General features: G+C 70.2%; 58 protein-coding genes, 1 tRNA gene and 2 pseudogenes (1 of these 61 only partly in view). 22 read left to right on the forward strand and 39 right to left on the reverse strand.

The features are described 5' to 3' along the window. On the forward strand, positions 1-438 hold a 438-nt coding region (locus HPY23_RS17020), incomplete at its 5' end, for a hypothetical protein (RefSeq protein ID WP_200649650.1). Positions 439-545: 107 nt separating this feature from the next. Here the strand turns inward: HPY23_RS17020 and HPY23_RS17025 are convergent. The 5 genes from HPY23_RS17025 to HPY23_RS17045 all read right to left on the reverse strand — a co-directional run bounded on the left by HPY23_RS17025 (position 546) and on the right by HPY23_RS17045 (position 4,224). Continuing rightward, a complete protein-coding gene (locus tag HPY23_RS17025) occupies positions 546-1,118 on the reverse strand; it encodes a pyridoxamine 5'-phosphate oxidase family protein (protein WP_091886476.1) in 573 nt (190 codons plus the stop codon). A 249-nt stretch (positions 1,119-1,367) separates the two neighbouring features. Then, positions 1,368-1,820 (reverse strand): hypothetical protein, encoded by a 453-nt coding sequence (locus tag HPY23_RS17030; protein ID WP_139234956.1) that lies wholly within the window; start codon positions 1,818-1,820, stop codon positions 1,368-1,370. 210 nt (positions 1,821-2,030) lie between these two features. Further along, positions 2,031-2,645: an alpha/beta hydrolase gene (locus tag HPY23_RS17035; protein WP_091886469.1), complete on the reverse strand. Its 615-nt coding sequence runs from the start codon at positions 2,643-2,645 to the stop codon at positions 2,031-2,033. 22 nt (positions 2,646-2,667) lie between these two features. Continuing rightward, entirely contained in the window at positions 2,668-3,432 is a 765-nt protein-coding gene (locus HPY23_RS17040; protein WP_060846304.1) for an HpcH/HpaI aldolase family protein, read from the reverse strand. A gap of 114 nt (positions 3,433-3,546) precedes the next feature. Continuing rightward, a complete protein-coding gene (locus HPY23_RS17045; RefSeq protein WP_091886466.1) occupies positions 3,547-4,224 on the reverse strand; it encodes a glutathione S-transferase family protein in 678 nt (225 codons plus the stop codon). Positions 4,225-4,377: 153 nt separating this feature from the next. On the opposite strand from HPY23_RS17045, the gene modB reads away from it, so the two are divergent. Both modB and modC read left to right on the forward strand, forming a co-directional pair. Further along, positions 4,378-5,064, forward strand: coding sequence for a molybdate ABC transporter permease subunit (gene modB / locus HPY23_RS17050; RefSeq protein WP_091886744.1), 687 nt, complete (start codon positions 4,378-4,380; stop codon positions 5,062-5,064). 13 nt (positions 5,065-5,077) lie between these two features. Further along, positions 5,078-6,172 (forward strand): molybdenum ABC transporter ATP-binding protein, encoded by a 1,095-nt coding sequence (gene modC / locus HPY23_RS17055; RefSeq protein ID WP_091886462.1) that lies wholly within the window; start codon positions 5,078-5,080, stop codon positions 6,170-6,172. Positions 6,173-6,350: 178 nt separating this feature from the next. Here the strand turns inward: modC and HPY23_RS17060 are convergent, their stop codons facing one another. The 3 genes from HPY23_RS17060 to HPY23_RS17070 all read right to left on the reverse strand — a co-directional run bounded on the left by HPY23_RS17060 (position 6,351) and on the right by HPY23_RS17070 (position 11,333). Then, positions 6,351-9,530 carry an efflux RND transporter permease subunit gene (locus HPY23_RS17060; protein ID WP_091886459.1) on the reverse strand — a complete coding sequence of 1,060 codons (3,180 nt, stop codon included), beginning with the start codon at positions 9,528-9,530 and terminating at the stop codon, positions 6,351-6,353. Positions 9,531-9,543: 13 nt separating this feature from the next. Beyond that, positions 9,544-10,737: an efflux RND transporter periplasmic adaptor subunit gene (locus HPY23_RS17065; RefSeq protein ID WP_060849254.1), complete on the reverse strand. Its 1,194-nt coding sequence runs from the start codon at positions 10,735-10,737 to the stop codon at positions 9,544-9,546. A 221-nt stretch (positions 10,738-10,958) separates the two neighbouring features. Next, positions 10,959-11,333 carry a hypothetical protein gene (locus tag HPY23_RS17070; RefSeq protein ID WP_060846300.1) on the reverse strand — a complete coding sequence of 125 codons (375 nt, stop codon included), beginning with the start codon at positions 11,331-11,333 and terminating at the stop codon, positions 10,959-10,961. A gap of 152 nt (positions 11,334-11,485) precedes the next feature. On the opposite strand from HPY23_RS17070, the gene pcaF reads away from it, so the two are divergent. The 3 genes from pcaF (at position 11,486) to HPY23_RS17085 (ending at position 15,116) form a co-directional block, all read left to right on the forward strand. Next, entirely contained in the window at positions 11,486-12,691 is a 1,206-nt protein-coding gene (gene pcaF, locus HPY23_RS17075) for a 3-oxoadipyl-CoA thiolase (protein ID WP_175539962.1), read from the forward strand. Positions 12,692-12,995: 304 nt separating this feature from the next. Next, positions 12,996-13,943, forward strand: coding sequence for a helix-turn-helix transcriptional regulator (locus HPY23_RS17080; protein ID WP_060846299.1), 948 nt, complete (start codon positions 12,996-12,998; stop codon positions 13,941-13,943). 132 nt (positions 13,944-14,075) lie between these two features. Then, positions 14,076-15,116: a KpsF/GutQ family sugar-phosphate isomerase gene (locus tag HPY23_RS17085; protein ID WP_060846298.1), complete on the forward strand. Its 1,041-nt coding sequence runs from the start codon at positions 14,076-14,078 to the stop codon at positions 15,114-15,116. A gap of 30 nt (positions 15,117-15,146) precedes the next feature. On the opposite strand, the gene HPY23_RS17090 is transcribed toward HPY23_RS17085, so the two are convergent. The 5 genes from HPY23_RS17090 to HPY23_RS17110 form a co-directional block, all read right to left on the reverse strand. Beyond that, entirely contained in the window at positions 15,147-15,563 is a 417-nt protein-coding gene (locus tag HPY23_RS17090) for a nuclear transport factor 2 family protein (protein WP_091886454.1), read from the reverse strand. Between the two features lie 86 nt (positions 15,564-15,649). Next, on the reverse strand, positions 15,650-16,228 hold the full coding sequence (locus HPY23_RS17095; RefSeq protein ID WP_091886451.1) for an NADPH-dependent FMN reductase: 579 nt from the start codon (positions 16,226-16,228) through the stop codon (positions 15,650-15,652). A gap of 57 nt (positions 16,229-16,285) precedes the next feature. Then, a complete protein-coding gene (locus HPY23_RS17100; RefSeq protein ID WP_060846295.1) occupies positions 16,286-17,611 on the reverse strand; it encodes a TRAP transporter large permease in 1,326 nt (441 codons plus the stop codon). Then, positions 17,608-18,207 (reverse strand): TRAP transporter small permease, encoded by a 600-nt coding sequence (locus HPY23_RS17105; protein ID WP_060846294.1) that lies wholly within the window; start codon positions 18,205-18,207, stop codon positions 17,608-17,610. The genes HPY23_RS17100 and HPY23_RS17105 overlap by 4 nt, the downstream gene beginning before the upstream one ends. A 51-nt stretch (positions 18,208-18,258) precedes the next feature. Next, on the reverse strand, positions 18,259-19,050 hold the full coding sequence (locus HPY23_RS17110) for a glutathione S-transferase family protein (RefSeq protein WP_091886448.1): 792 nt from the start codon (positions 19,048-19,050) through the stop codon (positions 18,259-18,261). Between the two features lie 203 nt (positions 19,051-19,253). Between HPY23_RS17110 and modA the strand changes: the two genes are divergently transcribed. Beyond that, positions 19,254-20,042: a molybdate ABC transporter substrate-binding protein gene (gene modA, locus HPY23_RS17115; RefSeq protein WP_091886741.1), complete on the forward strand. Its 789-nt coding sequence runs from the start codon at positions 19,254-19,256 to the stop codon at positions 20,040-20,042. A 16-nt stretch (positions 20,043-20,058) separates the two neighbouring features. On the opposite strand, the gene HPY23_RS17120 is transcribed toward modA, so the two are convergent. The 3 genes from HPY23_RS17120 to HPY23_RS17130 form a co-directional block, all read right to left on the reverse strand. Beyond that, on the reverse strand, positions 20,059-21,060 hold the full coding sequence (locus HPY23_RS17120) for a 4-hydroxyproline epimerase (protein WP_091886445.1): 1,002 nt from the start codon (positions 21,058-21,060) through the stop codon (positions 20,059-20,061). A 200-nt stretch (positions 21,061-21,260) separates the two neighbouring features. Beyond that, positions 21,261-22,066, reverse strand: a protein-coding gene (locus tag HPY23_RS17125; protein ID WP_091886441.1) for an IS5 family transposase whose coding sequence is annotated in 2 segments (ribosomal slippage) — positions 21,261-21,724 and positions 21,724-22,066 — 807 coding nt in all. Because the reading frame shifts where the segments join, the coding sequence is not laid out codon by codon here. Positions 22,067-22,206: 140 nt separating this feature from the next. Further along, positions 22,207-23,012, reverse strand: a protein-coding gene (locus HPY23_RS17130; protein ID WP_091886438.1) for an IS5 family transposase whose coding sequence is annotated in 2 segments (ribosomal slippage) — positions 22,207-22,670 and positions 22,670-23,012 — 807 coding nt in all. Because the reading frame shifts where the segments join, the coding sequence is not laid out codon by codon here. 386 nt (positions 23,013-23,398) lie between these two features. Between HPY23_RS17130 and HPY23_RS17135 the strand changes: the two genes are divergently transcribed. Further along, positions 23,399-24,058, forward strand: coding sequence for a Crp/Fnr family transcriptional regulator (locus HPY23_RS17135; RefSeq protein ID WP_418888684.1), 660 nt, complete (start codon positions 23,399-23,401; stop codon positions 24,056-24,058). A 42-nt stretch (positions 24,059-24,100) separates the two neighbouring features. Here the strand turns inward: HPY23_RS17135 and HPY23_RS17140 are convergent, their stop codons facing one another. The 10 genes from HPY23_RS17140 to HPY23_RS17185 all read right to left on the reverse strand — a co-directional run bounded on the left by HPY23_RS17140 (position 24,101) and on the right by HPY23_RS17185 (position 33,098). Further along, a complete protein-coding gene (locus HPY23_RS17140; protein ID WP_236012502.1) occupies positions 24,101-24,997 on the reverse strand; it encodes an extracellular catalytic domain type 1 short-chain-length polyhydroxyalkanoate depolymerase in 897 nt (298 codons plus the stop codon). Between the two features lie 419 nt (positions 24,998-25,416). Then, positions 25,417-26,451 carry a fatty acid desaturase gene (locus HPY23_RS17145; protein WP_091886432.1) on the reverse strand — a complete coding sequence of 345 codons (1,035 nt, stop codon included), beginning with the start codon at positions 26,449-26,451 and terminating at the stop codon, positions 25,417-25,419. A gap of 105 nt (positions 26,452-26,556) precedes the next feature. After that, positions 26,557-28,578: a transketolase gene (locus tag HPY23_RS17150; RefSeq protein ID WP_200601529.1), complete on the reverse strand. Its 2,022-nt coding sequence runs from the start codon at positions 28,576-28,578 to the stop codon at positions 26,557-26,559. Next, positions 28,575-28,712 (reverse strand): hypothetical protein, encoded by a 138-nt coding sequence (locus HPY23_RS17155; protein WP_175539950.1) that lies wholly within the window; start codon positions 28,710-28,712, stop codon positions 28,575-28,577. Before HPY23_RS17155 ends, HPY23_RS17150 begins: the two co-directional genes overlap by 4 nt. 75 nt (positions 28,713-28,787) lie before the next feature. Continuing rightward, positions 28,788-29,804 (reverse strand): patatin-like phospholipase family protein, encoded by a 1,017-nt coding sequence (locus tag HPY23_RS17160; RefSeq protein ID WP_175539954.1) that lies wholly within the window; start codon positions 29,802-29,804, stop codon positions 28,788-28,790. A gap of 553 nt (positions 29,805-30,357) precedes the next feature. After that, positions 30,358-30,720: a CsbD family protein gene (locus HPY23_RS17165; RefSeq protein WP_091886426.1), complete on the reverse strand. Its 363-nt coding sequence runs from the start codon at positions 30,718-30,720 to the stop codon at positions 30,358-30,360. 105 nt (positions 30,721-30,825) lie between these two features. Next, on the reverse strand, positions 30,826-31,371 hold the full coding sequence (locus HPY23_RS17170; protein WP_091886423.1) for a cupin domain-containing protein: 546 nt from the start codon (positions 31,369-31,371) through the stop codon (positions 30,826-30,828). A gap of 117 nt (positions 31,372-31,488) precedes the next feature. Continuing rightward, on the reverse strand, positions 31,489-31,707 hold the full coding sequence (locus tag HPY23_RS17175) for a 3',5'-cyclic-nucleotide phosphodiesterase (protein WP_139234954.1): 219 nt from the start codon (positions 31,705-31,707) through the stop codon (positions 31,489-31,491). Between the two features lie 120 nt (positions 31,708-31,827). Further along, positions 31,828-32,802, reverse strand: coding sequence for a PhnA-like protein (locus HPY23_RS17180; protein ID WP_091886416.1), 975 nt, complete (start codon positions 32,800-32,802; stop codon positions 31,828-31,830). Positions 32,803-32,840: 38 nt separating this feature from the next. Continuing rightward, positions 32,841-33,098 carry a GlsB/YeaQ/YmgE family stress response membrane protein gene (locus HPY23_RS17185; protein ID WP_048435273.1) on the reverse strand — a complete coding sequence of 86 codons (258 nt, stop codon included), beginning with the start codon at positions 33,096-33,098 and terminating at the stop codon, positions 32,841-32,843. 933 nt (positions 33,099-34,031) lie between these two features. Here HPY23_RS17185 and HPY23_RS17190 point away from each other — a divergent pair. The 3 genes and pseudogenes from HPY23_RS17190 to HPY23_RS17200 all read left to right on the forward strand — a co-directional run bounded on the left by HPY23_RS17190 (position 34,032) and on the right by HPY23_RS17200 (position 37,619). Continuing rightward, positions 34,032-36,317 (forward strand): annotated as a pseudogene (locus HPY23_RS17190) (FdhF/YdeP family oxidoreductase). Positions 36,318-36,719: 402 nt separating this feature from the next. Beyond that, the gene (locus HPY23_RS17195) at positions 36,720-37,004 is read left to right on the forward strand and encodes a hypothetical protein (protein WP_091886731.1); all 285 of its coding nucleotides are present in this window, start codon (positions 36,720-36,722) and stop codon (positions 37,002-37,004) included. A gap of 99 nt (positions 37,005-37,103) precedes the next feature. Then, a complete protein-coding gene (locus tag HPY23_RS17200; RefSeq protein ID WP_139234953.1) occupies positions 37,104-37,619 on the forward strand; it encodes a hypothetical protein in 516 nt (171 codons plus the stop codon). 205 nt (positions 37,620-37,824) lie between these two features. On the opposite strand, the gene HPY23_RS17205 is transcribed toward HPY23_RS17200, so the two are convergent. Next, the gene (locus tag HPY23_RS17205) at positions 37,825-38,160 is read right to left on the reverse strand and encodes a hypothetical protein (RefSeq protein ID WP_091886409.1); all 336 of its coding nucleotides are present in this window, start codon (positions 38,158-38,160) and stop codon (positions 37,825-37,827) included. Positions 38,161-38,388: 228 nt separating this feature from the next. On the opposite strand from HPY23_RS17205, the gene HPY23_RS17210 reads away from it, so the two are divergent. From HPY23_RS17210 to HPY23_RS17220, 3 genes are all read left to right on the forward strand, one after another. After that, the gene (locus HPY23_RS17210) at positions 38,389-39,222 is read left to right on the forward strand and encodes a Crp/Fnr family transcriptional regulator (RefSeq protein ID WP_236012501.1); all 834 of its coding nucleotides are present in this window, start codon (positions 38,389-38,391) and stop codon (positions 39,220-39,222) included. Positions 39,223-39,339: 117 nt separating this feature from the next. Further along, complete coding sequence (locus HPY23_RS33880; protein ID WP_338101092.1) at positions 39,340-39,462, forward strand: hypothetical protein; 123 nt, start codon at positions 39,340-39,342, stop codon at positions 39,460-39,462. A gap of 193 nt (positions 39,463-39,655) precedes the next feature. Then, positions 39,656-40,039, forward strand: a complete 384-nt coding sequence (locus HPY23_RS17220; RefSeq protein WP_091886406.1) for a DUF7831 domain-containing protein — start codon at positions 39,656-39,658, stop codon at positions 40,037-40,039. A gap of 291 nt (positions 40,040-40,330) precedes the next feature. On the opposite strand, the gene HPY23_RS17225 is transcribed toward HPY23_RS17220, so the two are convergent. The 6 genes and pseudogenes from HPY23_RS17225 to HPY23_RS17250 all read right to left on the reverse strand — a co-directional run bounded on the left by HPY23_RS17225 (position 40,331) and on the right by HPY23_RS17250 (position 45,059). Beyond that, positions 40,331-40,597 (reverse strand): hypothetical protein, encoded by a 267-nt coding sequence (locus tag HPY23_RS17225; protein ID WP_091886403.1) that lies wholly within the window; start codon positions 40,595-40,597, stop codon positions 40,331-40,333. Positions 40,598-41,063: 466 nt separating this feature from the next. Beyond that, a complete protein-coding gene (locus HPY23_RS17230; protein WP_060847220.1) occupies positions 41,064-41,663 on the reverse strand; it encodes a phasin family protein in 600 nt (199 codons plus the stop codon). A gap of 280 nt (positions 41,664-41,943) precedes the next feature. Beyond that, the gene (locus tag HPY23_RS17235; protein ID WP_082742511.1) at positions 41,944-43,251 is read right to left on the reverse strand and encodes a cation:proton antiporter; all 1,308 of its coding nucleotides are present in this window, start codon (positions 43,249-43,251) and stop codon (positions 41,944-41,946) included. Then, positions 43,200-43,430, reverse strand: coding sequence for an IS66 family insertion sequence element accessory protein TnpB (tnpB, locus tag HPY23_RS34100; RefSeq protein WP_091886399.1), 231 nt, complete (start codon positions 43,428-43,430; stop codon positions 43,200-43,202). Before tnpB ends, HPY23_RS17235 begins: the two co-directional genes overlap by 52 nt. Before the next feature lie 49 nt (positions 43,431-43,479). Then, entirely contained in the window at positions 43,480-43,854 is a 375-nt protein-coding gene (gene tnpA / locus HPY23_RS17245; protein WP_200601528.1) for an IS66-like element accessory protein TnpA, read from the reverse strand. A gap of 200 nt (positions 43,855-44,054) precedes the next feature. Next, positions 44,055-45,059: pseudogene (locus HPY23_RS17250) on the reverse strand (IS481 family transposase). A gap of 62 nt (positions 45,060-45,121) precedes the next feature. On the opposite strand from HPY23_RS17250, the gene HPY23_RS17255 reads away from it, so the two are divergent. Further along, complete coding sequence (locus HPY23_RS17255) at positions 45,122-45,853, forward strand: hypothetical protein (RefSeq protein WP_091886393.1); 732 nt, start codon at positions 45,122-45,124, stop codon at positions 45,851-45,853. 114 nt (positions 45,854-45,967) lie between these two features. Then, positions 45,968-46,159 carry a hypothetical protein gene (locus tag HPY23_RS17260; RefSeq protein WP_091886390.1) on the forward strand — a complete coding sequence of 64 codons (192 nt, stop codon included), beginning with the start codon at positions 45,968-45,970 and terminating at the stop codon, positions 46,157-46,159. 98 nt (positions 46,160-46,257) lie between these two features. On the opposite strand, the gene HPY23_RS17265 is transcribed toward HPY23_RS17260, so the two are convergent. Further along, positions 46,258-46,331, reverse strand: a tRNA-Gln gene (locus tag HPY23_RS17265). A 458-nt stretch (positions 46,332-46,789) separates the two neighbouring features. Here HPY23_RS17265 and HPY23_RS33165 point away from each other — a divergent pair. Genes HPY23_RS33165 through HPY23_RS17285 form a run of 4 tightly spaced genes read left to right on the forward strand, consistent with a single transcriptional unit; the run spans position 46,790 to position 48,195 of the window. Then, positions 46,790-47,329 (forward strand): Ros/MucR family transcriptional regulator, encoded by a 540-nt coding sequence (locus tag HPY23_RS33165; protein WP_244537579.1) that lies wholly within the window; start codon positions 46,790-46,792, stop codon positions 47,327-47,329. Between the two features lies 1 nt (position 47,330). Continuing rightward, a complete protein-coding gene (locus tag HPY23_RS17275) occupies positions 47,331-47,477 on the forward strand; it encodes a hypothetical protein (protein WP_167543900.1) in 147 nt (48 codons plus the stop codon). After that, the gene (locus HPY23_RS17280; protein ID WP_091886819.1) at positions 47,474-47,971 is read left to right on the forward strand and encodes a lysozyme inhibitor LprI family protein; all 498 of its coding nucleotides are present in this window, start codon (positions 47,474-47,476) and stop codon (positions 47,969-47,971) included. The genes HPY23_RS17275 and HPY23_RS17280 overlap by 4 nt, the downstream gene beginning before the upstream one ends. Further along, entirely contained in the window at positions 47,968-48,195 is a 228-nt protein-coding gene (locus HPY23_RS17285) for a hypothetical protein (protein ID WP_060846191.1), read from the forward strand. The genes HPY23_RS17280 and HPY23_RS17285 overlap by 4 nt, the downstream gene beginning before the upstream one ends. 176 nt (positions 48,196-48,371) lie before the next feature. Here HPY23_RS17285 and HPY23_RS17290 read toward each other — a convergent pair whose 3' ends face one another. From HPY23_RS17290 to HPY23_RS17310, 5 genes are all read right to left on the reverse strand, one after another. After that, positions 48,372-48,899 (reverse strand): hypothetical protein, encoded by a 528-nt coding sequence (locus HPY23_RS17290; protein ID WP_091886822.1) that lies wholly within the window; start codon positions 48,897-48,899, stop codon positions 48,372-48,374. Between the two features lie 174 nt (positions 48,900-49,073). Next, complete coding sequence (locus HPY23_RS17295) at positions 49,074-50,489, reverse strand: amidase (RefSeq protein WP_091886825.1); 1,416 nt, start codon at positions 50,487-50,489, stop codon at positions 49,074-49,076. A gap of 20 nt (positions 50,490-50,509) precedes the next feature. Beyond that, the gene (locus HPY23_RS17300) at positions 50,510-51,562 is read right to left on the reverse strand and encodes a glycosyltransferase family 2 protein (protein WP_091887044.1); all 1,053 of its coding nucleotides are present in this window, start codon (positions 51,560-51,562) and stop codon (positions 50,510-50,512) included. Between the two features lie 68 nt (positions 51,563-51,630). After that, on the reverse strand, positions 51,631-52,377 hold the full coding sequence (locus HPY23_RS17305; protein WP_175539966.1) for a lysophospholipid acyltransferase family protein: 747 nt from the start codon (positions 52,375-52,377) through the stop codon (positions 51,631-51,633). 77 nt (positions 52,378-52,454) lie between these two features. Beyond that, complete coding sequence (locus HPY23_RS17310) at positions 52,455-53,987, reverse strand: phytoene desaturase family protein (protein ID WP_060846187.1); 1,533 nt, start codon at positions 53,985-53,987, stop codon at positions 52,455-52,457. Positions 53,988-54,175: 188 nt separating this feature from the next. On the opposite strand from HPY23_RS17310, the gene HPY23_RS17315 reads away from it, so the two are divergent. Further along, the gene (locus HPY23_RS17315; protein WP_060846186.1) at positions 54,176-54,484 is read left to right on the forward strand and encodes a hypothetical protein; all 309 of its coding nucleotides are present in this window, start codon (positions 54,176-54,178) and stop codon (positions 54,482-54,484) included. A gap of 233 nt (positions 54,485-54,717) precedes the next feature. After that, positions 54,718-54,841 carry the 5' portion of a type B 50S ribosomal protein L36 gene (ykgO, locus tag HPY23_RS17320; protein WP_012334921.1) on the forward strand. It continues 2 nt past the right edge of the window, so only the first 124 of its 126 coding nucleotides appear in the window; the start codon lies at positions 54,718-54,720; its stop codon straddles the right edge of the window (only 1 of its three bases is visible, at position 54,841).

The raw sequence follows: 54,841 nt of genomic DNA on the forward strand, positions 1-54,841 counted from the left end.
GGCCCGCCGGCCAACCTGTGCCAGGAGCTCGTCGCCTTCGTGCACCCGAAGGCGCCGGACGCCCCGGCCCCGGCCCCGGCGCAACCCGCCACCGCCGCCGTCCAGGCACCCGACAAGGGCGCGGCGCAGCTGCCGAGCAACGGCGCCGGCGAGACGCAGCAGAAGTCGGGTCTCAGCGGCCCGGTGGCCCAGACCGGGCCGGGGGCCGCCGGCCCCCAGGGCCAGGCCCAGAGCCAGGCCGCGCCTGCGCCGGCCGCCGCACCGGCACCGAAGGGCCCGAGCCCGGAACTGGTCGCGAAGGTCGATGCGGCGGCGGCGAGCGGCGACATCCAGGCCTGCCGCGCGGCGGCCCGCGCCATGCGGGTCGCCGGCGTGGTGATGCCGGCGCCATTGCTCTCGCTCTCGGCGCTCGACCCGAAATTCTTCGCCGCGCAGTAGCGGCGACCCGGAACATTGTCCGACGACGCGGATGCCGGCTCGTCGGACAATGGCGTAACGTCAAAATCCTGTAGAACTTCACGATCGCAACGCGATCGTGAAGCATTCTAGGCCAGGGCCTCGCCTCGCGAGGCCTGCATCGCCGCCTCGATCTCGGCGGCGGTGAAGCGCGGGGTGATGTGCTGCGGGCAGTTCCAGTCGAAGCCCGCGACCCGCAGCACCGCGACACGCTCGATCCGGGCCCGGTAGGGCGCGACGCTTACCGCCTCGACCAGATCCGGCCGCTCCCGGGCCTCGTGGAAGGCGAGGTGGCCGATCAGCTTCAGCCGCCGTCGAGCGGCATGGTCGAGAACGAACAAGGCCACCCGGTCGTCGCCCGCGACGTTGCCGAGGGTGAGGTACTGCCGGTTGCCGGAAAATTCCGCCCAGGCGATCGTGTCCGCGTCGAGGACGCGGACGAACCCCGCCGGCCCGCCGCGATGCTGGATGTAGGGCCAGCCGTCCGACGACACGCTCGAGAGGAAGAAACTGTCGCGGGCCGCCAGGAACTCGGCCTCGTTCGGCCCGAAACGGGCGTCGAGGGCGGGGCCGGACACGTCGTGGCCGGCGAAGGGCGAGCCGAGGCGGCTCTGCGCCGCCCGCACCGCCGGGGTGAACAGGATCTCGAAGAACCGCCGCATGACCGGCCTCCCATCGCACCCGGACGGATCGAATCCTGACCGGTGCCGTCGCCTGAGGTAGTCTCCCCCGCAGCGCGGCGGAACGGCCGCGATCCGGCATTCAGCCTTCCGGAAACTGGAACGATCATGGACCGGATCGAGGCGATGCGGGCCTTCGTGGATCTCGCCCTGCCGCGCTTGAGGGATGCATTCGGGCGGCTGGCGCTGCCGTGACGGGCAGGAGGATGGAGCCGGCCACCGCTTCATCGGTCACCGCAAGGCGGTGCCGATGACCAGGCACCCGGCAGCGACCAAGTAGGGGGCGCTCCGGATGCTGGTCCGCCGTCCGATCAGACCGTGCACGATGATCTGCGGCACGGTGAGGATGCCGGCCACCGCGACGACGGCGACGAGGTCCCAGGTCGAGAACCACGGCACGGTCGCGACGTAGAACTTCCCCATCCCGGCACCGAGACTGCCGATAGCGAACAGTCCGAGTGCCACGACCATGACGACCGTCGTCGTGTTCACCACGGACATGACATGAGTGAAAGTGAAGTCGGCGCGATGTTCGTAGGCGTAGATCGCCAAGCCGGCGCAGGCGAAGGTCAGGACGAAGCGATTCGGGATGATGCCGTCTCTCGAGGTGGTGACGACGATCGGCAGCGAAAACAGCGCGAAAGCGAGGATCTTCACGACGGACGGGTTTGCAGTAAGGTCCATTCCGCGGCTCCGATGGACAATCATACGAGATCCGGGGTCGATCCTCCGAGTCTCGTGTCACTCTCCTTCGCCGTTAGATGCCAGCGCTTAACATGCCCTTGCGGCAATTCAGGCAATGCCGTGCCGCCGATCCGGCCGCGCAGGCCGGTCGGCATCGGGCACGGCGGCCGATGCAGGATGTCGGCCGGGCGCTCCCGCCCCGGCCCGCAGTCAGGGGTGACCGGCGAGCCACGCCTTCGCCCGTACCAGGTCGGCCTGCGACAGGCCGTGGCCGGCGGGCAGCACCTCGTGGGTGACGGCGGCACCCGCCTGCCGCAGCATCGCGGCGAGGCCCGCCGCGTTGTCGGCCGGCACGATCGGATCCATCCGTCCCGACAGGATCAGCACGGGCTCACCGTCGAGGCGTCCGGCCGCGGGATTTGCCAGGGGCACCATCGCCCGCAGCAGCACGGCGCCGGCGAGCACGCCCGGATGCAGCAGCATCAGGGCGGCGGCGATGTTGGCGCCGTTGGAGAAGCCGACGGCGAGCGGTGCCGCGAGGCCGTACTCGGCCCGCGCCGCCGCCACGAAGCCGGCGAGGTCACCGGCCCGGCGCACCACGTCGGCCTCGTCGAACACGCCCTCGGCGAGGCGGCGGAAGAAGCGCGGCGCGCCGCCCTCCAGCACCTGGCCGCGGGGCGAGAGCAGGGCCGCCCCGGGCGACAGCGCCCGGCCGAGGGGCAGAAGGTCGTCCTCGTCGCCGCCGGTGCCGTGCAGGAGCAGGAGCGGCGGGAGCGCCGGGTCGGCGGCAGGCTCGAAGCGGTGCTGGAACGACAGGGCGGCCATCGGGATCCTCCGGATGCGGCGCTCAGGCGCCGAAGAGCTTCGCGACCCGCTGGGTCTCGCGGGCAAGCAGCGCGGCGTCGCCCGCCACCGCCACGAAGCCGAACCCGGCCTCAAACTCGGCCTTCGCCCCGGCCTCGTCGAAGTTGAGGATACCGGCCGCCTTGCCGGCGCCGCGGATCCGCGGCAGGGCGGCGGCGATCGCCGCCCGCACCGGTGCCGCCTCGGGCCTGCCGAGATGGCCCATGCTGGCGGCGAGGTCGTTGGGGCCGATGAACACCCCGTCGACGCCCTCGACCGCGGCGATCTCGCCGGCCGCCTCCAGCGCCTGCGCGGTCTCGACCTGCACCACGACGCAGACCTCGCCGGCCGAGCGGGCGTGGTAGTCCGGCCGCAATCCATAGCCGGTCGCGCGCGAGGCGCCGGCGAAGCCCCGGATGCCGTGCGGCGGGTAGCGCGTCGCCGCGACCGCCCGGCGCGCCTCCTCGGCATTCTGCACGAAGGGGAACATCAGCGAGCGGGCGCCCTGGTCGAGCAGGCGCTTGACCATCACGGGCTCGTTCCACGGCACCCGCACCACCGGCTCGGCGGTGCCGCCCTCGGCGGCGCGCAGGTGGTCGACGACCTGGATCAGGTCGTTGGGCGAGTGCTCCATGTCGATCAGCATCCAGGCGAAGCCGGCGCCGGCGGCGAGCTCGGTGATGCCGGCCGAGCCGGTGGTCATCCACAGGCCGGCGAGCCGTCGGTCCTCGGCGAGGCCGCGCTTGAACGGGTTGTCGAAGGATTTCATGGCGTGGCCTCCCGGCTTTTGTTGTCGGTCTCGTCGAATGTCGGTCTTCGTCCGGCCCGAACCGCGCCTCCGGACGAGGTCGCGAACGGGACGGACGCCATCATCCGCCCGAAGTCACCCGGCCTTCGCCAGGTGCTTGAACATGTGGCCGCGCGCCTCGGCGTCGAACTCGGCCTTGAAGGTGAAGCGGTCCTTGAGGGCGACGGCCTTGGCGGCGGCGGGGCGGGCCGCGATCGCGTCGACGTGGCGCTTCACGTTGGGGAGGTCGGCATAGGCGTCCTCGCCCATCACGAAGGGCAGCATCCGGGCCCAGCCCCACACCGCCATGTCGACGATGCCGTAGGCCTCGCCCACCATCCACTCGTGCTCGGCGAGGTGCCGGTCGAGGACGCCGTAGTGGCGCTTCGCCTCGTACTGGTAGCGTTCGTTGGCGTAGGGCACCTTTTCCGGCGCGAAATTGCGGAAATGCACCGCCTGGCCGGAGAACGGGCCGATGCCGGTCGCCACGAACATCAGCCAGGACAGGAGCGCGGCGCGCTCGGAGGACGGGGGCAGGAAGCGGCCGGTCTTCTCGGCGAGGTAGAGCAGAATCGCGTTCGAATCGAACACCACCTGGCCGTCGTCGACCAGCACCGGCACCTTGCCGTTCGGGTTGAGCTTCAGGAAGTCGGGGGCGAACTGCTCGCCCTTGCGGGTGTCGACCGCCACCGCCTCGTAGGGAAGCCCGGCCTCCTCGAGGAACAGCGCGACCTTGGTCGGGTTGGGCGAACCGTTGAAGTAGAACGTGATCATCCGGGGCTCCATCGCGGTCGGTCGCCCTCACACTCCCCAATTGCCGGCGCGGATCAACCGTTGCGCACTGAAACGCAGCGTTGCCGTGCGGGGCCTGGACTCCGGACGCCGATCCGCCATGGTGCAGGATCGTCCCACCGGGAAGCTCGCGCCCTGTTCCTGACCCCCGACGAGTGGAGCGCGCTGCGGCTCAGCCTACTGGTGGCGAGCGTGGCGACGCTAGCGAGCCTGCTGCCGGGCCTCGCGGTCGCCTACCTGCTCGCCCGGCGCGAGTTTCGCGGCCGGGCGCTCCTCGACGGGCTGGTCCACCTGCCCCTGATCCTGCCGCCGGTGGTGACCGGCTACCTGCTGCTCCTCGCCTTCGGTCGCCGGGGCTGGTTCGGGCCGGCACTCGCCGAGATCGGCATCGTGCTCTCGTTCCGCTGGACCGGGGCGGCGCTCGCCTGCGCGGTGATGGGCTTTCCCCTGATGGTGCGGGCGATGCGCCTGTCCTTCGAGGCGGTGGACACGAAGCTCGAACAGGCCGCCGGGACGCTGGGGGCCGCGCCCGCCGCGATCTTCCTCGTCGTGACGCTGCCGCTCGCCTTGCCGGGCATCCTCGCCGGGGCGGTTTTGGCCTTCGCCAAGGCGATGGGGGAGTTCGGCGCCACCATCACCTTCGTGTCGAACATCCCGGGCGAGACCCAGACCCTGCCGGCGGCGATCTACACCCTGACCCAGGTGCCGGGCGGCGAGGCGGGGGCGCTGCGCCTCACCCTGGTCTCGGTCGCCCTGTCGATGGCGGCGCTCGTCGCCTCGGAGTGGCTCGCCCGGCGGGCCAAGGCCCGGCTCAGGGCATGACCGGATCTCCGGCATGATCGAGGTCTCGGTCCGGCACCGGCGCGGCGCCTTCGCGCTCGAGGCGGAGTTCGCGGCGGCGGGCCGGGTGACCGCCCTGTTCGGCCGCTCGGGCTCGGGCAAGTCGACCCTCGTCGACGTGATCGCCGGGCTGGTGCGGCCGGATCGCGGGCGCATCGTGGTCGACGGTGTCGTCCTCCTCGACACCGCGGCGCGGATCCGCGTGCCGGTGCACCGGCGCCGGATCGGCTACGTGTTCCAGGAGGCGCGGCTGATGCCGCATCTCAGCGTGCGCCAGAACCTGCTGTTCGGGCGCTTCTTCGCCCGCCACCGCTCCGGCGGGCCGAGCCTCGACGCGGTCGCCGATCTCCTCGGCATCGCGCCCCTCCTGGAGCGCAGGCCCGCCGGGCTGTCGGGCGGCGAGCGCCAGCGGGTCGCGATCGGCCGGGCGCTGCTCGCCCGCCCGCGGCTGCTGCTGATGGATGAGCCGCTCTCGGCCCTCGACGCGGCGCGCAAGGCCGAGATCCTGCCCTATGTCGCGCAGCTGCGCGACGAGGCCCGGGTGCCGATCGTCTATGTCAGCCACGCGGTGGCCGAGGTGGCGCGTCTCGCCGATACCGTGGTGGTGCTGGATGAGGGGCGCGTCGCGGCCTGCGGCCCCGCCGCCGAGGTCTTGCGCCGGGCCGCCCTCTTTCCGGGCCGCGAGACGGCCGAGACCGGCGCCCTCCTGTCCCTGCGCGTCGCCGCCCACGACGACGCCTTCGGGCTGACCCATCTCGACGGTGCGCCGGGTCGGCTCACCGTGCCGCGCGTTCCCCTGCCGACCGGTTCCAGCCTCCGGGTCCGGGTGCGGGCCCGCGACGTGCTGGTGGCCCGCGAGGCGCCGCGCGGATTGAGCGCCCGCAACGTCCTGCCCGGCACGGTCGTCGCGGTCACGCCGGGGGAGGGCGCCCATGCCCGGGTCGAGATCGCCTGCGGCGGCGCGGTGCTGGTCGCCGAGGTCACCCGGCTCGCCGCCCACGAACTGGGTCTCGCGCCGGGGCTGCCGGTACTGGCGATCGTGAAGAGCGTCGCCTTCGACGAGGAGACGATCGGGGTGCTGGAGATCTGAAACGGAACGGCCCGGGACGCGGATCGCGTCCCGGGCCGTCGATGTCGTCGCCGCGCGTCAGAGCATTTTCCGACGAGGTGGATGCCGGCTCGTCGAAGAAAATGCGGCGAAATCAAAAATCTAGAGAGCTTCGCGATCGCAACGCGATCGTGAAGCTCTCTAGAGGGTCGCGCGCCCGTCAGTGCCCGTGGGCCGAGGCCGGCTCGCGGGCCGGCTCAGCCGCGTGGACGGCGCCGGGTGCCGCCTCCAGGTTCTCCTCGCGCACGCGTTTCCTCTGGAAGAACCGCATCGCGACGACGAAGAAGACCGGGACCAGGATCACCGCCAGCACGGTGGCGGAGATCATTCCGCCCATCACGCCGGTGCCGATCGCCTGCTGGCTCTTCGAGGCCGCGCCGGTCGCGATGGCGAGCGGCACGACGCCGAAGATGAAGGCGAGCGAGGTCATCACGATCGGGCGGAAGCGCAGGCGCGAGGCCTCGACCGTGGCCGGGACCAGCTTGGTGCCCGGCTTCCAGAGTTCGCGCGCGAACTCGATGATCAGGATCGCGTTCTTGGCCGACAGGCCGATGATCGTGATGAGGCCGATCTTGAAGTACACGTCGTTCGGCATGTCGCGGATCAGCACGCCGGCGACCGAGCCGATCACGCCGAGCGGGATGACCAGCATCACCGCGAGCGGGATCGACCAGCTCTCGTAGAGTGCCGCGAGGCACAGGAACACGATCAGCACCGACAGCGCCAGCAGCAGGGTCGCCTGCGATCCCGCCTGCTTCTCCTGCAGCGACTGCCCGGTCCAGGTATAGCCGAAGCCCTTCGGCAGCTGGGTCATCAGCCGCTCCATCTCGGCGATGGCCTCGCCCGAGGTGAAGCCCGCCGCCGGCTCGCCGGTGATGCGGACCGACTGGTAGCCGTTGAAGCCGATGATCTGGGCCGGGCCGACGCTCCACTTCAGGCTGGCGAAGGACGACATCGGCACCATCGTCCCCTGCTGGTTCTTGACGCCGTAGTTCAGGAGGTCGGTGGCGTTGAGGCGCTGGGAATCGTCGGCCTGGACGATCACCCGCTGCATCTTGCCCCGGTTGGGGAAGTCGTTGGTGTAGACCGAGCCGAGATTGACCTGGATCGTGTCGTTGATGTCGGAGAAGTTGACGCCGAGCGCCGCCGCCTTCTCGCGGTCGATCACCAGTTCCGCCTGCGGCGCGGGCGGCAGGCCCTCGACGTAGACGTTCTTGAGGATCGGGCTCTTGCGGGCGAGCGCCAGCAGCTGCTCCTGGGCCGCCATCAGGGCGGCGTAGCCCTTCTGGGCCCGGTCCTGGAGGCGGAAGCTGAAGCCCGAGGCGTTGCCGAGGTTGTCGATCGGCGGCGGCTCGAGCGCCTGGATCACCGCGTCGCGGTAGCTCGCCATCGCCTTGTTGGTGCCGACGACGAGCGCCGCCGCCGACTGGTCCTTGCCGCGCTCCGACCAGGGCTTCAGCGTCACGAAGGCCTGCGAGGTCATCTGGCCCTGGCCGGAGAACGAGAAGCCGTTGACGATCGTCACGGTCGCCACGCCCGGCTGGGCGAGCAGGTGCTCCTCGGTCTTCTTCACCGCGGCGAGCGTGCGGTTGAACGAGGAGCCCGGCGGGGTCTGGATGTCGACGGTGAAGAAGCCCTGGTCCTCGACCGGCAGGAAGCCCTCGGGCAGGCGCACGAAGGCGTAGGCCACACCCGCGACCAGGATCAGGTAGACCACCATCATCCGGCCGGACTTCCTCACCGCCCAGGCGACGCCGCGGCCGTAGCGCGCGGTCTCGCGGTCGACGATGCGGTTGAACCAGCCGAAGAAGCCCCGCTTGGCGTGGTGGTGGCCGGGCTCGACGGGCTTGAGCAGCGTGGCACACAGCGCCGGGGTCAGCGACAGCGCCAGGAAGGCCGAGAAGGCGATCGAGGTCACCATCGCGATCGAGAACTGGCGGTAGATGATGCCGACCGAGCCGGGGAAGAACGCCATCGGGATGAACACCGCGACGAGCACCAGCGTGATGCCGATGATCGCGCCGGTGATCTGGGTCATCGCCTTGCGGGTCGCCTCCTTGGGAGACAGCCCTTCCTCGGACATGATCCGCTCGACGTTCTCGACGACCACGATGGCGTCGTCGACCAGGATGCCGATCGCCAGCACCATGCCGAACATGGTGAGCACGTTGATCGAGAACCCGGCGAGCAGCATGATCGTGCAGGTGCCGAGCAAGGCGATCGGCACCACGATCGTCGGGATCAGGGTGTAGCGGATGTTCTGCAGGAACAGGAACATCACGATGAACACCAGCACCACCGCCTCGACGAGGGTGTGGAGCACCTTCTCGATCGAGGCCTCGACGGCCGGGGTGATGTCGTAGGGGATGTCCCACTTCACCGTGTCGGGGAAGAACTGGGACAGCTCGACCATCTTGGCGCGGATCGCCTTGGCGGTGTCGAGCGCGTTGCCGTCGGGGGCGAGCGTCACCGAGATGCCGGCGGCCGGGCCGCCGTTGAGGCGGGTGGTGAACTTGTAGTCCTCGCCGCCGAGCTCGATCCGGGCGACGTCGCGCAGGCGCACGGTCGAGCCGTCGGGATTGGCCCGCAGCACCACCGCGCCGAACTCCTCGGGGGCCCGCATCTGGCCCTTGACGGTGATCGGGTAGTTGACCGCGTTGGTCTCCGGGCTCGGCTGGGCGCCGACGGCGCCCGACGCGATCTGGACGTTCTGGCGGGTGATCGCCTGGGTCACGTCGGCGGCGTTGAGCGACAGGCCGCGCAGCTTGTCGGGGTCGATCCAGACCCGCAACGAGCGCTCGGTCGAGTACAGGGTGGCGCGCCCGACACCCGGGATGCGGCGGATCTCGTTGATGACGTTGCGGATGAGGAAGTCGCCGAGCGCGACCTCGTCCATCGACCCGTCCTTGGAGACGAGGGTGATGATGTTGAGGGTCGCGGCCGAGGCCTCCTCGACCAGGATGCCCTGCTGGCGCACCTCCGCGGGAAGGCGCGCCTCGACGCGCTTGAGGCGGTTCTGCACCTCGACGCCGGCATAGCCCGGATCGGTGCCCGGCTCGAAGTTCGCCGTGATCTCGACGACGCCGAACGAATCGCTCGCCGATTCGAAGCTCTGGATGTTTGCCGCCCCGTTCAGCTCATCCTCGATGAGCCGGGTCGTGCCGGTATAGAGGTCCTCCACCGAGGCGCCCGGGAAGGCGGTGGAGAGGGCGATCGAGGGCGGCGCGATGATCGGGTACTGCGCCACCGGCAGCATCGGGATCGTGAGCACGCCGCCTAGGCAGATGAACAGCGCGACGACCCAGGCGAAGATCGGCCGGTCGATGAAGAAGCTCGCCAAGGTGGTGTCCTCCTCAGCGCTGTTCGGTCGAGGCGGGGGCGGGGTGGGACCCCGCCGACGCCACCGTGGTGGTCTCGAACGGCACCACCGCGACCTGGGTGCCGGCGACGATCTTCTGGAAGCCTTCGGCGACGACCCGGTCGCCCTCCTTCAGCCCGTCGCGGATCACCCACTGGCCCTCGACCACCGGGCCGACCTCGACCGGCTGGAGCATCACCTTCTGGTCGGGACCGACGAGCCAGACCTGGGCGCGGCCGTCGTTGGAGCGGTGGACCGCCTGCTGCGGCACCGCGATGGCGTCGGAATCGATGCCCTGCTTGATGCGCGCGCGGACATACATGCCGGGGAAGAGCTCGCCGTGGGGGTTGGGCACCACGGCGCGCAGCGTCACCTGGCCGGTGCTCGGATCGGCGGTCACGTCGGAGAAGAGCAGGCGGCCGGGCTCGGGGTAGAGCGAGCCGTCGTCCATGATGACCCGCACGCTCGCGACGTCGGCGGCGAGGCGGTCGAGCTCGCCGCTGGCGAGATCCCGGCGCAGCTTGTTCAGCTCGCCGACCGACTGGGTGATGTCGACGTAGATCGGGTCGAGCTGCTGGATCGTCGCGAGGTTGCTGGCGCCGCCCTGCTCGACGAGCGCGCCCTCGGTGACGAGGGCCCGGCCGATCCGGCCCGAGATCGGCGCCCGCACGTCCGTATAGCCGAGGTTGAGCTGGGCCCGGTCGCGGGCCGCCTTGGCGCCGGCGACCTCGGCCTCGGCCTGCTTCTGGGCCGCGAAGGCGGCGTCGTACTGGGCCTGGCTCGCGGTCTGGCGGGACAGCAGGGTCTCCAGGCGCTCGGCTTGCTGGCGGGTCAGCACCAGGGCGGCCTCGGCCTTGGCGAGCGCCGCCTCGGCGCTGGCGAGGTCGGCGCGGAACGGCATCGGGTCGATCTTGTAGAGGATGTCGCCCTCCTTGACCTGGCTGCCCTGCTCGAAGGTGCGCTTGGTGACGAGGCCGGCGACCCGGGCCCGGACCTCGGCGATGCGGGTCGGCGCGGCGCGGCCCGGCAGGTCGCGCTCGTAGGGGATCGGCTGGTGCTTGACCGTCACGATCGAGACCTCCGGCGGCGCGGCCGGCGCCGTGGGCGCGGCGGCCTGCTGGGCCGGCTTGCAGGCGGCGAGCCCGAGGAGGAGGGCGGTCGCTCCGAGGAGGAGGCGGCGGCTTTGGATCACGGGCGGTCTTTCCTGCGCGGTTTGCGGAAGCAGCCGGGGCGCGTCGCACCGCCGGGCGTCCGGGCATAGGGTCGGGCGGGGCTCGCGGTGGCGCGGGCCTGGGATACGCGCTTCGGCGCAGCTGCCACGCGGCAGCGGCGGGCCCCGAGGCTCGCAAGATTCCGAGGCGGAGATGTGACGATGCGTCGGCTTCCGTTAAGGAAGGAGAATGACGGCCGTCAGGCGCGGTCTTTCGGCGGGCGCTCGGGCAGGGCGGCGCGGGCCTGGACCAGGGCGCCGAGGCGCCGCGGCGGCATCAGTGTGGCGGCACCCGCCGCCGGCTTCTCGGCCGGGCAGGCGAGGTTCGTGCTCGCCGCGCCGCCGTCGTCCGGGCGGGGATTGTCGACGCCGCCCGCCGTCAGCGTGCAGGCCGGGCTCTTCACCCAATGCGCGTGGAGCGCCGCCATCGGCGAGGCGCCGTGGCTGGCGCGCAGGACCGGTTCGGGACGGCCGGCCGCGGCATCCGCCGCGGACACCGCCAGGAGGGCGAGGCCGAGGCCGAGGAAGGCGGTCGCGCAGAGACGCGCGAGAGATGTCCAGAGACGAACGGTCACAGAGCGAGACAGTGGGGGTTCCGGCCGCACCGCACAAGACGCCGCGACATTCTGTCAGGTCCGGGTCCCGGCCCGCCGGGGGCTTGATCGATCCGGCGCGTCGCCGTACCGATTTTTCGAAATCACGACCCGGGAGAGAGACCATGAGCGCGGTGCGGGACGTCTACATCTGCGATTACGTGCGCACGCCGATCGGCCGCTACGGCGGCGCGCTCGCGCGCGTGCGGGCCGACGACCTCGCCGCCGTGCCGCTCGCCGAGCTCGCGCGCCGCACCCCCTCGCTCAAGGAGGCGGTCGAGGAGGTGTTTCTCGGCTGCGCCAACCAGGCCGGCGAGGACAACCGCAACGTCGCCCGCATGGCGCTCCTGCTCGCCGACTATCCCGAGCGGGTGGCCGGCCTGACGCTCAACCGGCTCTGCGCCTCCGGCCTCGACGCGGTGGGTGCGGCAGCGCGGGCGATCCGGGCCGGCGACCTCGACCTCGCGGTGGCGGGCGGCGTCGAATCGATGACCCGGGCGCCCTTCGTGATGGGCAAGAGCGAGGGCGCGTTCCAGCGCCAGGCCGAGATCCACGACACCACGATCGGCTGGCGCTTCGTCAACCCGGTGCTCAAAGCTCAGTACGGCGTCGATTCGATGCCGGAGACCGCCGAGAACGTCGCCGAGGATTATCAGATCGGCCGCGCCGACCAGGACGCCTTCGCGCTGCGCTCGCAGCAGCGCGCGACCCGGGCGCAAGCCGACGACACCTTCGCCCGTGAGATCGTCGCGGTCGAGATTCCCGACCGCAAGGGCGGCCACGTCAAGGTCGAGCGCGACGAGCATCCCCGGGCCGACACCACCGCGGAGGGCCTCGCCAAGCTGAAGCCCTTCGTGAAGAAGGACGGCACGGTGACCGCCGGCAACGCGTCCGGCGTCAACGACGGCGCCGCCGCCCTGGTGCTCGCCACCCGCGAGGCGGCCGAGCGCCACGGCCTCACCCCGATCGCCAAGGTGCTGGGCCTCGCCTCGGCCGGCGTGCCGCCCCGCGTAATGGGCATCGGCCCGATCCCCGCCGTCGAGCGCTTGTGCGCGCGCCTCGGCCTCAAGCCGTCCGACTTCGACGCGATCGAGCTCAACGAGGCCTTCGCCTCGCAGGCCCTGGCCTGCCTGCGCGGCCTCGGCCTGCCGGACGACGCCGACCACGTGAACCCGCATGGCGGCGCCATCGCGCTCGGCCATCCGCTCGGCATGTCGGGGGCGCGGATCGCCGGCAGCGTCGCGCTCCAGCTCGCCCGCAGCGGCGGCCGGCTCGGCCTCGCCACGATGTGCGTCGGCGTCGGCCAGGGCGTCGCGCTCGCGGTCGAACGGGTCGGCTGACCCCCCGTCCTCCGCGGCGGGGCGCCGCAGGCCGCCCCGCCGCCCCTGGGGGCAGGCGGACCGTACCCTTCGAAACCCACCGCGCATCCCGCACTGCACCATGGCGGGGTCGGGCGGCATGGGATAAGCATGGGCGTTCTCGCTTGTCCCAAGGAACCGCCCGGACGCCGTCCCCCGCGCCCCGCGGAGCACGTCGCCGGAGCGTCAACGATCGCATGAGCCGCCACATCCTCCCTCCCGGTCCCGCCCTCTCGCCGCCCGGACGAAGCGCCCGCTTCGCCGTCCGGTCTCGGTGAGGTCCGCGATGCCGAACAGAACCGGATCGCGCCCGAGCGCCGACGCCCCCGAGGCCGACGAGCCCGAGGCGGGCGACGCCGAGGCCGAGTTCCTGACGGTCCTCGGCCAGCGCGTGCGCACCATGCGCGCCGTGCGGGCGATGTCGCGCAAGGTGCTGTCGCAGACCTCCGGCCTATCCGAGCGCTACATCGCGCAGCTCGAGGGCGGGCAGGGCAACGTCTCGATCATCCTCCTGCGCCGCGTCGCCATCGCGATGGGCGTGCGGCTCGAGGACCTGATCGCCGCGGTCGAGAGCCCGCCGGACTGGCCGGTGGTGCGCGACCTCCTGGAAAAGGCGGGGGCCGAGCAGATCTCCGAGGCCAAGCGCATCCTGTCGGGCGCGGCGGCCCCGGGGGAGGGCCCGACGCAGCGCGTGGCGCTCATCGGCCTGCGCGGGGCCGGCAAGTCGACCCTCGGGCGCATCCTCGCCGAGCGGATGGGCTGGACGTTCGTCGAGCTCAACCGCGAGATCGAGCGAGAGAACGGCCTGTCGGTGGCGGAGATCTTCGCGATCTACGGCCAGGAGACCTATCGCCGGCTCGAGCAGGGCGCCCTGCGCCAGCTCGCCGAGCGGCCGGGCCCGATGGTGCTGGCGACCGGCGGCGGCATCGTCGCCGAGCCGGTCACCTACGACCTGCTGCTGTCCTCGTTCTTCACCGTCTGGCTCAAGGCGCGGCCCGAGGAGCACATCCACCGGGTGCGCGAGCAGGCGGCCAAGGGCCTCGCCCAGGCGCGGATGCCCGACAGCGACAACGCCCTGCGGGAGATCCGGGCGGTATTGATGAGCCGCGAGCCGCTCTACGCCCGTGCCCGGGCGGTGATCGACACCGCCGATCACACCGTGGCCGAGACCGCCGGCGAGCTGACCGGCCTCGTCGAGGGCTATCTCGGCGGGAACGCGCGGCGCGGGATCTGAGGCGCCCGCGCCACGGACGGGCGGTCGCCGGAAAATCGCCGTCGAGACCGGCCGCCACACGCATTCTGGCCGCAAATGAGTCGGCAGGGTCGCCGTGACGCACGAGAGCTCATGGTGGGGTCGAGGAGCACGATGGAGAGTTCGAACCGGGCCGGGAGCTACGACGCGCCGGAGAACGCGGCGGGCCAAGTGGTCGAGGCGGCGCATTTCTCCGCCATCCGCAGCGTCCGCACCGAGGCCGAGGCGCTCCTGACGCTGGCCCGCGCCCTCGACCACGAGCTGAAGGCCGGGTTCGGCGCCGCCGTCGCGGCGATCCACGACATCCCGGGCCGGGTGATCGTGTCGGGCATCGGCAAGAGCGGCCATATCGGCCGCAAGATCGCCTCGACGCTCGCCTCGACGGGCACGCCGGCCTCGTTCATCCATCCGAGCGAGGCCAGCCACGGCGACCTCGGCATGATTACCCAGCAGGACATCGTCATCGCCCTGTCCTGGTCGGGCGAGACGACCGAGCTCGGCGACCTGATCAGCTTCGCGAAGCGCTTCGCCGTGACGCTGATCGGCATGACCTCGAACCCCGACAGCACGCTCGGCCAGGCCGCCGACATCCTGCTGCCGCTGCCGCTCGTCAAGGAAGCCTGCCCGCACAACCTGGCGCCGACCTCATCGAGCGTGATCCAGCTGGCGCTCGGCGACGCGCTGGCGGTGGCGCTCCTGGAGCGCCGCGGCTTCTCGGCCAGCGACTTCAAGGTCTTCCACCCCGGCGGCAAGCTCGCGGCCCGGCTCAAGACCGTGGCCCAGCTGATGCACGCGGGCGAGGAGATGCCGCTGGTGCCCCGCGGCGTCCGGGTCTCCGAGGCGCTGATCGCCGTGATGGGCAAGCGCTTCGGCTGCGCCGGCATCGTGGACGAGGGCGGCCGGCTCGTCGGCATGTTCACCGACGGCGACATGCGCCGCCACATGAGCCGGGGCGTCGGCCACAGCGACCTCCTCGACCGCCGCGTCGAGGAGATCATGACGCCCAAGCCGATCACCACCACCCCCGGCACCTTCGCCAGCGCCGCCCTGGAGCTGATGAACCGGACCCAGATCACCGCCCTGTTCGCCGTGGATCGCGGGCGCCCGGTCGGCATCCTGCACATCCACGACATCCTTCGGGCCGGTGTGGTCTGAGGGCACCTTGCATGCCGTCCGCCCGGGAGGCTATCGCCCGGGCAGGCGCGAGAGCGTCCGCACGCCGACCCAGCCCCAATAGACCCGGTGATGGGCGATGAGCCCACCGGACACGTCGATCATCTCCATCAGGTCGATCTGGTCTCCGTCGGGCGTCTGGCGCGGGTATTCCCACGCCAGTTGCTGCCCGTCGGAGAAGATGACGCCCGTGCGGTACCAGCGGCCCAGGCCGTTCTGCGGCGAGCGGAACCCACGATCGAAGAAATCCCTGATCGCGATTTTCCCCTTGAGGATGCCGGTACCGCCCTCGGGCAGGGCCGCCCAGACCAGCGGGCTCTCGAAAACGGCATCGTCGGCATAGAGCGCCATCAATCCTTCGATGTCGCGACGCACGACGGTGTCGTGCCACTGCGCGTGGATGTGACGGATGGCGGCGTCCAGGCTCATGGCCGATCCTCGCCGGCGCGGTCGGTGGCCGGGTGCCGGACGCTAGCCCCACGCGCCCCGCACATGCTTCGGCGTCGGCCGAACCGTCAGTACGGCACCCCGCCCCGCCGCTTGTCCCGCAGCGCCTCGGCGTACCACGCCAGCTCGTCGAGGAAGCGCCCGGTCGGGCGTTCCAGCCAGGGCTGGAGCGGGCGGCCCTCCTCGTCGAGCGCCTTGTGCACCTCGGGGATCGGCAGCAGCGAGGGGATGCTCGGGGTGCCGAGTTCGCCCAGCATGGCGCGCAGCTGCATCGCCGCCCGCACGCCGCCGTAGCGGCCGGCCGAGTAGCAGACGATCGCCGAGGGCTTCCAGAAATACTCTTCCAGGAAGTGGTCGAGGGTGTTCGACAGGGCCGGCGGGATGCTGTGGTTGTACTCCGCCGACACGACGACGAGCCCGTCGGCGCGGCGATGGAGCGCGGCGAGCCGTTCAAGCGGCTCCGGCGCCTCGCCCGCCGGGTATTCCTTGTACATCCGCTCCAGGAGCGGCAGGCCGAGCTCGGCCGGGTCGACCAGCGGCGCCTCGTGACCGCGGGATTCGAGGGCCCGGACGAGGTAGCGGGCGGCGCGCAGGCCGTTGCGCCCCGGGCGAACCGAACCGAGGACGACCGGGAACACGAGCGACATGGCGGAACTCCGGGAAGCGAGGGCGCTCCCCGGAGCCTACACCGTCTCGGCAGGATCTCACATCATGCCGAGCATCCGCGGCAGCCACAGCGAGATCGCCGGGACGTAGGTGACGACCACGAGGAAGATCAGCATGGTGAGGAGCCAGGGCCAGACCGCGATGGTCAGCTCCGTGATGCCCATGCGGGTGATGCCCGAGGCCACGTAGAGGTTGAGGCCGACCGGCGGGTGGCACATGCCGACCTCCATGTTGACCACGATCAGGATGCCGAAATGCACCGGGTCGATGCCGAGCTTGGCGGCGATCGGAAAGAGGATCGGCGCCATGATCAGCACGATGGAGGACGGCTCCATCACGTTGCCGGCGACGAGCAGCAGGATGTTGACGATCAGCAGGAACACCACCCAGTTGAGGCCCGCCCCGGTGATCCAGCTCGCCATCGCCTGCGGGATCTGCTCGCTCGTCATCAGGAACGAGAACAGGACCGCGTTGGTGATGATGTAGAGCAGCATCGCGCTCATGTTGGCCGAATCGAGCAGCACCCGCGGCACGTCGCGCCAGGTGAGGTCCCGGTAGACGAACAGCGCGATGACGAAGGCGTAGACCGCGCTGACCGCCGCCGCCTCGGTCGGCGTGAAGGCGCCGCTGTAGATGCCGCCCAGCACCAGCACGATCAGCAGCAGGCCCCAGACCGACTTGCGGAACGCGACCCAGCGCTCGCGCCAGCTCGCCTTCGGCATGCGCGGGTAGCCGAACTTGCGCGCCCGGTACCAGGTGGTGAAGCCGAGCAGAGCGGCCAGCATCAGGCCCGGGATCACCCCGGCGACGAACAGGGTCGAGATCGACGCCGAGGAGACGCGCTGGCCGTCGGGCCCGGTCACCACCGCGCCGCTGGTGGCCACCGAGTACATCACCATGACGATCGAGGGCGGGATCAGGATCCCGAGCGCCCCCGAGGTGGTGATGACCCCGGCGCCGAAGCGCTTGGGGAACCCCTGCGCCACCATGGCGGGCAGGATGATCGAGCCGATCGCCACCACGGTGGCCGGGCTCGAGCCCGAGATGGCGGCAAACAGCGCGCAGGCCATCACGCCGGCCAGCCCCAGGCCGCCGTGCCAATGGCCGACCATCGACGTGGCGAAGTTGATCATCCGCCGGGCGACGCCGCCATGGGTGAGGAAGTTGCCCGACAGGATGAAGAACGGGATCGCCATGATCTCGAAGTTCTCGATTCCCGTGAACAGCTTGAGCGCCACCGCCTCGATCGGCACGGTGGTCATGGTGAACAGGAAGGTGAGCACCGAGAGGCCGAGCGCGATCGAGATCGGCATCCCGGTGAGCATCAGGGCGATGAGCAGCCCGAAGATGATGGCGGCGTTCATCGGGCAGGGCCTCCGGTGCGGGCTTCGTCGGCCAGGTCCTGCGCCGCGTGCGGGCTCTCGACCACGCCCTCGACGTGGCCGGGATCGTGGTGGGGCAGCTCGCCGGTGCGCCAGAAGCTCCAGGCGACCTGCAGGAAGCGGAAGCACATCAGGTAGGAGCCGAGCGGGATCGCCAGGTAGACGACCCAGCTCGGGATCTCGAGATCCGGGGTGGTCTGGTCGGTGTCGACGAGGCCGTAGACGAAGCGGGCCCCCATCGTGCCGACGATGGCGGTGAAGAGCGCGCCGCAGAGGAGGCCGAACAGCACGACCCGGTCGCGCCAGGCGGGGGGCAGCTGGTTCACCGCCACGTCGACGCCGACATGGATGCCGGTGCGCACCCCGTAGGCGGCGCCGAACTTCGCCATCCAGACGAACATGTAGATGCACAGCTCCTGGGCCCAGGAGAGGTGGATCGCCGTGGTGATGGGGTAGAGCGCGTCGATGCCGGAGGCGTAGCGGTGGACCACCGCGACGAAGATCAGCAGCGTCGCGCCCGCCATCAGGCTCGCGATCAGGATCTCCTCGAGGCGGTCGAGGATGCGCAGGGGGTGCATGGGGTCTCCCGGAGGCGGCAAGGGGCGCGAGGAGCGGCGCGGGACGGGGCGTCAGGACCGGCCGGCGTCCGGCCAGGGGAAGCGGATGTTGCCGTCGCGCAGGCCCGCCAGCACGACCTCGACCCCGCCGGACTTCACCATCCATTCGAGCCGGTGGTCGCGGTATTCCCGGCGCCGCCCGCCGGTGGTGTAGAGCTCGGAGGCCTCCGCCATCCGGGCCGCCGCCGCGTCGAACTCCCGGAAGGTCTCGGCGACCGAGGGGCGCTCGCGGATCCTGGCGTGCCAGCGGGCGAGCGGGCTGCCGTCGGCGGGTCCGAGGCCGTAATGGACCGAGCGGTTGACCATCGGGGCCGCCGCCGCGTCGGCCCAGCCGAAGACCTCGCCCCCGAACCACGGCGCGTCGCCGAGGCGGGCGGCCAGCCAGCCCTGCAGCACCGCCGTCTGCGCCGCGGCCTCGCCCCGGAGGCGGTCGGCCAGCGCTCCGGTGGCGCGGCGGAACCACAGGATCTCGCCGAACCCCCAGTTCACCGCCTCGTACTGGGTGTCGCAGATCTCCTCGATCATGCGGGCGAGGGCGCGCTTGGCCGGGTCGCGCGGCAGCAGGGCCGGCTCGGGCCAGCGCTCCTCGACGTATTCGAGGATCACGGTCGATTCGAAGATGCTCAGCGCGCCGTCGACCAGCACCGGCACCTCGGTGCGCGGATTGGCCTGCGCGAAGGGGCCGTCGCTGCGGCCGGTGCCGAAGCTCTCGGGCAGTTCGGCGGCGAAGGCCACGCCCTTCTCGCGCAGGGCGATCTTGACCTTCTGCGCATAGGACGAGAGCGGGTGCTCGTAGAGCAGCATGACGTCGGTTCCCCCCGGAGCCGTTTCGTTCGTTTGCGCCACCTTCGCACACGGCAGCCTGGCAGGTGAAGCAGACGGGGCGGCCGAGGCGGAAAAACTTGGACACACGGCGCCGCCCGGGCTGTCCGGCGCCATGTTTGCCTGCATATGACGGGGCGGCCGCGCCGGCCGAGATGCACCCGAACCGCGCCGAGGACGATTCCATGCGACTTCCCCGCACCCTCCGGGCCGCCTGCCTCCTCGTCGCCACCGCCTTCGCCGCTCCGGCCGCGGCGGCGGAGCCCATGACGGTGTTCGCGGCGGCGAGCCTGAAGAACGCCCTCGACGAGGCCGGCAAGGCGTTCACGGCCGAGAGCGGCATCCCGGTGCGGGCGAGCTACGCCGCCTCCTCGGCCCTGGCGCGCCAGATCGAGCAGGGCGCGCCGGCCGACCTCTTCGCCTCGGCCGACCTCGAATGGATGGACTACCTCGCTGCCCGCAGGCTGATCCGGCCCGAGACCCGGGTGGACCTCCTCGGCAACCGCCTGGTCGTGGTGGCGCCGAAGGACGCGACGGTCGCCGAGGCGGCGTTCACGCCGGACTGGTTCTCCCGGGCGCTCGGTCCCGACGGGCGGCTCGCCACCGGGGAGGTCAGCTCGGTGCCGATCGGCAAGTACGCCAAGGCGGCGTTCGAGACGCTGGGGCTCTGGACGCAGCTCCAGCCGCGGCTCGCCCAGGCCGACAACGTCCGGGCGGCCCTGGCGCTGGTCTCGCGCGGCGAGGCGCCGCTCGGCGTCGTCTACGAAAGCGACGCGCGGTCGGATCCCGGCGTGAAGGTGGTGGGCGTGTTCCCGAAGGACAGCCACAAGCCGGTGATCTACCCCTTCGCGGTGACCGCCGAGGCGAAGGGCGAGGGCGGCGCGCGCTTCCTCGCCTACCTGCGGAGCAAGGCCGCCCGGCGCTTCTTCGAGGCGCAGGGCTTCACGATGATCGGGGAGGGGGCGTCGCAGTAGGACGCCCCGCGCGCGGTCACGCGAGCTGGAAGCCGAAGGCCAGGGGATCGCGCTCGTCGACCAGGATGGTGTTGTGCCCGATCACCCGGGCCCAGCCGCCGATGCTCGGGCGGATGGCGGCATGCCCGCCGACCTCCGCCGTGCCCTCGACTCGGCCGTGGAACAGCGTGCCGATGATGCTCTCGTGCACGAAGTCGTCACCGACCTTCAGGAGTCCCTTGGCGGTCCTCTGAGCCATCCGGGCCGAGGTGCCGGTGCCGCAGGGCGAGCGGTCGATGCCCTTGTCGCCGTAGAACACCGCGTTGCGGGCATGCGCCTGCGGATGCCTGGCCCGGTCGGCCCACATGACGTGGCTGAGGCCCTGAATGCGCGGATCCTCCGGGTGGACCGGCGCCACCGCCTGCTGCACTGCCTGGCGTACGAGCGGGCTGAGCGTCAGGATCTCCGCGGAGGTCATGGCGTCGAGCCCGGGCCATCCCGGTTGCGGCTCGACGATGGCGTAGAAGTTGCCCCCGTACGAGACGTCGACGGTGAGCGGCCCGAGGCCCGGCACCTCCACCCGCACGTCCGCCGCGTGCAGGTAGCTCGGGATGTTGTAGAGGCGGACCTCCTCGACGAAGCGGCCGTCGCGGCGGTACTCGACCTCGATCCGGCCGGCCGGCACCTCGAGGGCGAGGCGCCCTTCGGTGCGCGGCACGACGAAGCCCTGCTCCAGCGCCACCGTGACGGTGCCGATCGTGCCGTGGCCGCACATCGGCAGGCAGCCCGAAACCTCGATGAACAGGACCCCGAGGTCGCAATCCTCCCGCGACGGCGGATAGAGGATCGAGCCCGACATCGCGTCGTGGCCGCGCGGCTCGAACATCAGGGCCCGGCGCACCCAGTCGTGCTCGGCGACGAAGATCTGCCGCTTCTCGCCCATCGACACGTTGGGCAGGACCGGCGCTCCGCCGGCGACCACCCGCACCGGATTGCCGCAGGTATGGGCGTCGACGCACAGGAAGGTGTGGGGGTGCATGACGGGGCGGTCTCCGGGCTCGGAATCCTGGCGCGAACGCTCCTTCGTCGCAGAAATCGCCTCGGCAGCCTAGGTGCGCCGCCCGTCGAAATCATTCACTACCGCCACCCGGCCGGCGGCGCGGCGGATCGGGTGGTACACGCGGTCGGTCTGGTTGGTGACTGCGGTCACCCGGCCCTCGCCGTCGCGATTTAGAGCGCCTAACAGAACCGCTGAATCTGGCGGAGGGTGATGAGGCTGGCCTGCAGGAATGTGAAGGCCTCGTAGATGTCGGCGCGGCGTTCGTAGCGGACGGGCAAACGGCGGGCGCGGTTGAACCAGGCATGGCTGCGCTCGACCACCCAGCGATGCCGCCCCAGCCTGTCGCTTCGCTCGATGCCGCGCCGGGCAATCCGCGGCGTGATCCCACGCGCCCGGCACTCCTGCCGCCGCACTCTGGCATCGTAGGCCTTGTCGGCGTGCAGCTTGTCGGGCCGCCGGCGCGGGCGTCCCCGCCGCCCGCTGCGCACAGGCGGGATCGCGTCCAGCGTCGGGGCCATCAGCGGGCTATCATGGCAGTTGGCGCCGGTCAGAACGAGGCCGAGCGGCGTGCCACGCGCGTCTGTGACGAGGTGGCGCTTGGTGCCCGCCTTGCCGCGATCCGTCGGGTTCGGTCCGGTGGCAGCCCCCCTTTTTTCGCCGGCACGCTCGCGCTGTCGACGCTCGCCCGGCTCCAGTCGATCTCGCCCGCCGCGTGCAGGCGTTCGAGCAGCACCCGATGCAGGCGCCGCCACACGCCGGCCGCCTGCCAGTCGCGCAGCCGGCGCCAGCAACTCATGCCGCAGCCGCACTTCATCTCGGCCGGCAGCATCTCCCAGGGGATGCCCGAGCGCAGCACGAACAGGATGCCCGTCAGGGCAGCCCGATCGTCCACCCGGGGGCGCCCGCCCTTCGGGCGGGGCGGGTGCGGCGGCAGAAGCGGGGCGATCGCAGTCCAGAGATCGTCGGGAAGAAGCGGGCGAGCCATACCAACCCAACGCCTAACCGCCCCGATCGTGCCGTTCTGTTAGGCGCTCTTAGTGTCTCTCACAAAACTCCCGATCACTGCTTCGGCTTGCTGTGGCAGCGACATTGCGGCGGGAGTTTTGTGAGGTGCACTTAGAGCGCCTAACAGAACCGCCTGATCTTGCGGAGGGTGATGAGGCTGGCTTGCAGGAGCGTGAAAGCCTCGTAGATGTCGGCGCGCCGCTCATAGCGGACGGGCAAGCGGCGGGCACGGTTGAACCAGGCGTGGCTGCGCTCGACCACCCAGCGATGCCGCCCGAGCCTGTCACTTCTCTCGATACCGCGCCGGGCAATCCGCGGTCTGATCCCGCGTGCCCGGCACTCCCGACGCCGCGCTCTGGCATCATAGGCCTTGTCAGCGTGCAGCTTGTCGGGGCGCTGGCGGGGGCGTCCACGCCGTCCGTTGCGCAGGGGCGGGATGGCGTCCACCGTCGGGGCCATCAGTGGGCTGTCGTGGCAGTTGGCACCGGTCAGAACGAGGCCGAGCGGCGTGCCACGCGCGTCGGTGATAAGGTGGCGCTTGGTCCCCGCCTTGCCCCGGTCCGTCGGGTTCGGGCCGGTGGCAGACCCCCTTTTTTGGCCGGCACGCTCGCGCTGTCGACGCTCGCTCGGCTCCAGTCGATCTCACCCGCCGCCTGTAGGCGCTCGAGCAGGACCTGATGCAAGCGCCGCCACACGCCGGCCGCTTGCCAGTCGCGCAGCCGGCGCCAACAGCTCATGCCGCAGCCGCATTTCATCTCGGCCGGCAGCATCTCCCAGGGGATGCCCGAGCGCAGCACGAACAGAATGCCGGTCAGGGCAGCCCGATCGTCCACCCGGGGGCGCCCGCCCTTCGGGCGAGGCGGGTGGGGCGGCAGAAGCGGGGCGATCGCAGCCCAGAGATCGTCAGGGAGAAGCGGGCGAGCCATACCACCCCAACGCCCAACCGACCCAATCGTGCCGTTCTGTTAGGCGCTCTTAATGCCTCGCGATTCGCTTCGGTCAGCTCTTCGAAGCTCTCAAGCTTTCGGATCAGTGCGTCCTGCATCGGCTACATCAGTCAGAAAGATGCGACAATGTATGTCGTAAATCTGACCTACGAACAGTCCTATGATTGTTTTCTTGCGGCTGAGGACGATTAAGATCATACAGTGCGCCATCGCTTGAGCATGCAACCCGGCGCAAGCGGTGAGGATCGTTGGCTCCCGCCCCCAGCGAGGCCGGGATCGTGTCCGTCCAGAGAGCCTGCCACAATCGTCTGCTTGCGGCACTTCCGCCCGCGGATTTTGCCCGGCTTCAACCTCACCTGCTGACGGTGCCGCTCCGGATCGGGGAAGTGCTCATGGCGCCCGGCACGCCGATCCGGCACGTCCTCTTCGTCGAGGATGGCATCCTCTCGGTGATCGCGGCGGCATCGGACGACCGGCAGATCGAGCTGGCATTGATCGGCCGGGAAGGCCTCGTCGGCCTGCCGATCCTCATGGGCACGGACCGGAGCGCGCATGAGGGACGGGTGCAGGCGAGCGGCTACGCCTGGTGCCTGGAGGCGGATGCCATGCGTGAGATCCTCGCGACCAGCCCCGACCTGCATGCCTTCCTGCTGCGCTACGCCTACTCCCTGACCGTCCAGGTCGCCGGCACCGCGCTCGCCAACACGCGCTACAAGGCGGACCAGCGCCTCGCACGCTGGCTGCTGATGTGCCACGACCGCACCACGGGCGACGACTTGCCGACGACGCATCGCTTCCTGTCGCTGATGCTCGGGATCAACCGGCCGGGCCTGACGACGGCGCTGTCGGCGTTCGAGCAGGCCGGCATGATCCGGACCGAGCGCAGCGCCATCACGATCCGCGACCGGGCCGCGCTGCTCGCGAAGGCCGGAGCCTGCTACGGCGGCCCGGAGGGCGAATACGAGCGCCTTCTCGTCGAAGGGCGCCCGGTCTTCCCGGTAAGCGACGCTCGCGAGGCGCCCTGATCGTCGTCCTGCTCTCGCCCTTGCCGGGCGCCCGGCGCGGCATCACCGGCGCGGGTTCGCCATGAAGAAGCGCAGCATCTCGCGGCTGGCGTTGGGGCCCGCCGGATCGGTGTGGGAACCGGCCGGATGGCCGCCGGCCCAGGCATGCCCCGCGCCGTGCAGAATCCACTGTTCCGACGTCCAGGCGCCGGCCGGTTCGGTGAGGAGGGTGCGGGTATACGCGGTCCCGCCGCTGGAGCGCCCCTCGAGTGTGGTGACGATCAGGTCCGAATCGGGACGTGCCTGGGCGACGGCCTGGTCGCCGTTGATGGGGGCGACGGTCGTATCCCGGTCGCCGTGGAAGACGATGGTCGGCACCGGATGCGTCGCCTGGCGCGGCGGCAGCAGGGCACCCCGATACATCGTGGGAAGGGCCAGGAGCATCGAGCCGGCCGAACCGCAGGCCAGGCCGGAATGGATCCCGACGGCCGCGTAGAGGTCCGGATACGTCATCGCCATGACGGCGGCGGCGGCGCCGCCCGACGAGAAGCCCGCGATGTAGACCCGTGCCGGATCGACGCGGAAGCGGCCCATGATCTCCCGGGTGAGGCCGGCCAGGATCGACGGCTCGCCCCGCTCGCGCTGCTGATCCGCGTCCCGGAACCAGTTCCAGCTCTTGGTGATGTTGGCCGACCGCGGCTGATCCGGATAGGCGACGAGGAAGCCCTGCTCCTCCGCCAGGCGATCCATGTTCGTGCCGATGGCGAAGTCGCGCGCCGATTGCGAGCTGCCGTGCAGCATCACCACCAGCGGTCGGGGGCCGTCCCCGGGGCCGGACGGCACGAACAGGTCGTACGCCCGGCTTCCGGCAGAGTTGCGGAACCGGCACTCGAGCGCCCGGGGCCGGTCGATCGACAGCCCCGGGGCTCCGGTCTGGTCGATCCTGAAATTCATGGTCATCGCTGAACTTTCGTGTGCGGATTCGCCTGGAGCACCACCGGATCGCGGCCGCGGTTCGGGGGCATCGCGCCCTCGCGGATGCGCCGACAGCCACGCTGGAATTCGTCGCCTCTCCGGACGAGGCCGGTCTCGTCGCCGCCCATGGCCGACCGGCGGGCCGTGCCGGAACCCGCCCGCCGCGCGGTGAGGGCCGGATGGGCACGAGGCGGGACGGGCTTGCCGGACGAAGGAACGACCGTTGCCGTCGGCACGGGTCGGCGTGACTGCGCCTTTCCGACAACCCCCCGGCCTCGGCGATGTTGCATTGCAACATGAAAGGCCGGCCAGACCTGCCTCGTCGGAACCGATTGCCAGCCTCGGGATGGTCCCGGCTCCCGATCGCGAGGCGTGAGGCAGGGCCGTGGCGTTCCGGCCGTCCTTCAGGCCGCCTCGAGCGTCCGCACGCGCGCGAACCCGACCAGCCTGCGGGCATCCTCGTCCCAGAGCGCCAGACCGAGGCAGCGGAGGCTGTCGCGCAGCGTCAGGCGGCCCACCTGCCCGAGCATCGCGTGGTCGTCCATGCATTCCTGGAGGCGGTAGTTCGGGATGCGGCTGTTGAGGTGATGGACGTGGTGCAGGCCGACATTGCCGGTGAACCATTGCAGCACCGCCGGCAGCACGTAATGCGAGCTTCCACCGAGCGCGGCGGTGTGGAAGTCCCAGGTCTCGGGACCGTCCCAGACCGTGTCCTCGTACTGGTGCTGGACGTAGAACAGCCATCCGCCGATCCAGGCCGCCACGCACACCGTCGGAACGAGCGCGGCGAGCACCGGCAGCACCCCGCCCGCCGCGCCCGCCAGCAGGCCGACGAGCACGGCGAGAGCCGCGTCGAGCGCGAGCACGTCGCGCCAGGCGGTCCGGCAGGGCAGGCCGACGCCGAACGGCATGCGCTGGAGCAGCATGAAGTTGAGCGGCGAGCCGAGCCCGATCAGCAGGAACGGGTTGCGGTAGAGCCGGTACCGGAGCCGGCCCAGGCGCGACAGGGCGAGGTACTCACGCACCGTGAGGGTCGCGACGTCGCCGGTGCCGCGTCGGCTCAGGTCTCCGGTCGAGGCATGGTGCAGGGCGTGCGCACGCTTCCAGCTGTCGTAGGGCGTCAGCGTCAGCAGGCTGAGGGCGCGGCCGATGGCGTCGTTGGCGGTGCGGGAGGGCAGGAACGATCCGTGCCCGCAATCGTGCTGGATGATGAAGAGGCGGACGAGGAGGCCGCCGGCCGGGACGGCGAGAAACGGCACGACCCAGCCATGCCCGGTCGCCGCCGCGGCGATCATGGCGGCGCACAGGACGAGGTAGGGCAGACCGGTATTGGCGATCTGACCGAGGGCGCTGCGCACGTCCGGCTCCCGGTAAGCCGCGCAATGGCGGGCGATGTCGCGCGCCGCGATTCCCGTAGGAGGCGTCGTCTGGGTATCCATGGGGTCAAGCCTTGCATCGGCGGGCGGCGGTCCTGCGCCGGTCGGCCGGGACGGAGGAGGGGCATCGCCCCCGCCTTCCCGTCCGGCCTCGAAGGGAGACGGGCATCAGGCGACATTCCGGGCCGCCGCCTCGACGGCGGAGACGATGTCGGCCACCCCGAGACGGACATAGGCGAGCACGTCGTCGGGCGTGCGGCCGCTCTTCGGCATGGTCCGGACCGCGAGGGCGTGCACCCTCGGCGCGTCGACAGCCTCCGCGGCGGCCTCCGCCAGTTCGCTGCCGATCCCGCCGACGTAGTTGTCCTCGACCGTCATGACCACGCCGCCGCGGCCGGCGAGCGCCAGGACCGGCGCGGTGTCCATCGGCAGGCAATAGGCGTCGACCACCGCCACCGAGTGCCCGGCCTTGGCCAAAACCTCCGCCGCCTCCAGGCAGCCATGAACCATGTAGCCGGAGGCGACCAGGACCATCCGCGGCCCGTCGTTCGGCGAGCAGCGCAGGACCTTGTGGCCGCCGAACGGGAAGCGCTCGTCCTCCGCGTAGAGGATCGGCAGGTCCGCCCGCACCGCCCGCAGGTAGTAGGCGCCCGGGGAGCGCGCCATGGCAAGCACCATCGCGTAGGCGCCCACGGCGTCGCTCGGGGTCAGCACCGTGACCGCCGGGCGGCCGGCCTTGTCCTCGACGTGCGAGAAGGCGCGCATGAAGGCGACGTCGGCGAGCGCCATCTGGCTCGGCCCGTCCGAGGCCAGGGTCGCGCCGGCATGGCTGCCGACAAGCTTGAGGCCGGCGCCGCCGATGACCGCCATCTCGATCTGGTCGAAGGCGCGCTCCAGGAAGCGCCCGAAGGTGCTGGCGAACGGGATCTTGCCGCCGCTCGCGAGGCCGGCGGCCGCCGAGACCATGTTCTGCTCGGCGATGCGCGCCTCGAAGTAGCGCTCGGGAAAGGCCTTCGCGAAGCCGTCGGCATAGGTCGAGTTCTTCACGTCGGCATCGAGCGCCACGACGGCGGGATTCGCGGCCCCGAGCGCCTCCAGGGCGAGCCCGTAGGCCCGGCGCGGCGAGAGGGCGCGCGTTTCCCTCACCGCCGCGGCGATCGTCGGGTTGCGGCCGACCGCCGCCATGAACCCGACCGGCTCGGTCGCAGGTGTCGAGACCGGCGACGCGGGAGGCGGCGCGATTGTGAGGACCGCCGCGCTCGCGCGGGGGTCGATGTCGGCGACGCCCAGCGCCCGGGCACGCGCATCGAGGGCCGCGAGGGCGGCGTCGAGCGCGCCCGCCGTGACGGGGGTGCCGTGATGCCCCATGCCGCCGAGGTCGGGCACGCCCCAGCCCTTGACGGTGCGGGCGATCACGCAGAGGGGCCTCGCCTCCGGCGAGGTCGGCCGCGCCCGCAGGACCTGCTCGATCGCGACGGGATCGTGGCCGTCGACCACGACCGCCTCCCAGCCGAACGCCTCCGCCTTGCGTGCCAGGGACTGCCAGTCCTGGGCCGGGGCGACCCGGTCGCTCTGGCCGAGGGCGTTGCAGTTGAAGAGGGCGACGACGGACGAGAGCCCGTGATCGGCGATGAAATCCATCGCCTCCCAGATCTGGCCCTCCCGCGCCTCGCCGTCGCCGATGATGCAGTAGATCGCCTTCGCGCTGCCATCGATCCGGGCGGCCGCGGCAAGCCCCGCCGCGACCGAGAGCCCCTGTCCGAGGGACCCGGTCGCCGCGTCGAAGAACGGAAACCCGAGCATCGGGTTGGGGTGGCCATCGACGAAGCTGTCGATGCTGCGCAGGGCGAGGAGATCGTCCATCGTCATCGGCCGCGACGCATCGCCGGGGCGGACCGTCACGCCGAGATCGGTGCAGGCCGCGTAGACGATGGGCACCGCATGGCCCTCGGAGAGGACGAGGCGGTCGGAACCGGGGGCGTCGGGATGGGCCGGGTCCCAGCGCATCACCCCGTACATCAGCACCGTGACGAGGTGGGCGAGCGACAGCGCGGTGGTGGGGTGCCCGCTCCCGGCCGAGGTGGTCGCCCGGATCGCGAGCTTGCCGAGCGCGATCGCCTTGGCGTGGACGGCCTTCGACCGGATGTCGTCGGCCGGATCGATGGGCGGAACTGGCGCGGGCATGCTCATGCGGCGGCTCCTGTGCGGGACGTGTCGGATGCTGCGGCTGCCGGGGCGTTGCCGGATGCGATGCTGAAGCGGCTCAGGTCGTCGAGCCAGACGGCGACCCCGTTCGCCGCGAGGTCGTGCAATGCGTCGGTCATGGGATCATCCTTGGTTCGTCCGAGCACCCGCCGGCCGGGCCGATCCGTCGCGCCGGACACGTCCGGGCCGCGCGGTCATCCGACCGACCGCAGGGGCGCGGCTCGCCCGGCCGGGAGGCGGGTGCCTTCGGCGAGCCAGGCCTCCGCCGCGCCGCGCCCGGCCTCGCGCAGCCGCAGCAGGAAACGCCAGCCGAGATCGGCGGTGCTCTCGTCCTGGAGCGCCGGGTGGTGGTCCTCCGCCGAGACGCGGTGCAGCGCCAGGGCGCGGAGCTTCGCCGCCAGGGCGCTGCGGCCCCCGCCGGACCACGACAGGTCCACCATCGTGCGCAGGGCGGACAGCTCGCGCTGGAGCACGCCGTCGAAGGTGATCTGCTCCAGTCGCCGGATAATGTCGGGCGCGCTGCAGGGCGCCCCCTGGCCGAGACTCGGCACGATCTGCACCAGCAGGATCGCCGGGGCGTCGGACGCCTCGACGAGGGGGATCAACGGCGGGTTGGCCGAGTAACCCCCGTCCCAGTAGCGCCTACCCTCGATCTCGATCGCCTGGGACTTCAAGGGGATGCAGCCCGAGGCGAGGACCATCTCGCGCACGAGTTCGGTCTCGCGAAAGATCCGGGTCGCGCCATCCGAGACCGCGGTCGCGGCGACCAGAAGCTTGAACGGGGGAGCGGCGCGCAGGGCGTCGAAATCGACCGCGTCGGCGAGCAGCCGGTCGAGGGCATCGTGGTTGAAGGGATTCGACTGGTAGGGCGAGAGCCAGCGGGACGTGATGTCGGTGAAGACGGTCACGGCGGGCCCGAGTTGGGGCGGCGCGGTCTCGCTGATGCGCTTCCAGAAGCGGTCGAGGTGGCGCCGCGCCTCCGGCCGGCCACCGGCGATCAGGCCGGCCGCCATCACGACGGCGTTGACCGACCCGGCATTCGTGCTGCTGACGGCGTCGATGACGAGGTCGTCCTCCTCCAGCAGCCGGTCGAGGACCCCCCAGGTGAAGGCGCCGAACGAGCCGCCGCCCTGGAGTGCCAGCGAGAGGGTGCGAGGCGCCCGCGGTGCGCTATGCGCGTTGTGCGGTGCCGGGTCGGTCGGTGCGGTCAACGGATCGGGTCCGGTGTCGGGGCAAGGAGGCAGGCCGGTCCCGGGTCGGTCGGCGGGATCGGCCGCTCCGGACGATCGCCTCTGTTCGGCGACCGCGTCCCGTCGCCCCCGCCGCGATAGCGCGACGGCGCCGAAGCACAGGATCCCGACGACGGCGAGCAGCGACGATGCGAGGCGGCGGAGAGGGGCTTGCGTCATCGCCCGGACCTCGGCGCGGCGGCGGGTCCCTCGGCGCCGGGTCCCTCGGCGCCGGGTCCCGTGGCGCCGGGTCCCACTTGGGCGCCGACGACGGGCCGGTCCAGGAAAGCGTCCGCCATCGCGAGGCGGAACGGAAGCGGCCCGCGGCGTTCCGAACGAGGATCGATGGCCATGGTGGTCTCGTGAGCGTGGAGGAAACAGGTTGGATCCCGCGGGGCGATCCTTGCCCTGAGGCGGCTCAGGACCGGGCAGGAGCGCCGCCCGCTTCGCGCCGTCCTTCGACGCCGTCGTGGGTCCGGCGGTGGGCGATGCAGGGGCGAAAAAGCCCGATCGCAGGTGGTCCGTAGCGTTCCCGTCAGCGGCGTCCGCGGATCGCCATGGCGAGGAGGTAGCCGACGGCACCGGCCATCGCGGCGAACGCGAGCGGGAATTCCTTGGCATACTGGGTGAGCGTCTCGCCGCCCCGTCGGGGGGCGGCTCCGGCCTCCGGAAGGACGTCGCGACCCGTGTCGATCGCCCGGTCGGCGAGGTCGCCGGCCTGGCCCGCCACGTCGCGCACGGCGTCCCTTGCCTGCCCGACGAGGGTCTCGGCAGCGCCTCCGACCTCGTCCCGCTTGCACTCGGCCCTGGTCTCGGCGCTCCCGGCGACGGTGCCGACTTCGCCCTGGACCTTGCCGCCGAACTCCCTGGCGGCGTCGGCGATGGGGTTCTCGTCCATCTCGTTCTCCTGTCGTCGTCGGGGCGGGGGCGCCGCCGCGGGGGCGGAACCGACTGGTCCCGCTCGTCCGCGGCTGCGTGCCACCAGAATGAAGGTCCGTCCGGGTCAGCCGGTCGTCGGGTTGGTGGGATTGTCGTCGGTCGGCCCCAACCGCTCGGTCTCCGGACGGTCGTCCGATTCCTTGGCCCGCTCCGTCATGTCCGGCAGCGTCGCGGGCTTCGGTACAGCCGCTGCCGCAACGGCGGGAGCCGGGGGTTCGTCCGCCCCGGACCCAGCGAGATGGAAGTCGAAGCCGTCCGCGCCGGTCCCGGCACCCTGGATCGTCAGCACCTTGCAGCCGGCCACCGAGCCGTGCGGGCCATGGACGATGCCGGCCCGATGCGTGAGGTAGGTGCCCGGGCCGAGGCTCCGGCCGGCATCCACGAGATCGCCCTCGAGGACGTAGTGGGCCTCCGCCCCGTTCCGGTGGAAATGGGCCGGGATCTCCGCGCCGGGGCCGATGTGGATGATGGTGGCGATCACGCCGCGGGATGCGTCGAGGTTGAGCAGGCGGGCGGCGATCCCGTCCGGCGTCGCCCCCGGCAGGGTGATGCCGGAGACCTCGATGGCGTCGGCATTCGTGACGAGCGACCCGTCGGTGTCGTGCGGCATGGGGATTCGTTCCTTCGTCGGGGACGTGTCTTCGTCGGGGCTGTGCGGTGCGTGTCGGGGTGTCGGCTGGGAAGGAGATCCGCGCCTGCCGGCAGGTCGGGAGCGAAGGCTCCCCGCCTATTGCGAGGCGGGTTGATCGGGGGCCGCTGCCGCAGAGTCGGCGATGGCGGCCCGGCAGGCGGGGGAGACCTCCCGGGCGTTGGTGCGGAAGCAGGCGATGACCTCCGGCCCGTTCGGATCGAGGCCGTCGCAGAGGCGGGCGTAATCCGCCGAGCAGAACGGCCGCAGCGACTCCCGGGACCGGTCCGCCTCCGCCGCCCGTGCGACGGGAGGCATGGCCGATGCTGCGATCGCAAACAGGACGAGAAGCTGGATCACGGCACCGGCCTTTCATGGGAGGAGAGCCGAGGAGGGCCGGACGTGATGCGGGGCTCGCAGGCGCGGCCCGCAAGGACGTCACACGCGGCGCGGCGCCGGTGCGGGGGAGGCGATGCGGGTGACGACCGGCGCGACGGCCGCGCTGCGACCGGTGAAGAAGGCGGCGAGCGCCCCGAAGATCAGGGCCAGCGCCCCGGAGAGGGCTCCCTGGGACACCCGACGGGCGGCGGCGTCGGCAACCTCCTTCGACTGCTCCTTGGCCGAGGCGAGGGTCTCCTTGAACTGCTGCACGTATTGGGCGACCTGGGTCCGGGCCTGCTCGACGGGGATGTTCTGGGCCTTCGCCAGCGCCTGGGCGGCCTTGTCCTGCGCGGCGGCCTGCTGGGCTCCGTCGCCCGAGACGGCGGCGCGCATGGCGGTCACCGCGGTGTCTTTCAGCGCGGCCGGATCGGACCCGGATCCGCCCCGGATTCCGGCCTCGATCCCTGAGAACGGGTCCGTGACCTTGCTCAGGGACGGCGCCGCCGCCTGCGCCAGGGTCGAGACCGATCCGCCCATCGCGTTGCCGACCCCGCCGATGGCCGAGGTGGCCGTGCCGAGGGCGCCACTGACGATGCCGCTGGCTGCCGACGACAGCATGTAGAGGACGACGAGGGTCGAGACCGCCCAGGCGAGCAGGCCGTGATGACCTGCCGTGGCGGGCGACGGCTTGCCCGAGAGCCGGCCGGCGAAGTATCCGCCGGCCCCCGCGGCGAGGATCCCGGAGAGGACGAACCAGAGGCCGGCGCCGATGCCGAGCGAACTCGCCGCCGGGGTGCCGTCGCCCAGGGGGTCGACCGTCGAGAGGCCGATGCCGAGGCCGAGCATGTTCAGGATGACCTGGGCGATGAGCCCGACCGTGGCGCCCGCGAGGACCGCGCTCCACGAGACCGAGTTCAGCATCATCGTGCGCATCTCCTCGGCCGGCGCGACGGCAGTCGTCTGGGAGGGGGCCGGATCGAGGCCGGGCTGGCGGCCCGGGGCGACGGGCGTGGCTTCGCTGATGGTGGGCATTGGGGCTTCCTGGATGTCGGGATGGGACGGGCGGCGGATCAGACGACCCGGCGGCCCACGAGGGCGTGGTAGAGCCACAGCACGACCACCGCTCCGACGGTGGCGACGAGCAGGCTGTAGAGGTTGAGTCCCGAGACGCCGGGCTCGCCGAACTGATGGAACAGGAAGCCGCCGACGACGGCGCCCACGATTCCGAGTGCGATGTCGACGATCAGCCCCTGGCCGGTGCTGTTGACGATCCTGCTGCCGATGAATCCGGCGATCAGTCCGAGGACGATCCAGGCGAGGAAAGACATGGGTTGGCTCCAGTTTGCGGCAGGCGGCTGGTCCCGGCGCGAACGCGCGACGGGCGATGGAACGCATCCAATGGCGAGGTCCACATCGGGCGCGTGGACATGACGGGTGTCGAATGCGGCCGTGGCTTCGGCCTTGCCGACCGTCAGGCCGATGGCCTGCTTGCAGGGCACCGCATGATCGGGCCGCGGGTGCCTACGGCATCGGATGAATCAGCCCCGCCGCCATGGTCATCCATACCTTTGCAGAGGGTGCGATTATTAAATATCTGTTCGTGACATAAGTTCCAAATATTTTTGCGATTCGATGAAGATCAGTCGGTGGACGGACCGAAATATACGAATAACATATGTATGTCTTAATCGAGACAATTGTCATTGGATGATGATCGGCACGGAAGAGATCGTCACCCGGACCGGAAAATACGTCGCCATGCGGATGGAGGCACCGACCGGTCCGTCACGGGCCGCCGGCCGTCGAAACCGGGGACGGGATCCCGTAAGGCAAGCATCCGTACGGCGTGACGATCCCCACTCCTCGTAGCGGGCCGCGTCGGGCGACCCCGTCGACCCCCCGGCGGAGCAATCGCATCGACCATGTTTCTTCACATGCCCGACACCTTGATATTGGCATGCCCGAGAAAGACGCACCCGATCATATGATGAAATAATATAAATCGGCGCTATTCAGATGGTATCCAGGTCGATTTTTCGATAATACTCCTTCCGCGCTCGAGGGAGCGACATCAGTATCCGAGCGCTGCCGGGCATGGGCGCATGCCGTCTCGCGGGGTGTCGGCGCCGGCGGAACGGCCGACATCCGGGCGCGCCGACACCGAAGCCCGCAGGCTCGTCGGTGACTCGACCCGGCGTGTGACGCCCGCCCGCCGCCCATGGCGCATCCGGGCATCGATCAACCTCCAGCGGAGATCCGGGATGGCCGAGCGCGTCACGATCAAGCCCTACACTGGCCCTGCCGGCGGCTGGGGATCCGCCCGGTCGCTGACCGAGATCCTGCTGCGCGAGTAGATCCCGCTCTCCGGCGCCGCGATGCTGATGCATCAGAACAAGGCCGACGGGTTCATGTGCGTGAGCTGCGCCTGGGCCAAGCCCGAGAAGCCGGCCGTGTTCGAGTATTGCGAGAACGGCGCCAAGGCCACCGCCTGGGAGGTCACCCGCAAGCGCGTCACCGCCGACTTCTTCGCCAGGCACACGGTCACGGAGCTCGAAAGCTGGCGCGACTACGACCTCGAGGAGGAGGGCCGCCTCACCGAGCCGATGCGCTGGGATGCCGCGAGCGACCGGTACCTCCCGGTTTCGTGGCAGACGGCCTTCGCCGAGATCGGCGCCGAGCTGAAGGCGCTCGATCCGACCTCGGCCGTGTTCTACGCGTCCGGGCGCGCCTCCCTCGAGGCCTCGTACATGTACGGGCTCCTGGCGCGCCTGCACGGCAGCAACAACCTGCCCGACAGCTCCAACATGTGCCACGAATCGACCTCCGTGGCGCTTCCCGAGAGCATCGGCTCGCCGGTCGGCACGGTCCTGCTGAAGGATTTCGAGCAGACCGACTGCATCTTGTTCTTCGGGCAGAACCCGGGCTCGAACGCGCCGCGGATGCTGCATCCGCTGCAGGAGGCGAGCCGGCGCGGCGTGCCGATCATCACCTTCAATCCGTTCCGGGAACGGGGGCTCGAAAGCTTCACCAACCCGCAGGCTCCCCTGGAGATGCTGACGCGCTCCGAGACGCGGATCTCGTCGCAATACCTGCAGGTCAAGGCCGGCGGCGACCTCGGCGCGCTCTACGGGCTCTGCAAGGCGCTCCTCGAGGCCGACGAGGCCGCGCGGCGGGACGGCGGCGCGCCGCTCGTCGACGCCGCCTTCATCGCCGAGCACACGCGGGGCTTCGAGGCTTTCGCGGCCTCGGTCCGCGGCACGAGCTGGGACGAGATCGAGCGCCGGTCCGGGCTCACCCGCAACGCCCTGGCGCAGGCCGCCCGCACCTACGGCCGCGCCCGGTCGGCGATGGGCGTCTACGGCATGGGCCTCACCCAGCACCGCATGGGCGTCGAGACTGTGCAGGTTCTCGTCAACCTGCTCCTCCTGCGCGGCAACATCGGACGGCCGGGCGCAGGCATCTGCCCGGTGCGCGGTCATTCGAACGTCCAGGGCCAGCGCACGGTCGGCATCACCGAGAAGCCGGAGCTGGTCCCCTCCGACAAGCTCAAGGCGCTCTATGGGTTCGAGCCGCCGCAGGAGAAGGGCCTCAACACGGTCGAGGCCTGCGAGGGCATCCTCGACGGCTCGGTGCGCGCCTTCGTGGCGCTCGGCGGCAACTTCATCCGGGCCGTGCCCGAGACCGTCCTGATGGAGGCGGCGTGGCGCAAGCTGCGGCTCACCGTTCAGGTCTCGACGAAGCTCAACCGCAACCACGTGATCCACGGGGAGATCGCCTACATCCTGCCCTGCCTCGGCCGCATCGAGATCGACGCGCAGCCCGGCGGGCGGCAGGCGGTGACGATGGAGGACTCGACCGCCTGCATCCACGGGTCGAAAGGCTATGCCGAGCCGGCGAGCCGGCATCTCCTCTCCGAACCGCGCATCGTCGCGGGCATCGCCAAGGCGACGCTCGCGCCCAATCCCCGCATCGACTGGGACCGCTGGGCCGGCGACTATGCCAGCGTGCGCGACGCCATCGAGGCGACGTATCCGAGCGAGTTCAAGGACTTCAATGCCCGGATGTGGCAGCCCGGCGGCTTCCGCAGGCCGATCCCGGCCGCTGGCCGGGTCTGGCGGACGCCGAGCGGCAAGGCGCATTTCGTCACCCCGCGCGGCCTGTCCGCCGATCCCGACACCGAGCAGGCCGATCCCGAGGTGATGCGCCTGATCACCATGCGGTCGAACGACCAGTTCAACACCACGATCTACGGCTACGACGATCGCTTCCGGGGCGTGAAGGGTACCCGCATGGTGCTGTTCATGAACCGGCGCGACATCGAACGCCTGGGCCTTCGCGGCGCCCCGACCGTGGATCTCGTCGGCGCGGCCGATGACGGCGTCGAGCGCCGGGTCGCGGGTTTCCGGGTGGTCGCCTACGACGTTCCCGAGGGCTGCATCGGCGGCTACTACCCCGAATGCAATCCGCTCATCCCCCTGTGGCACCATGCGGAGCGCAGCAAGGTCCCGGCCGCGAAGTCCGTCCCGGTCCGGATCCGCGCCGGATAGCGATCCGGGCTAAGTGTCTCTCACAACACTCCCGATCACCGCCTCGGCTTGCTGTGGCAGCGACATTGCGGCGGGGGTTTTGTGTGGTGCACCAAGAGCCGGAAACCCGGAGCCCATCCCGGCCGCCCCGCACGAGCGAGCCGATGCCCCGGCGGGGCCGCAGCGGACGGGGTGCCGATCAAAAGACTCCAGAGCAGCGTCCGATCGCACCATGATCGGGCGATGCCCTGGCGTAGCTGCTACGCCGCAGCTTCGCGATAATAAATTTCATGACATTCAAATGATGATTTTGCATCGCCCCTCTATGGGCGCGAAATATTTCAATGTCACGTGGCTGAACCATCCTGATATTCGGCAAGTTGTCGTTGATACGACTCGAAAAATCGTCAGCGGAGCATGCACATGACGGAAGAAAAATCGGGCCAGGACAGCCGCCAGGGCAAGCCTGGCAAGCCCGTGCTCTATGTCCTGATCGCCAGCTTCGGCTTGGCGTTGGTCTCGTTCGTCGCTCTGCTGACCTGGCAAGGCGCGAATGCGCCGACAGACGTGAGCCAGACCGCATCGCGACAGCAGGGCACGGGTTCGGCGAGCGGGCCGTCGAATGCAGCGACGTCGGCGAATTCCAGTGGCGTGCCCGCCGGCAACCCGGCCTACCCGCAACCCGCGTCGCGCAGCAGCAATCCGTGACAGCCGTCGCGACCGGGAGGAAGCCCGCGCCGCCCTCGAACGCGGCTCGACCGACAGGCGGTATCGAGTCTTCGTTCGAGCGGGAGAGATCGACGACGGGTGGCGAACACTCTCGAGGCGGTCTTCAACGCTTCAAGCGGCCGAGCAGGCAAAGGTACGATCATGTCTCATAGCATCAGTGCACTGTACGAGAGCCACAGCAATGCGAGTTCCGCGCGCCGGACCCTGATCGCAGCCGGCCTGGCGCGGGACGGGATCCGGCTCATCGTCGGCGCCCCCTCCTCTCCGGACGATCGGGACGAACCCGAAGAGCTGATTCCCGGCGCGGACGCCTTGTGCCGGTTGTTCCAGGAGATGGGGCTGCACCAGGAAGAATGGGCCGTGTATCGCAGAGCAATGGCGTGCGGCGGAGCGATGCTGAGCTTCCCCATGCCGGAAACTGGAGGGGAGCGCCTGATCGACATTCTGAAGGATCACGGCTCCCTCGACGTGGAGGGGCGTATCGCCGCTTGGCGCGCGGAAGGCTGGGGGGGCACGTCACCCGTCTCGACCGAGGGGTGGGGCGGCTATTCCGCGACATCGACCGGTGGCCGGCATGTCACTGTCGGCCGATAGCGGCCGCGACAATGGCGGCACTCCCAGGGATCGTATCCGGCGCCGCGAGCGGGGGCATCCCCACTGGTGATCCGGCGCCCGCGCGGCAGCCTCGCCGGTATATGCGCTGTACCCACCGGCCGTCCCCTCGCGGCGCTCCGGTCCGGGCCGGTGATCGGCACCGCGAGGGGAGCCGCCGACCGTGCCTCGACCCTCGGCCTCGGCGTCAATCTCGCGGAAGGGGGCGAGCCTCGTCGAGGTCCGGCAGGTCCCGATCGGTTTCCGACCGCGCCGTGTAGTGCGGATCGAGCTGAGTCGTGAGCAGATCGCGGCCCTCGCCGGTGTCCTTGCTGATGGCGAGCAGGGAGTTGTAGGACCGATCGTTGTCCCGCAGGGACGCGTTCAGGACCTCGTGGGGCGCCAGGTGCCGGCAAGCCAGGCGCTGAAGCATCGCAATGATGTCGACCTCCGTCGCGAGCTCGAAGCCGATCGTGCTCCTGAAAAAGATCTCGACGCCGCTCCGGCCTTCGATCACCCAGACGCGTCTCGGCTCATCCGACATTCGGTGCTTCTCCTTCGATGCCAACGGATGCACTCCTTGCGCGCGCGAGACCGAGGGGGGCGGGTGTAGGTGACGTCCGGTCTGTGCAACAGACCTCGCTTGAACGATCTCACGCAGGGATCGTCTTTCGCGCTCGGAGAGGCGGCCTTAGGCTGCAACCCTGACCAGATATTATCCAGATAAAATCGAAGAAAACGGTGGTATGTTGTATTTGGTGATTAATTTGTGTTGTATTCCAAGCTCGTCATCGGTTGTTTCTTACAGGTGCTGATGGCTGGGAGAGGCGCGCGCTTCCACCTGCAAAGCGAAGGGAGGGCTGCCTTGGTCCCCACATCGAGCCACCCGGCAGACATGCTCGTTTGCAAGCTGGGCAGCATCGCGCAGCTTTCCGACGAGGAGCGCCGCGCCGTCACGCACCTGCCCATGACGGTCAGGGTGTTGCCTGGCGGGCACGATATCGTGCGCGAGCACGACCGTCCCATGCAGTGCTGCCTGATCCTGGATGGCTGGGCGAGCCGCTACCAGTTGTTAGCCGAGGGCAGGCGCCAGATCTTCTCGTTCCATATTCCGGGCGACATTCCCGACCTGCAGTGCTTGCACCTGCGTGTCATGGACCACAGCCTGTGCGCCTTGACGCCCGTCATGCTGGCGTTCATCCCCCACGAGGCGATTCGCGACCTGACGACCGGGTATCCCGGCATCGCGGCGACGCTCTGGCGTGATACCTTGGTCGACGGTGCCGTCTTCCGGGAGTGGATGGTCGGAATGGGCCGTCGGTCGGCATGCCAGGCGGTCGCGCACCTGTTTTGCGAGATGTATGTCAAGCTCGAGGCCGTCGGGTTGGCCGAGAATCACCGCTACAAGCTGCCCATCACGCAAGTCGACATCGCCGACGCGCTCGGTCTGTCGAACGTGCACATCAATCGTGTTTTACGCCAGTTGCGCGAGGAAAATTTGGTCGTGCTTCGGAATGGCTGGCTCAATATCTTGAACTGGCCGGAACTCGCCAAGATCAGCGAGTTTGATCCCTTGTACCTCCACGTGGACCGACTGGCAGCATGAGCCTCCGATTTTAGCATGTCCCGATCGCAACGGGCAGCCGCGACACGGAGAGCCGGCTCGTCCTTCGCCGACGGCTTCCTGGTCGCTGTGCTGGTCCGCCTCTCCGAGGATCACGGGGTGGATGAGGGAAGGTGGTTTCTCGAGGCGGGCTTCGGCCGGGTCGATGACCAGGGCCAGCCCACCTTCGCCGACCTTGATGAAGCGCAGGCGTGGATCCAGCATCGCCTCGACGGGCAATGAGCCGGTCGCCGGCCCTCGCGCTTCGGGCGACACGACGGACAAAAGGCGTGCGCTATCCGTGAGAAATGCTAGGCCGCGCACGGGTTTCGCTGTCCTCGAGCGACATGGCTCTGCCTCGCGCGGAGACTCGGCCCGATGTCGCGCGAGCCTCGGCCCCGAGGCATGGCAGAACGGAAACACGGGAAGAGCGCGCATGCCGATCCGCCGGGAGCACCAGATCACCCGCCAGATGCTTCGAGATGAGCCCGACACGCTCTGGGTGTTCGGCGATACGCTGATCGGAAAGAGCCTGGGCGGCCAGGCGGCGGAGATGCGTGGCGAACCGAACGCGGTCGGCATCGCGACCAAGCCGTTGCCGGCCATGGACCCGGCCGCCTACTTCACGGACGCTGATATCGAGACGTTCCGCAGGGCTGCTGAACCCCCGTGTCGCCGACTCGCCGATCACCTCCGGTCCGGCGGCATCGTCGTCTGGCCGGCGGCAGGAATCGGGACGGGTCTGGCAGATCTGGAGCGACGCTCGCCGCGGATCTGGGCGAGCCTGGAGGGGACTCGTGAGAGCCTTGAGAGGCTGTGAACTGCCCGTTTGCCTACGGAGAGGGAGCCAGCGCTCCCAGCGTCACGGCCGTTTCGGTGGCAGGGTCCATCTCCTCGACGTCGATTGCCCAGCCGAACTTTGCCGGATCGGCCCTCCTCCGCCGGATCATGAGAAGGCCGCCCCATCGGGCGGCCCCTCCCTGCCCTCGTTACAGGCCCAACAGGGCACCGGTGGTACCGGCGACCGTCATGGCGAGTCCTCCGACCAGTACCCCGATCATCGCGTAGGAGAAGGCCCGCAAGAGCATGGCCTGGATTCCGTCCGGCCCGATCAACAGCGATACCCGCCCGCGGTCTGACCATACTGCTTGACCGGGAAGTTCTGCTGGTTGGCGTTGCCCTCCGAAGCCGAGCTCATCGGGCAGGCGCCGTAGAAGGGCACGCTGGTATCGGCACGGCCGCCGATCGAACCTGTCGTCTCGACGTCGTCGCTCCAGAACGGGTCCGAGGGGGAGCTCGACTCGAACGCCATGGCGGATGAGAGCGAGGCGATGCCAAGGACGAGCGCCACGGCGAATGAAGCGATAGTGTTTTTCATGTCTTGTGATGTTCCTTGGTCCAAATCACGGACGATCCGGTGAACTGTCGTCCACGTCGATAAGATTCTCATGCAGAAAATTCCCATGTAGCGATGTGTCTATGCGCACTCACAATATCGGAACAAAGCCAGATGGGGCGGATATCGAACTGAAATGGCGAGTAATTTTCGCTGAAATCGCGACTTTGGCAAAAATATGCGAGATCAAATCAAAGACATCCTCATGGCGACTGCCAGGATGCCGACGCGCTGAGCCGTCTCGACCCCGGTGAGCCGAGGCTTGATTGACGGCCTGGCCGGCGACCGCGCGCATCGCGACGCCGAAGAGCGAAGGAGTGGGCGTTCTCCCAGGGCGAACTCCGCACCGCCCGGCGTGGTCTGCCGTGTCAGAAGAAGGGCCGCCGTCAGGCGGCCCTTCGCTGGATCGGCAGGATCCCGGGGCGTCTCGCCCGGGCTCCGGCACCTCTCAGCGGACGACCGGAGCGGTCTGGTCCACGCCGGAGAACGCCTTGCCGGCCTCCTCGATCGCCCGGACCGAGCCCTCCGCGATGACCCGGCTGTCCTGCACCATGTGCTGCAACCCCTCGCGGACCAGCTCGCTCTGGATTGCCGTGAACTGCTGCACCGATGACGCGCGCGTCAGACGGGTCAAGCCGTCGATGTTACGCTGCCACTGCTTCTGGCCCAGTTCGAACCAGTTGCGGGACGCATCCTGCACCGCCTGGGTCAGGACCGTACCGCACCGCGTGACCGCCTCGATGTTCTGCTGGGACTGACGGGCAAGGCGCTCGCTGTCCTGCCCGGTGAAGCCGAGGACGCGCGTGAACCGATCGGCAGCCTCCCGGGCCTGCTGGGATGCGGTGTCGACGTTCTTCTGCACGATCTGCTTGGCATCGTCGGACGCTTTTGCGCCGAGATCGGCCATCTTGCTCATGCCGTCCCGAGCCGCCTCGGTGAATTGAGCGCCCTGCTCGCTGGTCTTGTTCATGCTTGCCTTGACGGCGTCGGTGAGCTTGTCGGTCTGCTCGGCGTGCTTGTTCGACGTGGCGCTCTGATTGATGCCCATGGGAGTTTCCTCGTTGTTTCGTGGAGGTGCACCGGAAGAACCACCGCACCCGCCCGGCGCATCGGCCGGGGGCTGCGAACTTCGATGGTTTTTTGCTGCACTGCATCCATATCGGTGCGAATTGGTCAGCTTCAAGTGCGGCGCACAATAATTAAACCGCCGGTTTCGTCGGTAAACAGCATCAATATTCATGGTTTAGGTGTAAGTGCATGGTTGCGCTGCACAATCTCGTATCAGCCGCGACGATCCCGGAGCTGATGGTCCAGGTCCACCTCATTCGTCACGAAACCTTCGATCGATCGGCCTGCGCCGGCCTGGAAACGGCGGGATCGGCCGGGGAGGGGAGCCCGGCCGGGCGTCCCATCTTCCGGTCGAGGGCGAGCAGGACCGGGGTGACCATGATGCCGTGCATCAGGATGGAGATCAGAACGGTCAGGCCGGCCGTCGCCCAGAGCAGGTCCGTTTGCTCGAATGGGGCATGACCGATGGCGAAGGACAAGTAGTAGACCGTGCCCAGCCCGCGGATTCCGAAGAAGCTGACGACCGCCCGCTCCTCGCTGCGCCGGGCGCTGCCCAGCAGGCTGATCCAGCCGCTCAGCGGACGGACGACCAGGAGCGCCAGCAGGGCGAACGCGACGGCCGGCCAGGTCAGGGCGTGCAGGAGCCCCCCGCCGACGAGGACGGCGCCGAACCCGACCAGCAGCACCATCATCAGGATGCGCTCGAGTTCCTCGGCATAGTCGTGCATCGTGCGGTGGTAGTCGTGCCCCCGGTTGGAGGCACGCAGGGCGAGGGCGGCGGCGAACACGCCGACGAAGCCGTAGCCGTCGACTGCCTGGACGCCGCCATAGGCGATGCAGGTGACGCCGAGCGCCACGAAGCCGTCGCCGGTGCGGGACAGCTTCGAGACGTTCGGAAGATGGAAGGTGAGCCAGCCGAGCCCCCGGCCGATGACTGCGCCAAGCACGGAGCCGACGACGATCTTCCACACCACGTCGACTGCCAGCCAATGCGACCAGGACAGGCCGGCGAGGCCTCCGGTTCCCGCCATGGCGATGGCGAGGTTCACGAACGGAAAGGCGAGCCCGTCGTTGAGGCCCGCCTCGGAGGTCAGTGCGAAGCGCGGCTCGTCCTCGTGCTCCTCGGCCGGGTGACCCACCTGAACGTCGGAGGCGAGCACCGGATCGGTCGGGGCGAGCGACGAGGCGAGGAGCAGGGCCGCGGCGCCTCCGAGCCCGAGCAGGGCCGATCCCAGGAGAGCGAGCGCCAGGATGGTGAGCGGCATGCCGACCGCGAGCAGGCGCCATGTCACGGCCCAGCGCTTCCAGCCGATCATGCGGTCGATCTTCAGGCCGGCGCCCATCAGCGAGATGACCACCACGGCCTCGGTGGCGTGCTCGATGAGCTTGAGATGCAGGCTCGGATGGGGCGTCAGGTCGTAGAGCGTCGGAACGGCCGACAGGGCGGCACCGATGCCGACACAGCAGATGGGGAGCGAGAGAGGCAACCGGCGCAGCACCATCGGCAGCCACGCCGTCAGCAGCACCATGACGCCGAACCCGGCGACGACGACGATGTAGATATCCATTGGTAGCCGAACGGCGCCCTCTGTCGCCTCGTTCCTGGTCGTGTCGTCTCTGCGACTTTGAGAGCATCGGTGATCAGGTGGCTCTGGCGTCCCCGGAACACGAAGGCCTGGCCCGAGAAGGGATCGCGCGCCAGATTGTCCTGGACGAGGGCGGCCAGCCCGTCGAAGCCCTTGCGCATGTCGGTGTGCCCGGTGCCAGCCAGACGCCCGAGCCGGACGGGACGGGGGTTATCGACCGAGCAGCGCGGCGATCGCGCCCTGCAGGCGCGTCAGGTCCGCCCCGGTTGCGGCCCGCACCCGATGCCCGCCGGCCAGCTCGATCTCGACGAGACCCGACCCGGCCGGCACGTCGGCTGTGGCCGTAGCTGGAGGTGGCAGGGCGAGCGGGATGTAGGTCGATGGGGCTGCCGCAGCCGAGGTCCGCTGCTCGGCCAGCAAGACGCGCCGCCATCGGAACAGCAAGCTGGAGTGCAGACCGTGCCGGCGGGCTACCTCCGAGGCTGTCGTGCCCGGATCGTCCGACTCGGCCAGGATGGCGCGCTTCTGCTCGGGCGACCAGACTTGGCGCGTGCCCGCAACAACGCCATGAGGAGAGTTGGCCATAGGTCCAGACACAAGGCCGATACAACGCCATCTGACATCAGACACCGTAGCCAGAGCAAAACACTACAGGCACAAGGCCGCCGCCACCAGGAGCTTACCTTGAAGGCTATTTCCAGAATCTGGATATCCACTGCCTTCAATCGCGACTATCAAGTTGCCGTGCGGTCGACCTAAGCGGGGGTCAAGTAAACATCGCTCAATCAAATCAGGAGATAAATGTTTGGTCCCGGAGTTTGGTGGTGCGGGTCATTCGTGAACCTGGACGGGTCGTCTGTCCAGGCTTTGCAGATGGCCTCGTAGGGGGTGAGGCCGCGCAAGGTCTTGACGCGACGTGCGAAGTTATAGGCTGCGACAAAGTCGGCGAGGTGCTGTCGAAGTTGATCGTGGCTGTCGCAATGAAAGCGTTTCACGGTCGCTTCCTTGATCGTCCGGTTCATCCGCTCGACCCGCCCGTTCGTCCAGGGATGACGGGGCTTGGTCAAGCGGTGCTCGATGTCGAGATTAACGCAAGCTCGCTCGAAAGCATGGCAGCGAAACGGCACCTTCTCAGCCCGCATGGCTTTGATGCCTTCGGGCTTCCAACCATCGCCGTTCGGATCGGTGATGTGTGTGCCATTGTCGGTGAACACAATCTGGATTTTGTAGGGAACAGCGGTGGCAAGGGCTTTGAGAAAGTCTCCCGCAATGCGGCGTGTCGCCTGTTCATGCAACTCGACGAACGCGAAATTTGACGCTCAATCAATTGTCATGAAGAGATAGATTTTGCCTTCCTGTGTTCTGATTTCGGCGATATCGATGTGAAAACAGCCGGTCGGATAGCATTTGAACTTGGAACGCTTCGGCTGCTCATCGCTCGTGTCTCGCAACCGTGAGATGCCATGGCGCTGCAAGCAACGATGTAAGGACGAGCGCGTCAGATGCGGGATCGTTGCCTAGAGCGCGTAGAGGCAATCATCCAGCGGAAGGAGAGTGTGGCGTCGGAACGCCACGATGACCGCCTCGTCCTCGCTCGACAGCACCGTGGATTTCGGTTCGCTCGGTCCTGTCTTGCAGTCTGCGGTCGAGCTCCGCTTCTCCCATTTGGCGACGGTCTTGGGATTGATGCCATAGCGCGTCGCGAGCTGCCTCGAGCTGTCTTGACTATACTGGATCGCTCGACGGATTGCCGCAGTCGTTGTGGTGCTGCCGTGGTGAACCTGGCCCATAGCGCATCCTTCCACTCGCACGTGAAGAGTGCATCATCAAACCCTGGGATCAAACGTCTAGAATGCCGCTGCGCGGCGTGAAGCAATTCTTCGAGCCGAAGACCGGGAAGACCTACTCGTACCACCGGGCGAGCGGCACGCCGATCAAGGCCGAGTGGGGTACCCCCGCCTTTGCGATCGAACTCGACAAGGCGGATCGCGCATGGCGCGAGAAGAAGGTTCAGGACGGCACCTTCGGCCACCTGATCGACCAGCACCGCGCCGCTCCGGAATTCACCCGGCTGAAGCCGCGCACCCGGGCCGACTACGACAAGGTGTTCGATTTCCTGGAGCCGCTGCGGGCGATGCCGCTCGACCGGCCGTTCATGGTCGGACTGCGCAACAAGGCCTATGCGAAGCACGAGCGCCGGCTCGCGAACGACGTCGTGCAGGTGCTCTCGCGGGCCTGCGGCATCGGGATCGGCCTGCTGAAGGAGAACCCGGTCGACCACGTCGAGAAGGTGCGCAGGGCGACGGGGGAGAAGAGCCTGAACCGGCCGTGGACCTCCGGCGAGCGCGACGCGGTGCTCGCCGAACTGCCGGCACCGCTGAAGGGCCCGTTCGCTATGATGCACTACCTCGGGGTACGGCTCGGAGACGCGCGCGGAATGCGGCGCGATGCCTACCAAGGACGGGATGATTTCGTTCGTCACCGGCAAGGGAGCGGTGGAGGTCGCGGTACCCTGCCCGGAGCCGCCGGCCCGCATCCTCGACGCGCAGCCGGATCACGCCGCACATCTGTTCTCCGGCTCTGATGGCTCGCCGTGGTCCGAAGGCGGGTTTCACGCGAGCTGGCGCCGGGTGCGGCTGCGGCTCGAGAAGGAGGGAAGGTCAAGCCCGGGCTGACGCCGCACGGACTCCGGGACTCGGTGGCAACGGACCTGCGCGAGCTCGGCAAGACCGCGCGCGAGATCGCCGACATCCTCGGCCAGAGGACGATCTACGCCGTGCCGACCTACGCTCGCAGCACGGACATGCGGCGCTCGAACAAGCGCGTGATCGGCGATCTGTATGGAGAGAAGGAAGACCCAAGCGGAGAGGGCGGCGCACCCGATCGCTGAGCAGGTCCTTGTGTCAGGCGCCTAGAGCGGGTGTCTACAACAGCACCACAAAACCCTAATGAGGTAGCGATTAAGTCGCTAAGTCATTGAAAACCTGATGGCTGGGGGACGTGGATTCGAACCACGACTAACGGAGTCAGAGTCCGCTGTTCTACCGTTAAACTATCCCCCAACGAGGCGGTGGCTGCTTCGGGTCCAGAGGAGCGTTCCGTCTGGCCGGGCTGGCCGGTCACCGCCTGCGGTGCGGTGCTGATAGGCTGGTTCGCCGGACCGGTCAAGGCCTTCTTGCGCGTGTCGTCCAGCCAGGGCGGCGGCCCGAGGATGGGGAGGGGAGAGGGGTACGGCCCGCAAGGTCTCGGCCGGTCCGGATGCGGGCGCGATCGCGTCACGATCGGGGGCCGAACGGTGACGGGGCGGTCGCGGTCGGACAATACGCAGGGCGATCACGGACGCGACCGCAGCCCGACCGGTCGCGGGCGGTCGTTGACCGGTCCCGGTTCGGAGGAGGGCGGCCGCGATACACAACTTTTCCTTGGAGGCTGCGGAGTTTCACTTGATGACTGCGCGTTTCGCCCGATATGCCTGGACGACTCGGACGATGCCGGGTTGCTCAGATCGGGGTGGAAGCTCGTGTCGGACGTCAACCTGGAGCAGCAGACTGAATTCGTCGGCCTCGCGGCCGACATCGTCTCGTCCTATGTGGCGAACAACAATCTTCAGGTGGCGGAACTGCCGGCTCTGATCGCCTCGGTGCACGCGTCGCTGACGGCGCTCGGCCGGCCGGCCGAGGCGCCGGTCGAAGAGACGCGGGCCACGCCGGCGCAGATCCGCAAGTCGGTCACTCCCGACCATCTGATGAGCTTCATCGACGGCAAGCCCTACCGGTCTCTCAAGCGCCACCTCACCTCGCAGGGCATGACGCCCGCCGAGTACCGCCAGAAGTTCGGTTTGCCGCACGACTATCCGATGGTCGCGGCGAGCTACGCCGCCCAGCGCTCGGCCCTGGCCAAGAGCCTGGGCCTCGGGCAGCGCCGCCGTGATGCCGCGGCGGCCGCCCGCGAGGAAGCCCTGCAGGAAGCCGCGCAGGAGGCACCCCGGGCCGAGGCTGCCGCCGACGAGGCGCCGCCGGAGAAGCCCGCCCGCCGCCGGTCGCGCAAGGCGGCCGAGTAGGATGGAGCTCGCCAATCCCTGGCGTCAGCCGCGGGGGCGGCGGCTGCCGTCGCGCGAGCGGATGCTGTTGCTCCTGACCGGGACCGCGATCGGGGCGGTCGGCATCGTGCTGTCGGGCGCCGAGCTGCTGGGGCATTGGCTCGGATGACCGGTCGGCCGCACCGGCACGCGGGCGTGGCCGGCCTCGTCCTCGCAGGCCTGGTTCTGGCAGGGGCGCCCGCCGCGGCGCGGGAGACGGGCGCGGCGCCCGCCGCCGCGACCATCCGGGCCTGCACCGGCAAGGCGCTGCCCGAGTACCGGAAGGGCGCCTGCCTCGACGACGCCGCCAAGGCGCTGCGCGAGCGGCTCGCGGCGGCCGTCGAGCGCAAGCTCGCCGCCATCGCGGCGGTCGCCACCCGTACGCCGAGCCCCGGGAGCCTCGCCGGCCGCGAGGATGCGGAGAACTGGCGCAAGGCGTTCCAGGCGGCGCAGGCCGCCTGGGAGGAGTACTTCCGGCGCCACTGCGACAGTCTCTACGACTTCGACTACCATGGCGGCTCCGCGGCGGGGACGCTCGCCTCGGAATGCAAGATCCGGCTGCTCGCCGCCCGGATCGACGAGATCGGGGACGGGGCTGCGCGCCGCGACGGAGCACGCCGATGACGGCACCGCTGACCTTCGAGGACGATGTCGAGGCGCGGCTAGGCGCCCTCGAGCTGATCGTCGCCGCGCTGCTGCGCGAGCGCATCGCCCGAGACCCCGACGCCCGTGAGGCGGTGCTGGAGGAGGTCCGGCGCGAGGCGCGGGTGCCGGTTCCGCCGACCCCGAAGACCGAGGCGGCCCTCGCCAAGGCGCTCGCCCTCGCGGAGATCATCTTGGCGCCCTGACGGACGCTCGTTCGGCGCCCTGACGGGCGTAGTTCGGCGTCTCGCCAGACACGGTTCGGCGCCTCCGCCGATCCGTCGGTCCGGACGGACGAAGGGCCGGTCCTTTCGGGCCGGCCCTTCTTTCTGTATGCCATCGCGCCGGGCAAGACCGCCCGCTCGCGAGAGCGGTTCAGGCGTCAGTAGCCGTAGCCATAGGACACGCAGGTCCCGTAGGCGTCGTCGTAATACGCGTAGGGACCACAGCCGGCGTAGGAAACGCCGTAGCCGCCGCCGTAACCGCCGTAATAGCCGACGTTCGAGAGCCCGTAGCCGAGCCCGAGACCCAGGCCGACCCCGGCGAGGCCGTAGCCCAGGCCGCGCCCGTAGCCGCCGCGATAGCCGTAGCCGCGATACCCGCCATAACCGCCGCGGTATCCGCCGAACCCGACGCCCCGGTAGCCGCCGCGGTAACCGCCGAGGCCGCCCCGGTAGCCGGCTCCGAGGCCGACGCCCCGGTACCCACCGCCGAAACCCGCGCCCCTGTAGCCGCCGCCGAGCGCGCCGCCGCGGAGCCCAGCCCCGCCGAAGCCGCCCCGGAAACCACCGCCGCCGAAGCCGCCGCCGCCGAAGCCGCCTCCCCGGAAGCCGCCGCGGGCATCGGCCCCGGCGGTGGACAGGGCGAGGGCGCCGGCCGCGAGGGCGGATGCGAGAACGAGATGCCTCATGGCACCACCTCCTAATCGTGAAGAAAGGGTTTCCTTCAGGGCCGGACAACGTCGGGCCGCTGGGGTGGTTCGAAGCCCTTTCGTCGCGCCTCGCCGGCTCGCGGGTTCGTGACCCGGCCGGGACCGCCCCGGGGACGGCGCCCCGGACCGCAGCGCCGCGCCGGGATCCGCCCTCTATCCCCGATGCGTGACCCGTGGCCCGCTCAAGGAGGGCCAGGGCTGGGCCGCCTCGAAGGCGCGCGACGCCGCGAGCACCCGGGCATCGGCCCCCATCGGCCCGACGATCTGCAGGCCGACCGGCAAGCCTGCTTCCGTCAGCCCGCAGGGTACGCTCGCCGCCGGCTGGCCGGTGAGGTTGAACGGGTAGGAGAACGGCGTCCAGTTCAGCCAGTCGTCGCCGAAGGCGCCGCCCGGCGGCGTCAGGTTGTCGGCCGTGAAGGCCGGGGTGGCGAGGGCGGGGGTCAGGAGCAGGTCGTAGGTTTGATGGAACCGCGCCATCGCGGTGAACAGGGCGCCCCGGGCGTTGAGGGCGGCGACGAAATCCGGCGCCGAGATCTGCCGTCCGCGCTCGGCTGCCGCCCGCAGGGCCGGCTCGACGAGGCTGCGCTGGTCCTCGGGGATTCCCCGCAGCACGCACCAGGCCCCGACGAGCCAGATGCCGTTGAGGGTCTCGACCGGGTCGGCGAAGCCCGGATCGGCCTCCTCCACGGTGGCGCCGAGATCCGCGAAGGCCTTGGCCGCCGCCTCGGTCAGCCGCGCCACCTCGGGGTCGATGCCGGTGGCGTAGCCGAGGCGCGGGCTCCAGGCGATCCGCAGGCCCCGCACCCCGTCCTCGAAGCCGGCGAGGTAGTCCGGCGGCTCGGCGAGCGCGGCCGCCATGTCGCGGGAATCGGGACGACTGATCGCCTGCATCATCAGGGCGGAATCGCGCACGCCCCGGGTCATCGGGCCGAGATGCGCCACCGGCCCGAACGGCGAGGGCGGGAAGGCCGGCACCCGGCCGAAGCTGGGTTTCAGCCCGTAGATGCCGCAGAAGGCCGCCGGGATGCGGATCGAGCCGGCCCCGTCGGTGCCGATATGCAGGAGCCCGAGGTTGAGCGCCGCCGCCGCGGCGGCCCCGGCCGAGGAGCCGCCGGTGGTCTTCTGCGTGTCCCAGGGGTTGCGGGTCGGGCCGGTATGGGTCGAGTCGCCGAGCCCCTTCCAGCCGAATTCCGGCATCGTGGTCTTGGCGAGCGGGATGGCGCCGGCCTCGATCAGGCGGTCGACGATCGGAGCGTTCTCGGTCGCCGGAGCGTCCGAGGTGGTGAGCGAGCCGCGCCGCATCGGATGGCCGGCCCAGGCGATGTTGTCCTTGACCGTGAAGGTGAGGCCGTCGAGGGGGCCGCGGGGCTCGCCCTTGGCCCAGCGCCCCGCGGAGGCGGTGGCCGCCGCCAGGGCGCCGTCGCGGTCGACGAGCACGAAGGCGTCGAGGTCCGGTCCGTGGCGGTCGATGCGGTCGAGGGCGTCGGCCACCACCTCCCGGGGCGACAGGGTGCGGTCGCGGTAGGCGTGCAGCGTGGCGGTGCCGTCGAGGTCGCGGATCTCGGTCATCGAATCTCCCTTCGATCGCATCACGCCGCCGGGTAGGTGCGCCCCTTCCAGGTGGCCACCCCCGCCCGGCGCGGGCGCAGGAGCGCGTTCCATTGCAAGGCCAGCGCCAACGCCACGGTGAGGGGATGGAGCGCGATCGTCCAGGGGTCTTCGCGGGTGGCAAGCGTGATCGCCGCGCGGGTGGCGAGCGACACGGCGAGCGCGGCGGCGGCGAGCGGCAGGCTGCCGGCACCCAGCAGCGCCGCGATCACGAGCAGCAGCGGCAGGACGTGGCCGGCGCCGAGCAGCAGGGTCCAGACCGGGAGCGCCCGGGGCGTCGCCATGCCCTCGTGGGCGTTCTTCGAGAAGCCGGCCCAGGCCTGGGAAAAGTCGGTGTACATCCGGCAGGTCGCGAGGTCGGTGGCCGCCACGAGGTCGGTGGCGAGGCCGGCGCCGCGGAACAACCGGGCCAGGCGCACGCCGTCGTGCAGGCACCCGCGGATCGCCCCGTGGCCGCCGACCCGGCGATAGGCCTCGGCCTCCACCATCACGATCTGGCCGCAGGCCGCGCCGAGGCCGGGATCGGTCAACCGGCGCATCAGCGGGATCGGCAGGTAGCCGAGCAGCACGAAGTTGATCATCGGCACGGTCAGGCGCTCGCCCCAGGTGCCGGTGACCTGCCGCGGCACGCCGCTCACGAGGGCGGCATTCGCCGCCGCGCCCGCCAGCGCCGCGGCGCCGCCGGGGGCGAGGCGCACGTCGGCGTCGATGAACAGGAGGTGGCGCCCGGTCGCGGCCTGCCCGAGGACGTGGCAGGCGTGGTTCTTGCCGGTCCAGCCCGCCGGCAGGGGCGGCACCGCGATCAGGCGCAGGCGCGGATCCCGCGCGGCGATCTCGGCGACGATCGCCGCCGTCGCGTCGGTCGAGTGGTCGTCGGCGACGATGACCTCGATCGGGACGCCGGTGCCGGCGAGCGCCGCCTCCAGGGTCGGGCGGATGTTGGCGGCCTCGTTGCGGGCCGGGATCAGGATCGACACGAGGCCGTCCGGCGCCGGCGCTTCCGAACGCCGGCGCAGGGCCAGGAGGTTCGTCATCGCGAGGCCGGCCGGCAGCAACGCCAGGGCCAGGGCGAGGACGTCCAGGGCGAGGCAGGCCAGGATCGTCACGGCGCCCGGCCCTCGCGATGGCCGGCGACGAAGCGGCGCCCGGTCAGCATCGCCGTCAGCCGGTGCCAGGCGTCGTAGACGCCGCCGACGCCGCGCCGCCCGTCGACGAGCGGGGTGAAGCGGGCGGGATCGCGGCTGCGCACGTCGGCGCCGAGGCGGTCGAGGGTCGCGGTCAGGTCGGCCTCCAGGCGGGCGAGGCGCTCCGGGCGGGGCAGGGCGAGGAGGTCGCGGGCTGGCACCGCCGGCCCGAAGGCGGCGCAGGCTTCCGCCCCGCGCTCCTCCCAGAAGGCGTAGTCGAGGGCGAGCGGCACCACCAGGGCGTCGGGAGCCAGCTCGGGCAACCGCGCGACGCCGGGGCGCAATCCCAGCGGCCGCTCGCGCACGTCGCTGAAGCGCCCTTGCGCGGTGATCCACATGACGCGCCCCGGCCGCTCCAGGATCTTTCGCGACGCGGCCATGAAGGCGGCCGCACCGCGAGGCGAATCGAGGTCGACCCCGAAGGCGCCCATGCGGGAGAAGATCCGGTAGCGGGCGAGCATCGCGGCGTCGAACGGCGCGTAGCTCTCGGCCTCCGGATAGAAGCGCTGGGCGAGCAGGATGATGATCGCCGCGTCCCACCAGGCCGGGTGGTTGCAGTAGATCACCACCGGCCCGGAGGCGGGGAGCGCCGGCGCCGCCCCCCAGCCGGCGATGCGCACGGCGTTGAGGTGGCGCCGGGCGTAGCGGGCGAAGTACACGCCCATGAAGCGCCAGACGGCGGGGGAGCGGGCGGCGACCGGATCGGGCGGCAGACCGCGCCCGGACGGGCGGGCCCGCCCGCTCACGAGGCCGCCTTCAGGTCCTCGGCGGTGCCCCGCGCGTCCTGGTCGAGGGCGTCGGCGGCGATCCAGCCCGACATCATCACCATCGGCATGCCCGGCCCCGGATGGGCGGCGCCACCCGCGAGGTAGAGGCCCTGCACCTCCCGCGAGCGGTTGCCGGGCTTGAACGCCCCCATGATCCGGCCGTGGGAGGCCAGCCCGTAGATCGCGCCGTTCAGCACCTTGTAGCGCGAATGGATGTCCGCCGGGGTCAGGTGGCGCTCGACGACGATGCGGTCCTCGATGTCCGGCATGCCGGCGGTGCGCTTCAGCTTGTCGAGGATCTTCTGCCGGTAGGCCGGCAGCATCTGCGACCAGTCGTGGTGCGGGCGGAGGTACGGCGTGTGGACCAGCACGTAGAGGGCCTCGCCGCCCTCGGGCGCGACCGACGGGTCGGTGACGCTGGGTGCCGCGAGATAGGCGGTCGGGTCCGGCGCCGGCTCGCCCTTGCGGTAGATCGCGTCGAACTCCTCCTCGGGGTCGCGCGAGAACACGAAGTCGTGGTGGGCGAGGTGGTCGTAGCGCTTGTTGAGGCCGAGATACAGCACCACGCCCGAACAGGCCGGCTCGAAGCTGCGCTTCTCGTAGGCGCGCCCGACCTCGCCGCCGACGAGCTCGCGATAGGTGCGCACCGCGTCCATGTTCGAGATCACGCGGTCGTACGGCACCACGCCGCCGCCGACCCGCACGCCCTTGACGGCGCCGTTCTCGATCGCGACGCCCTCGACGTCGCTGTTGGGCTTCAGGGTCGCGCCGAGGTCGCCGGCGAGCTTCATCAGCCCCTCGGCCACCGCCCGGGTGCCGCCCATCGGGTACCAGACGCCGTCGGCGGTCTGCATGTGGGCGATGGCGCAGAGCACAGCCGGCGCGCCGTAGGGCGAGGAGCCGACATACTGCACGAAGTGGTCGAGCATCTGGGCGAGGCGGGCGTCGCGCACCTTGCCCCGGATGGTGCCGGCGACCGAGGCGTGCATGCGCAGCGAGAGCACGTCGCGCAGGGTGCCGGGATTCAGGTTGGCGCGGATGTCGATCGTGTCGAATAGGTCCTGCACCGGCTTCCAGAAGAAGAATTTTTCCGAGACGCCGTGCAGGTGCTCGGAGAGAGCCAGGAAGCGCTTGTAACCCTCGCCGGCCTTCTGGCCGGGGGCGAAGCGGTCCATCTCCGCCGCCATCGTGGCGACGTTCTCCATCAGGTCGATGCGGCTGCCGTCGTCGAAGAAGCAGCGCCATTGCGGATCGAGCCGGCGCAGGTCCATGTAGTCGTGCACCGAGCGGCCCGACTCGGCGAAGATCCGCTCGAGCACCCGGGGCACCGTCAGGATCGTCGGCCCCATGTCGAACCGGAAGCCGCCCTCGTGCAGGACCGCGGCCTTTCCGCCGATCCAGGCGTTCTTGTCGTAGAGGGTGACGTCGTGCCCGCGCGAGGCGGCCACGCAGGCCGCCGCCAGACCGCCCAACCCGCCGCCGACCACCGCGACCGAGGACCCCGCCATCACGTTTCTCCCGAGCGGGCGAGAGCGCCCGTTCCCGACAAGCTAGGCCCGGGGAGAGGCGGGTCAACGCGCGGGCCTCGGCGCAAGTTGCCGCGCCGGAGGCATGCCGTTCGGTCAGGGACCCCGGGACGACCGGGCGGGTTGACCCGCCAGAAGCGGCCCTGCGGCCGCACCGGAGACCCGCCGCCATGATGACCGTTCTTCATAAGACGCCCCTCGTCCTCGCCGGCCTCCTCGGCCTCACCCTCGCCGGCCCGGCTTTCGCCCAGCAGGCCCTCGACATTACGGTGAGCCCGCGCGCCGCGCCGGCCGACCCGCTCTCGACCGGCAGCGTCCGGCCGCAGCGCCCGAACCCGAACGTGACGCCGAGCAACCCGATGGGCGTCGTCGGCTTCGACGGTCCGCCCGGCGGCACCACCAGCGTGATCGGCGACGATGGACCGCTGCCCCCCGGCTCGCCCGCCGCGACCCCGGATGCGCCCTTCGCCCGGCCGTGAGGCGAACGCCTCGGACACCCTTGGCGAGGTCACCGGCCCGCGACGTTTTCGCCGAGGATCCGGTTGACTCGCCACGCCGCCGCCGGGTAAGTCACGCGCCTCCGCACGGGCGGTGCTCCGCATCGCCCGGCGTCGGCGTTCGCCCAGGATGGTTTCCATCCCGGACGGGCGCCGCGAGCCCGTTTTTCAATCCGCGCCCGGGCGTTCCGGCGCACCGACGTGAGACCAGACCGATGAAGATCCGCAACTCGCTGAAGTCGCTCCGCGGCCGGCACCGTGACAACCAGCTCGTGCGCCGCAAGGGCCGGGTCTACGTCATCAACAAGACCCAGAAGCGCTACAAGGCCCGCCAGGGCT

Source organism: Methylobacterium ajmalii (assembly GCF_016613415.1).
GTDB lineage: Bacteria > Pseudomonadota > Alphaproteobacteria > Rhizobiales > Beijerinckiaceae > Methylobacterium > Methylobacterium ajmalii.

Bases quoted from the DNA above. Each gene is read 5' to 3' on its own strand.
- HPY23_RS17290 (WP_091886822.1), bottom strand. From the start codon at position 48,899: ATGAGGCATCTCGTTCTCGCATCCGCCCTCGCGGCCGGCGCCCTCGCC.
- modA (WP_091886741.1), top strand. From the start codon at position 19,254: ATGCGACTTCCCCGCACCCTCCGGGCCGCCTGCCTCCTCGTCGCCACC.
- HPY23_RS17255 (WP_091886393.1), top strand. From the start codon at position 45,122: ATGCCGCTGCGCGGCGTGAAGCAATTCTTCGAGCCGAAGACCGGGAAG.
- HPY23_RS17220 (WP_091886406.1), top strand. From the start codon at position 39,656: ATGCCGATCCGCCGGGAGCACCAGATCACCCGCCAGATGCTTCGAGAT.
- HPY23_RS17090 (WP_091886454.1), bottom strand. From the start codon at position 15,563: ATGAGCCTGGACGCCGCCATCCGTCACATCCACGCGCAGTGGCACGAC.
- HPY23_RS17155 (WP_175539950.1), bottom strand. From the start codon at position 28,712: ATGACCGACGCATTGCACGACCTCGCGGCGAACGGGGTCGCCGTCTGG.
- HPY23_RS17180 (WP_091886416.1), bottom strand. From the start codon at position 32,802: ATGCCCACCATCAGCGAAGCCACGCCCGTCGCCCCGGGCCGCCAGCCC.
- HPY23_RS17305 (WP_175539966.1), bottom strand. From the start codon at position 52,377: ATGGGCGTGTACTTCGCCCGCTACGCCCGGCGCCACCTCAACGCCGTG.
- HPY23_RS17025 (WP_091886476.1), bottom strand. From the start codon at position 1,118: ATGCGGCGGTTCTTCGAGATCCTGTTCACCCCGGCGGTGCGGGCGGCG.
- tnpB (WP_091886399.1), bottom strand. From the start codon at position 43,430: ATGCGCAAGGGCTTCGACGGGCTGGCCGCCCTCGTCCAGGACAATCTG.
- HPY23_RS17100 (WP_060846295.1), bottom strand. From the start codon at position 17,611: ATGAACGCCGCCATCATCTTCGGGCTGCTCATCGCCCTGATGCTCACC.
- HPY23_RS17080 (WP_060846299.1), top strand. From the start codon at position 12,996: ATGCCGAACAGAACCGGATCGCGCCCGAGCGCCGACGCCCCCGAGGCC.
- HPY23_RS17045 (WP_091886466.1), bottom strand. From the start codon at position 4,224: ATGATCACGTTCTACTTCAACGGTTCGCCCAACCCGACCAAGGTCGCG.
- HPY23_RS17040 (WP_060846304.1), bottom strand. From the start codon at position 3,432: ATGAAATCCTTCGACAACCCGTTCAAGCGCGGCCTCGCCGAGGACCGA.
- HPY23_RS17165 (WP_091886426.1), bottom strand. From the start codon at position 30,720: ATGGACGAGAACCCCATCGCCGACGCCGCCAGGGAGTTCGGCGGCAAG.
- HPY23_RS17185 (WP_048435273.1), bottom strand. From the start codon at position 33,098: ATGTCTTTCCTCGCCTGGATCGTCCTCGGACTGATCGCCGGATTCATC.
- HPY23_RS17170 (WP_091886423.1), bottom strand. From the start codon at position 31,371: ATGCCGCACGACACCGACGGGTCGCTCGTCACGAATGCCGACGCCATC.
- HPY23_RS17315 (WP_060846186.1), top strand. From the start codon at position 54,176: ATGATGACCGTTCTTCATAAGACGCCCCTCGTCCTCGCCGGCCTCCTC.
- HPY23_RS17095 (WP_091886451.1), bottom strand. From the start codon at position 16,228: ATGTCGCTCGTGTTCCCGGTCGTCCTCGGTTCGGTTCGCCCGGGGCGC.
- HPY23_RS17310 (WP_060846187.1), bottom strand. From the start codon at position 53,987: ATGGCGGGGTCCTCGGTCGCGGTGGTCGGCGGCGGGTTGGGCGGTCTG.
- HPY23_RS17140 (WP_236012502.1), bottom strand. From the start codon at position 24,997: ATGACCATGAATTTCAGGATCGACCAGACCGGAGCCCCGGGGCTGTCG.
- HPY23_RS17120 (WP_091886445.1), bottom strand. From the start codon at position 21,060: ATGCACCCCCACACCTTCCTGTGCGTCGACGCCCATACCTGCGGCAAT.
- HPY23_RS17150 (WP_200601529.1), bottom strand. From the start codon at position 28,578: ATGAGCATGCCCGCGCCAGTTCCGCCCATCGATCCGGCCGACGACATC.
- HPY23_RS17205 (WP_091886409.1), bottom strand. From the start codon at position 38,160: ATGTCGGATGAGCCGAGACGCGTCTGGGTGATCGAAGGCCGGAGCGGC.
- HPY23_RS17300 (WP_091887044.1), bottom strand. From the start codon at position 51,562: ATGACGAACCTCCTGGCCCTGCGCCGGCGTTCGGAAGCGCCGGCGCCG.
- HPY23_RS17230 (WP_060847220.1), bottom strand. From the start codon at position 41,663: ATGGGCATCAATCAGAGCGCCACGTCGAACAAGCACGCCGAGCAGACC.
- HPY23_RS17110 (WP_091886448.1), bottom strand. From the start codon at position 19,050: ATGCTGCTCTACGAGCACCCGCTCTCGTCCTATGCGCAGAAGGTCAAG.
- HPY23_RS17035 (WP_091886469.1), bottom strand. From the start codon at position 2,645: ATGGCCGCCCTGTCGTTCCAGCACCGCTTCGAGCCTGCCGCCGACCCG.
- HPY23_RS17175 (WP_139234954.1), bottom strand. From the start codon at position 31,707: ATGCCTCCCGTCGCACGGGCGGCGGAGGCGGACCGGTCCCGGGAGTCG.
- HPY23_RS17195 (WP_091886731.1), top strand. From the start codon at position 36,720: ATGACGGAAGAAAAATCGGGCCAGGACAGCCGCCAGGGCAAGCCTGGC.
- HPY23_RS17285 (WP_060846191.1), top strand. From the start codon at position 47,968: ATGACGGCACCGCTGACCTTCGAGGACGATGTCGAGGCGCGGCTAGGC.
- HPY23_RS17275 (WP_167543900.1), top strand. From the start codon at position 47,331: ATGGAGCTCGCCAATCCCTGGCGTCAGCCGCGGGGGCGGCGGCTGCCG.
- HPY23_RS17030 (WP_139234956.1), bottom strand. From the start codon at position 1,820: ATGGACCTTACTGCAAACCCGTCCGTCGTGAAGATCCTCGCTTTCGCG.
- HPY23_RS17145 (WP_091886432.1), bottom strand. From the start codon at position 26,451: ATGGATACCCAGACGACGCCTCCTACGGGAATCGCGGCGCGCGACATC.
- HPY23_RS17280 (WP_091886819.1), top strand. From the start codon at position 47,474: ATGACCGGTCGGCCGCACCGGCACGCGGGCGTGGCCGGCCTCGTCCTC.
- HPY23_RS17295 (WP_091886825.1), bottom strand. From the start codon at position 50,489: ATGACCGAGATCCGCGACCTCGACGGCACCGCCACGCTGCACGCCTAC.
- HPY23_RS17085 (WP_060846298.1), top strand. From the start codon at position 14,076: ATGGAGAGTTCGAACCGGGCCGGGAGCTACGACGCGCCGGAGAACGCG.
- modC (WP_091886462.1), top strand. From the start codon at position 5,078: ATGATCGAGGTCTCGGTCCGGCACCGGCGCGGCGCCTTCGCGCTCGAG.
- tnpA (WP_200601528.1), bottom strand. From the start codon at position 43,854: ATGGCCAACTCTCCTCATGGCGTTGTTGCGGGCACGCGCCAAGTCTGG.
- HPY23_RS17105 (WP_060846294.1), bottom strand. From the start codon at position 18,207: ATGCACCCCCTGCGCATCCTCGACCGCCTCGAGGAGATCCTGATCGCG.
- HPY23_RS17235 (WP_082742511.1), bottom strand. From the start codon at position 43,251: ATGGATATCTACATCGTCGTCGTCGCCGGGTTCGGCGTCATGGTGCTG.
- HPY23_RS17225 (WP_091886403.1), bottom strand. From the start codon at position 40,597: ATGAAAAACACTATCGCTTCATTCGCCGTGGCGCTCGTCCTTGGCATC.